The organism is Mucilaginibacter sp. P5_A6 (assembly GCF_056400585.1).
This window is the reverse complement of record NZ_JBFUKZ010000015.1, coordinates 1-57671: the sequence shown is the minus strand read 5'-3', so window position 1 is coordinate 57671 and position 57671 is coordinate 1. Positions and strand designations below refer to the sequence as shown.

The 57671-nt window shown below is 42.3% G+C and carries 38 protein-coding genes (1 of these 38 running past the window's edge); 18 read left to right on the top strand and 20 right to left on the bottom strand.

Going from position 1 to position 57671, the window contains the following annotated elements:
* The 9 genes from AC1DO4_RS16480 to AC1DO4_RS16440 form a co-directional block, all read left to right on the top strand.
* On the top strand, window positions 1-1013 hold the end of the coding sequence (locus tag AC1DO4_RS16480; protein WP_477417715.1) for an ABC transporter permease. It extends 1366 nt beyond the left edge of the window; the window shows 1013 of its 2379 coding nt (coding positions 1367-2379); the start codon falls outside the window, past its left edge; its stop codon occupies window positions 1011-1013.
* Window positions 1014-1107: 94 nt separating this feature from the next.
* Entirely contained in the window at window positions 1108-3507 is a 2400-nt protein-coding gene (locus AC1DO4_RS16475) for an ABC transporter permease (RefSeq protein WP_477417713.1), read from the top strand.
* A 135-nt stretch (window positions 3508-3642) separates the two neighbouring features.
* Window positions 3643-6027 carry an ABC transporter permease gene (locus AC1DO4_RS16470; protein ID WP_477417711.1) on the top strand — a complete coding sequence of 795 codons (2385 nt, stop codon included), beginning with the start codon at window positions 3643-3645 and terminating at the stop codon, window positions 6025-6027.
* Between the two features lie 403 nt (window positions 6028-6430).
* Window positions 6431-7108 (top strand): ABC transporter ATP-binding protein, encoded by a 678-nt coding sequence (locus AC1DO4_RS16465; RefSeq protein ID WP_477417709.1) that lies wholly within the window; start codon window positions 6431-6433, stop codon window positions 7106-7108.
* Window positions 7109-7121: 13 nt separating this feature from the next.
* Window positions 7122-8459, top strand: a complete 1338-nt coding sequence (locus AC1DO4_RS16460; RefSeq protein WP_477417706.1) for a TolC family protein — start codon at window positions 7122-7124, stop codon at window positions 8457-8459.
* Window positions 8460-8654: 195 nt separating this feature from the next.
* Complete coding sequence (locus tag AC1DO4_RS16455) at window positions 8655-9257, top strand: porin family protein (protein WP_477417704.1); 603 nt, start codon at window positions 8655-8657, stop codon at window positions 9255-9257.
* A 251-nt stretch (window positions 9258-9508) separates the two neighbouring features.
* On the top strand, window positions 9509-11332 hold the full coding sequence (locus AC1DO4_RS16450; protein WP_477417702.1) for a glycoside hydrolase family 9 protein: 1824 nt from the start codon (window positions 9509-9511) through the stop codon (window positions 11330-11332).
* A gap of 8 nt (window positions 11333-11340) precedes the next feature.
* Entirely contained in the window at window positions 11341-13623 is a 2283-nt protein-coding gene (locus tag AC1DO4_RS16445; protein ID WP_477417700.1) for a glycoside hydrolase family 3 N-terminal domain-containing protein, read from the top strand.
* 444 nt (window positions 13624-14067) lie between these two features.
* Entirely contained in the window at window positions 14068-15099 is a 1032-nt protein-coding gene (locus AC1DO4_RS16440; RefSeq protein WP_477417698.1) for a glycoside hydrolase family 53 protein, read from the top strand.
* A gap of 397 nt (window positions 15100-15496) precedes the next feature.
* On the opposite strand, the gene AC1DO4_RS16435 is transcribed toward AC1DO4_RS16440, so the two are convergent.
* From AC1DO4_RS16435 to proB, 6 genes are all read right to left on the bottom strand, one after another.
* Window positions 15497-21091, bottom strand: a complete 5595-nt coding sequence (locus AC1DO4_RS16435; RefSeq protein ID WP_477417696.1) for an alpha-2-macroglobulin family protein — start codon at window positions 21089-21091, stop codon at window positions 15497-15499.
* 166 nt (window positions 21092-21257) lie between these two features.
* A complete protein-coding gene (locus tag AC1DO4_RS16430; protein WP_477417694.1) occupies window positions 21258-21662 on the bottom strand; it encodes a hypothetical protein in 405 nt (134 codons plus the stop codon).
* A gap of 110 nt (window positions 21663-21772) precedes the next feature.
* Complete coding sequence (topA, locus tag AC1DO4_RS16425) at window positions 21773-24169, bottom strand: type I DNA topoisomerase (RefSeq protein WP_477417692.1); 2397 nt, start codon at window positions 24167-24169, stop codon at window positions 21773-21775.
* 208 nt (window positions 24170-24377) lie between these two features.
* Entirely contained in the window at window positions 24378-25466 is a 1089-nt protein-coding gene (gene mnmA, locus AC1DO4_RS16420) for a tRNA 2-thiouridine(34) synthase MnmA (RefSeq protein WP_477417690.1), read from the bottom strand.
* A 1063-nt stretch (window positions 25467-26529) separates the two neighbouring features.
* Window positions 26530-27774, bottom strand: a complete 1245-nt coding sequence (locus AC1DO4_RS16415) for a glutamate-5-semialdehyde dehydrogenase (RefSeq protein WP_477417688.1) — start codon at window positions 27772-27774, stop codon at window positions 26530-26532.
* Between the two features lie 3 nt (window positions 27775-27777).
* Window positions 27778-28857 carry a glutamate 5-kinase gene (gene proB / locus AC1DO4_RS16410; RefSeq protein WP_477417686.1) on the bottom strand — a complete coding sequence of 360 codons (1080 nt, stop codon included), beginning with the start codon at window positions 28855-28857 and terminating at the stop codon, window positions 27778-27780.
* Between the two features lie 339 nt (window positions 28858-29196).
* Between proB and AC1DO4_RS16405 the strand changes: the two genes are divergently transcribed.
* Together AC1DO4_RS16405 and AC1DO4_RS16400 are read left to right on the top strand one after the other, a co-directional pair.
* Complete coding sequence (locus AC1DO4_RS16405) at window positions 29197-32139, top strand: TonB-dependent receptor (protein WP_477417684.1); 2943 nt, start codon at window positions 29197-29199, stop codon at window positions 32137-32139.
* 309 nt (window positions 32140-32448) lie between these two features.
* The gene (locus tag AC1DO4_RS16400) at window positions 32449-32778 is read left to right on the top strand and encodes a YnfA family protein (protein ID WP_477417682.1); all 330 of its coding nucleotides are present in this window, start codon (window positions 32449-32451) and stop codon (window positions 32776-32778) included.
* Window positions 32779-32873: 95 nt separating this feature from the next.
* Here AC1DO4_RS16400 and AC1DO4_RS16395 read toward each other — a convergent pair whose 3' ends face one another.
* Window positions 32874-33101, bottom strand: coding sequence for a hypothetical protein (locus AC1DO4_RS16395; protein ID WP_477417680.1), 228 nt, complete (start codon window positions 33099-33101; stop codon window positions 32874-32876).
* A gap of 587 nt (window positions 33102-33688) precedes the next feature.
* Between AC1DO4_RS16395 and AC1DO4_RS16390 the strand changes: the two genes are divergently transcribed.
* Window positions 33689-35347: a sulfatase family protein gene (locus AC1DO4_RS16390; RefSeq protein WP_477417678.1), complete on the top strand. Its 1659-nt coding sequence runs from the start codon at window positions 33689-33691 to the stop codon at window positions 35345-35347.
* Between the two features lie 584 nt (window positions 35348-35931).
* On the opposite strand, the gene AC1DO4_RS16385 is transcribed toward AC1DO4_RS16390, so the two are convergent.
* The 7 genes from AC1DO4_RS16385 to AC1DO4_RS16355 form a co-directional block, all read right to left on the bottom strand.
* Window positions 35932-36642, bottom strand: a complete 711-nt coding sequence (locus tag AC1DO4_RS16385) for a phosphoadenylyl-sulfate reductase (protein ID WP_477406646.1) — start codon at window positions 36640-36642, stop codon at window positions 35932-35934.
* Between the two features lies 1 nt (window position 36643).
* On the bottom strand, window positions 36644-38152 hold the full coding sequence (locus tag AC1DO4_RS16380; RefSeq protein WP_477417676.1) for a TSUP family transporter: 1509 nt from the start codon (window positions 38150-38152) through the stop codon (window positions 36644-36646).
* A complete protein-coding gene (cobA, locus tag AC1DO4_RS16375) occupies window positions 38130-38906 on the bottom strand; it encodes a uroporphyrinogen-III C-methyltransferase (RefSeq protein WP_477417674.1) in 777 nt (258 codons plus the stop codon). Before cobA ends, AC1DO4_RS16380 begins: the two co-directional genes overlap by 23 nt.
* A complete protein-coding gene (locus tag AC1DO4_RS16370) occupies window positions 38906-40996 on the bottom strand; it encodes a nitrite reductase (RefSeq protein ID WP_477417673.1) in 2091 nt (696 codons plus the stop codon). Before AC1DO4_RS16370 ends, cobA begins: the two co-directional genes overlap by 1 nt.
* A gap of 233 nt (window positions 40997-41229) precedes the next feature.
* A complete protein-coding gene (locus AC1DO4_RS16365; RefSeq protein WP_477409312.1) occupies window positions 41230-41664 on the bottom strand; it encodes an RrF2 family transcriptional regulator in 435 nt (144 codons plus the stop codon).
* A 251-nt stretch (window positions 41665-41915) separates the two neighbouring features.
* Entirely contained in the window at window positions 41916-42194 is a 279-nt protein-coding gene (locus AC1DO4_RS16360) for an Rdx family protein (RefSeq protein ID WP_477417671.1), read from the bottom strand.
* Window positions 42191-43033 (bottom strand): MOSC domain-containing protein, encoded by an 843-nt coding sequence (locus AC1DO4_RS16355; protein WP_477417669.1) that lies wholly within the window; start codon window positions 43031-43033, stop codon window positions 42191-42193. Before AC1DO4_RS16355 ends, AC1DO4_RS16360 begins: the two co-directional genes overlap by 4 nt.
* 481 nt (window positions 43034-43514) lie before the next feature.
* Here AC1DO4_RS16355 and AC1DO4_RS16350 point away from each other — a divergent pair, with 481 nt between their 5' ends.
* Window positions 43515-45224, top strand: coding sequence for a GMC oxidoreductase (locus AC1DO4_RS16350; protein WP_477417667.1), 1710 nt, complete (start codon window positions 43515-43517; stop codon window positions 45222-45224).
* Window positions 45225-45297: 73 nt separating this feature from the next.
* The gene (locus AC1DO4_RS16345; RefSeq protein WP_477417665.1) at window positions 45298-46011 is read left to right on the top strand and encodes a ThuA domain-containing protein; all 714 of its coding nucleotides are present in this window, start codon (window positions 45298-45300) and stop codon (window positions 46009-46011) included.
* A gap of 199 nt (window positions 46012-46210) precedes the next feature.
* Here the strand turns inward: AC1DO4_RS16345 and AC1DO4_RS16340 are convergent, their stop codons facing one another.
* From AC1DO4_RS16340 to AC1DO4_RS16325, 4 genes are all read right to left on the bottom strand, one after another.
* Complete coding sequence (locus AC1DO4_RS16340; RefSeq protein WP_477417663.1) at window positions 46211-47491, bottom strand: NupC/NupG family nucleoside CNT transporter; 1281 nt, start codon at window positions 47489-47491, stop codon at window positions 46211-46213.
* A gap of 172 nt (window positions 47492-47663) precedes the next feature.
* Window positions 47664-48266 (bottom strand): bifunctional nuclease family protein, encoded by a 603-nt coding sequence (locus AC1DO4_RS16335; protein WP_477417661.1) that lies wholly within the window; start codon window positions 48264-48266, stop codon window positions 47664-47666.
* 25 nt (window positions 48267-48291) lie between these two features.
* On the bottom strand, window positions 48292-49269 hold the full coding sequence (locus tag AC1DO4_RS16330; protein ID WP_477417659.1) for an electron transfer flavoprotein subunit alpha/FixB family protein: 978 nt from the start codon (window positions 49267-49269) through the stop codon (window positions 48292-48294).
* 36 nt (window positions 49270-49305) lie between these two features.
* Window positions 49306-50043 (bottom strand): electron transfer flavoprotein subunit beta/FixA family protein, encoded by a 738-nt coding sequence (locus tag AC1DO4_RS16325; protein WP_477417657.1) that lies wholly within the window; start codon window positions 50041-50043, stop codon window positions 49306-49308.
* Between the two features lie 45 nt (window positions 50044-50088).
* Between AC1DO4_RS16325 and AC1DO4_RS16320 the strand changes: the two genes are divergently transcribed.
* The gene (locus tag AC1DO4_RS16320; protein WP_477417655.1) at window positions 50089-50430 is read left to right on the top strand and encodes a tetratricopeptide repeat protein; all 342 of its coding nucleotides are present in this window, start codon (window positions 50089-50091) and stop codon (window positions 50428-50430) included.
* A gap of 260 nt (window positions 50431-50690) precedes the next feature.
* Window positions 50691-51896, top strand: coding sequence for a chromate efflux transporter (chrA, locus tag AC1DO4_RS16315; protein ID WP_477417653.1), 1206 nt, complete (start codon window positions 50691-50693; stop codon window positions 51894-51896).
* Between the two features lie 83 nt (window positions 51897-51979).
* Here chrA and dnaB read toward each other — a convergent pair whose 3' ends face one another.
* Window positions 51980-53542 carry a replicative DNA helicase gene (gene dnaB, locus AC1DO4_RS16310; protein WP_477404164.1) on the bottom strand — a complete coding sequence of 521 codons (1563 nt, stop codon included), beginning with the start codon at window positions 53540-53542 and terminating at the stop codon, window positions 51980-51982.
* Window positions 53543-53835: 293 nt separating this feature from the next.
* Between dnaB and rlmB the strand changes: the two genes are divergently transcribed.
* Complete coding sequence (rlmB, locus tag AC1DO4_RS16305) at window positions 53836-54609, top strand: 23S rRNA (guanosine(2251)-2'-O)-methyltransferase RlmB (RefSeq protein ID WP_477417651.1); 774 nt, start codon at window positions 53836-53838, stop codon at window positions 54607-54609.
* Window positions 54610-54794: 185 nt separating this feature from the next.
* On the opposite strand, the gene AC1DO4_RS16300 is transcribed toward rlmB, so the two are convergent.
* Window positions 54795-55880, bottom strand: coding sequence for a mannose-1-phosphate guanylyltransferase (locus tag AC1DO4_RS16300; RefSeq protein ID WP_477417649.1), 1086 nt, complete (start codon window positions 55878-55880; stop codon window positions 54795-54797).
* A 235-nt stretch (window positions 55881-56115) separates the two neighbouring features.
* Between AC1DO4_RS16300 and AC1DO4_RS16295 the strand changes: the two genes are divergently transcribed.
* A partial coding sequence (locus AC1DO4_RS16295; protein WP_477417647.1) for a RecQ family ATP-dependent DNA helicase occupies window positions 56116-57671 on the top strand: 1556 nt, incomplete at its 3' end.

The window sequence follows — 57671 nt, the reverse complement described above, 5'->3', positions numbered from 1 at the left end:
TGGGCTTCAGGAAAGATGGTATAGTTTTACTGCCAGTGCCATCAAATGATAAGACAAAACTAAGCACCATGAAAAATCGACTGAACGAAGTTCAGGGAGTAGAAAAGGTGTCGTATTGTTATCGTCCGCCTGCTTCACAATCAAATAATACCACCGGCGTTAATTATGATCATCGCGCCGAAGAAGAGCACTGGGGCATCAATACCAAAACTGCGGACGAAAATTACCTTTCAACATTTAGTTTAAAATTGGTTGCGGGTCGTAATTTTTTCCGTGCCGATACAACAAAGGAGTTTGTGGTGAATGAAACCTTTGTTAAAAAACTTCATTTAAAACCACAGGACGTTATTGGCAAAACGCTATCGATAAACGGCAAACATACTACTGCACCGATAGTAGGAGTGGTTAAGGATTTTTACAATTACTCGTTCCATAGCGAAATTTCGCCGGTATGTATTATGCCAAATTTTAACAACTATTCAACTGTTGCCATCAAAATAAACATGCGTAATGCAAAGAGTTCGCTGGCATCTTTCGAAAAGATCTGGAACCAGACTTTCCCCGAAGAACTTTATTCATACCAGTTTTTGGATGATAGCATCAAAAAGTTTTACGAGATGGATAATATCCTGCTTACGCTAATTGAAGCTTTCGCCGGCATTGCCATAGTTATAGGCTGCCTGGGTCTATATGGTTTAGTATCGTTTATGGCGGTACGTAAAACCAAAGAGATTGGCGTTCGTAAAGTGCTTGGAGCCGAAATAAAGAATATCCTTTGGTTGTTTGGCAGGGAGTTTACCTTTTTGCTGCTGATAGCCTTTGTAATAGCCGCGCCATTAGCCTGGTGGGCCATGCATAATTACCTGAAAGATTTTCAATACCGGATAACCATTGGCCCGGTTATATTTCTGGAGTCGATACTGTTAACATTTATTATTGCTACAATAACGGTAGGATACCGGTCTGTAATGGCATCACTGGCCAATCCGGTTAAGAGTTTGAGGAGCGAGTAGGAAGAAGGCTAAAGGCGAAAGGTAAAAAGCGAAAGGTAGGGCAGAAAGCTTAAAGCAAAAGACTCAAAGCGAAAAGGACTAATAACTAAATAAAATGATAAAGAACTATTTCAAAATAGCGTGGAGAAATATCTGGAAGAATAAGGTTTTCTCGGCTATTAATATTATCGGCCTCTCTATCGGGATGGCCGCCTGCATAGTTATTATGCTTTTTGTGCTCTATGAAAAGAGCTTTGACAGCATGCACACTAAAAATATCTACCGCTTAAACGAGGTGCAGAAATTTCCGGGGATGACAGCTTCACAAAAAGTTGCTTTATCAATGTTCCCGATGGGGCCGTCGATTAAAAGTGAATTTCCCGAAATAAAAAATTTCACACGCATACGCTGGCAACAAAAGTTTCAGATCACTTATGGGCAAAAGAAAATATTTTCGCCGCAGGTGTTTTTTGTTGATTCTACCTTCATGGATATGTTTGAATTTAAGCTGATAACAGGAGACAGGAAAACAGCTTTATTGAAACCACACAGCGTTTTGCTAACACAGGAAGCCGCGCAAAAAATATTTGGTAAACAAGACCCCATGGGTAAAACCATTACCCATTACGGCGATGATACTACAAGTTATGCCGTAACCGGAATATTGGCCAACATCCCCCAAAATTCACAGTTACAATTTGATGCGTTGTTTTCTTTTAATACCATCATGAAACCATGGATGTATAACGCATGGGGAGGTAATTGGTTGAATACTTATTTTGAACTTGCGCCAGGTACCGATGTAAAAGCGCTCGAGAAAAAGTTTCCGGCCTATCAAAAAAAGTATATGAATAAGGATAACTGGAAATTTTATGACCTGTTTTTGTTATCACTAAAAGATGTTCATGCAAACTCTGCGGATATAGGATTGGATTATATAAATTACCAAAAATTTGATCAAAAGCTTACCAATCTTTTTGCCATGATAGCACTGATTGTGCTGGCTATAGCCTGTGTAAATTTTATCAATTTATCTACCGCAAGATCGGCGGAACGTGCTAAAGAAGTAGGGGTACGAAAATCAATTGGAGCCCGGCGTTTTCAACTGGCTGTTCAGTTTTTAGGCGAAACAGTGCTGCTTTCAATAATAGCGCTTGTGTTTGCTGGTGTGTTTGTTTCCATTGTATTGCCCTATATTAACACCTTAAGCCAGCGCGACATCAGTTTACCGTTAACAAATAATTGGGGGCTTATAGCGGCTGTTTTTATAGCAACCATTTTTATTGGGTTAATTTCTGGTATCTATCCCGCTGTATTTCTTTCTTCTTTTCAACCGGTTAAAGTATTAAAAGGCGCGGTAGAAACAGGCAAAAACAAGGGATCGCTTCGCAATGTCCTTGTAGTGGGGCAGTTTACCAGCGCTATTGTATTAATGATAGCTACCATATTTGTTATTAAGCAGTTACGCTTTATGCAAAAAAAGGACCCTGGGTTTAGCCGCGACCAGGTAGTTAATGTTCCGCTTAACATGGTTACACCGGCAAAATACGCGCTTATTAAAGATGAGTTATTAAATAATTCACTGATACAGGGCGTTACCGGTTCACAGGATCAATTGGGTAGTCATTTAGATCAATCAGGCATAAGATTTAAGATGAACGATTCGCCGGTACGGGAACTTACCTCAACCCAATTAATTGTGGACCACGACTATGTCAGTTTCTATAAGATGAAAATAGTTGCGGGTAGCAACTTCTCTAAAGAAAAAACAACCAACGGCAAAGAGTACATTATTAATGAGGCTTTAGCCCATGAGCTATTAAAGGATCATAAAAACATGCCGGTTAGTTCGTTGCTTGGTCAGCGTTTTGGGTATGATTCTTTGGGTAGAATAACAGGTATAGCCAAGGACTTTAATTTCAATTCGCTTCATTATAAAATTGAAACGATGTTTATGGTTAGTCAGCAGGATTGGGGTTTTAATACCATGTCTGTCAAAATAAATGGTGCCAGAACTACAGAAGCACTTGCCTTTATTAAAGCTACCTGGACAAGCACTTTTCCCGATATTCCGTTTGAATACCAATTTTTAGACGATCATTTTACCGAAGTTTACCGGGTGGATAACCAGGTTAGTAATGTGGTAAGTATCCTTGCCGGCCTTATCATTATTATATCATGCCTGGGCTTATTTGGTCTGGCGTCTTACTCAGCCGAAAAACGAATTAAAGAGATAGGCGTTCGTAAAGTATTAGGAGCATCTGTTCAAAACATTGTTTTACTGCTTTCCAGTCATTTTATTAAGCTGGTATTTATAGCCAATATAATAGCCTGGCCGATAGCTTTTTTTGCAATGAATAAATGGCTCCAGGATTTTGCCTACCGTATTAATATCGATTGGTGGGTATTTGCCATAGCCGGTGGAGTTTCGGTAATCATAGCTTTTGCAACGGTAAGTTTTCAATCAATTAAAGCAGCCACAGCCAATCCTGTGAAAAGCCTGAGAAGCGAATGATTTGTTCATTGGTTCACTGGTTCATTAGTTCATTGGTGTTTGCCTGTTCAAAGCTATAGTAACTAATATTACCTGTGAATTAATAAACAATGTCACCAATGAACCAGTGAACAAATGAACTAATGAACCAATAAGATGATAAAAAACTATTTCAAGATCGCTTTGCGTAATCTTTGGAAACATAAAGTGTTTTCCTTTATCAATGTAACAGGCCTGTCTATAGGGATAACGGCCTGTTTTTTCATATTTATGTATGTAGGTTTTGAGCTAAGTTATGATAATATGCATAGCAAGGCCGATAGGATCTACCGCCTGGTAACTGATATCAAAACACCTACCGAAACCATTAACACTGGTGTTACCGCCTGGCCGTTTGCGCCAAATATTAAAGCCGATTTTCCCGAAGTTGAGTCGTTTGTGCGCATAAGTGGTGGTAGTTTTTTGGTGCGGAGGGGAAATGTAAAATTCCAGGAGGAGAGGTCGGCTTTTGCAGATTCCAGTTTTTTTAAAGTTTTTGATTTTAAGCTGATAAAAGGCGATCCTAAAACTGCATTATCCGAGATAGCCACAATTGTATTTTCAGAGTCGGCAGCTAAAAAGTATTTTGGTAATACCGACCCTGTCGGGCAAACAGTACTGTTAACAGGCGATGCTATACCTGCTAAGGTAACCGGTGTAATGAAAGATATCCCCGAAAACTCGCAGATTAAGGCTGATATGCTGATCTCGATGGTGTCGCTCACGCAAAAATTCAATAAAGGATTGGATAATCAGTGGGGCAATTTTGGGGCATCAAGCTACCTGCTGTTAAAACCGGGCACAAACCCTAAAAGGCTTGAAGCGCAGCTGCCTGCATTTTTAGAGCGCAGGAATGGCGCTGAAGAAAAGAAACAGCAGATGTTTTACAAATTGCTGTTAGAGCCATTGAAGTCGGTTTACCTGCGTTCAACACGTAGCGGGCAGGAATCCGGCAGCATAACCAATGTATATGTGTTTGCAATAGTAGCAATTTTTATATTGCTGATAGCCTGTGTTAATTTTGTAAACCTTACTACCGCCCGTTCGGTTGAGCGCGCAAAAGAAGTAGGCATCCGCAAAGTTGTAGGCGCCGAAAGATCGCAGCTTGCCCGCCAGTTCATTGACGAATCTGTAATATTGTGCCTCATCGCCTTTTTGCTCACCATTGTATTGTCCGTATTGTTTTTGCCATTATTTAACCAGTTGGCCGGCAAAACTATAAGTGCAGGTATTTTCTCCAATTGGTATTATATAACACTGTTATTTATTACCTCTGTAGGCATTGGTTTAATTGCCGGTTTGTACCCTGCTTTGGTATTATCGGCATTTAAACCGGTTTCGGTATTAAAGGGCCGGTTTAGCAGCGGCAATAAAGGTAATGCCTTACGCAAAACGCTGGTTATTGCCCAGTTTACCATTTCTATCGCTTTAATTATAGGTACTATTGTTGTTTACACGCAGATGAGTTTCATGCAAAACCGCGACCTTGGTTTTGCTAAAGATCAGATGCTGATCCTGGATACCAATGGCGACCCGGCAGGTAATGCATTAAAGGAGGCTATTGCAACAATACCAGGTGTAAAGTCAACAGCAAACTCATCAAGTGTGCCTGGTGGGGGCAATCCGGGTGCTTATTCAGAGATTGAAAACAAAAAGGGCGATTTACAAATAGCCAACCTCGACCTTTATTTTGTTGATTGGGATTATGTGAACCAGTTTAAAATTAAAATGGTGGCTGGTCGCGCGTTTTCACGGGAATTTGGTACGGATACAGCCCAGGCTATGTTATTAAATGAAGCCGCGGTTAAACTATTTGGCTACAGTTCGCCGCAACAGGCCATAGGCAGGCGCTTTAAACAATGGGGCCGCGAGGGTAAAATAGTAGGCGTGATGAAGGATTTTCATTTCCGTTCGTTGCAGGAAGTTATAAAACCGTTGAGCATGCGCATCGAACTGAAAAACCTGGGCCTTATTTCGGTAAAAATGTCATCACAAAATACACCGGCTACGCTTGCGGCTATCGAAAATAAATGGAAAACATTTATACCTAAAAGACCATTCAACTATTACTTTTTAGATGAATTTTTTGACAGGCAATACCGTGCCGAGCAGCGCTTTGGTAAATTATTTCTCAATTTTGCTGTGCTGGCCATATTTATATCGTGCCTTGGCCTGTTAGGTTTGGCATCTTACAGCACATTGCAGCGCACCCGCGAAATAGGCATCCGTAAGGTATTAGGAGCCACCGTGCCGGGTATTGTAAACCTGCTATCAAAAGATTTTCTTGTACTTGTAGCCATATCTTTCCTTGTGGCTTCGCCCATTGCAGGCCTCTTTATGCATTATTATTGGCTGAAGGGCTTTGCCTACCGCATTGATATCAGCTGGTGGATATTCGCCATAGCCGGTATCCTGGCCCTGGTTATCGCCCTTGGTACCATCAGCTTCCAGGCCATCCGCGCAGCCACGAGTAACCCGGTTAAAAGTTTAAGAAGCGAATAATTGAGGCGAAAGGCTAAAGGTGAAAGGTAAAAGGTTTTTTTCAGGTGAATCAACCAGGCAAATTTTTTTGCCGGGTTGATTCACCTTTCACCTTTCACCTTTCACCTTTCACCTTTCACCTTTCACCTTTCACCTTTCACCTTTCACCTTTCACCTTTCACCTTTCACCTTTCACCTTTCACCTTTCACCTTTCACCTTTCACCTTTCACTGTATCATAAACGTACGCACCGTGTTACATAAACGTACAGTTTTTGTTTGCCTCTTTTGGCCTAATGTGTTAATAATCAATATATTGAAAGTTTGGTATATTATTGATACTTTAATATTAAAATGATCACTATTATTGCTTTAACTAAAATGCAAATCACTAATTCACCAACCCACAAATCCACCAACTAAAAATGTTATCACTTCAGCATATTTCAAAACACTACCAGGTAAGCGGACTTAAAAATTATGTACTTAATGACTTGAGCCTTGAAGTTGATGAAGGCGAATTTATTTCGATAATGGGTCCTTCAGGTTCGGGTAAATCAACTTTACTAAATGTTATCGGCATGCTTGATGAACCTTCAGATGGCTATCACTATTTCGCCGGTCACGCTGTACATCAGCTTAAAGAAAAACAGCGTTCTGCTTTATATAAACAATACATCGGCTTTGTTTTCCAGGCTTACCATTTAATTGATGAGCTTACCGTTTATGAAAACATCGAAACCCCGCTTATCTACCAGGATTTTAAAAGCAGCGAACGTAAAGCCATGGTAGCCGATATATTGGATAAGTTTAATATCGTAGGTAAAAAAGATCTGTTCCCCGCGCAATTATCAGGCGGTCAGCAGCAGTTGGTAGGTATTGCACGTGCATTGATAGCCAAACCAAAATTGTTATTGGCCGATGAGCCTACCGGTAACCTTAACTCTAAACAAGGAGAGGAGATCATGGAACTTTTCCGCAAGCTGAACAGGGAAGATAAAGTAACTATCATCCAGGTAACACATTCCGAAAAAAATGCTGAATATGGTACGCGTATCATCAACCTGCTCGACGGCAAAATAGAATCCTCAAAACAACTCTGATCATCATATAGTAATGCGATATTTTAAATTTATATTTTTTGGTTTGATTGCGCTGTCGGCAACACAGGTACAGGCACAAACAGATTCTGTTCTTTCCATTAATCAGTGTGTGGATATTGCTATAAAAAATAACCTCGATGTAAAGAAAAGCGAGCTGGCAATGGAACGGCTGAATGTTGGCTACAAACAGGCAAAGGAATACTTGCTGCCAACATTGAATGGACAAGCGACCTACAATTTTAATACAGGACGATACGTTGACCCCACTACCAGTAATCCGGTAACAACATCAACTCAATCTGGAAATTATGGTGTTAACAGTAACCTGGCATTACTTGGCGGCTTTACCAATTTAAACAACATTAAGCAAACATCGCTGGCTTACCAGGCAGGCAAAATGGATTTTCAGCAGGCTAAAGACCAGGTTACCATTAACGTGATAACAGCATATTTGCTGGTGCTTGATAATACCGAATTATTTGCGCAGGTTAACAACCAGGTTGATGTTTCAAAAAAGCAGGTTGAACGATTGAGCATATTGGATAAACAAGGCGCAAATAAGCTGCCATCTGATTTGTACGATTTAAAGGGTACCTATGGTGATAATCAATTGAACCTGGTAGCTGCCAAAACTGCCCTGGAGGTTTCAAAACTAAACCTGATGCAGATGCTGAATATCCCTTATGATAAAAACCTTAAGCTTGTGCCGCTGAATGTTCAGGACGTATCTACAAAAACAGATGCTACATCAGACCAGGTTTATGGTACGGCTTTACAGCAACTTGCTTACGTTAAAGCAGCAGAATTGCGTACTCAAAGTGCCAATAAAGGCGTAAAGGTAGCCAAAGGGGTATTGCTGCCTACATTATCATTAGGTAGTAGTATAGCAACTGTATACTCAAGCAATTTCCAAATCAACAATAAAAATGTTGGCTTTTACGATCAGTTTAAAGGTAACTACAGCACATTTGTGGGATTTACTTTAAATATTCCAATTTTGAATTATTTTCAAAATCGAAATAAAGTAACATTAGCTAAAATTAACCTGCAGGAAGCTAAATATGTTGAAAATAACACCAAGATAGTTTTAAAGCAAAACGTAGAGCAGGCTTACCTGAACATGACGTCAGCTTATGAACGCTATACCGTACTTGTTGAACAGGTAAAAGCATACGGCGAATCATTCAGGATAGCCGAGATCCGCTTCAACGCCGGTGTGTTAACATCATATGATTTTGTACTGGCTAAAAACAACCTCGACAGATCGAAAATAAACCTTATTAACGCCCGCTACGATTGTTATATCTACAATAAAATACTGGATTATTACCAGGGCAAGTTAGCGCTGTAAAAGCTGCGGGATTTATAAAAATGTTCTGTTTTTGCCGAAAAAAAAATTCATAATATCCGGTTTATAAAGTTTGGCTTAGGGGCTTGCTTTATAAACCGGATATTTCTGATTTATGTGGCAACTATATTATCCACTTTTGCATCCTCTTATTAATTATTATAATATTTTTGTTTTAAAAACATAATCCCTTGAAAAATGAAAAAATCAATCTTAATTACATTCACTATTTGCCTGCTAACCGTAGGTATGGCATCTGCACAAGTATTGCCAAGTTTTTCTTTTGGTGCAAAAGCAGGATTAAACTTCTCCAGCTTTCCGTCAAATGGGAAATATGATAATAGCAATAAAGCCGGTTACCTGGCAGGCGTATGGGCAAGGGTAGGTGGTCTTGGTTTTAATTTTCAGCCTGAAATGTATTTTACTTCAAAAAATATAGATGTTAAGGATGACCAGGGAAACGTTAATAAGGCAAAATTTACCAGCCTTGATGTGCCATTGTTATTAGGTGCAAAAGTTGGCGCTTTTGGTTTAGGCGGACGTTTCTACGGAGGGCCTGTTTTTTCATTCGCCATAAATAAAGATCAAAATCTTAGTGGTGCCACTAAAGAGGCAACCAGTTTAAATTACAAGGATGCCAACTACGGGATCCAGGTAGGTGCAGGTGTGGATATCAGGAGCTTTTCGGTTGACTTGCGATATGAAGGCGGCCTTAATAAAATTGCTTACGGCAATGAAGCATCTCATACCCGTGTAAGCTTGTTCAGTCTTTCTTTGGCTTATAAATTATTTTCGCTGTAAATTTAGGGCTCAACCCAGTAATATAAATAAAGACCTGCCGTTTCGGTGGGTCTTTTTTATTGTGCCTGGTGTTTTTAAAGGTTGGGTTTATTTATCTGCGTTAAGCCTTAATCAATTGTATTTATAGAATGTTTTTTGTGTTATATTTTTAAGCAAATTAGCCATAATAGTATTATGCTTATTGTAAAAAATACACCTACATTTATAAATCCAATATCACACAAAAAAAAACCTATAAATGTGTTTATACAATGCATGTAAAATTTAATTCCAGGAAAAATGCAGCCGGTAAAGGGGTGCTGTTTGTTTTAACAATACTTATCCTGCAAACCGCATCGGCACAAACAAAAGATGCTATATCCAACCCAATAAGATTGAATCAGCTTGGCTTTTATCCCCGTGCCATAAAAAAAGCGATTGTATTAAGTAGTAATAGCGGCAAATTTACTGTTGTAACCTTAAATAAGCATACCGTATTCAGCAGTACCCTGAAGCCATCGGCGCAGCCCTCATTTGCAGGTAAAACAACCTATATTGCCGATTTTAGCAAATTAGAAAAACCAGGTGAGTACAGGCTTTATATTGCAGGTGTGGGATATTCCTATCCTTTCAGGATAAAAAATGGCATTCATGAAAAGGTGGCGGGTGCTGTTATCAAAGCCTATTATTTTATGCGGGCATCAACCCCCTTAACCCAAAAGTATGTCGGCAAATGGGCCAGGGCAGAAGGGCATCCGGATAATAAGGTATTGATCCACCCATCTGCCGCAAGCGAAAAACGACCTGCCGGTACAGTTATTTCGTCGCCCGGCGGCTGGTACGATGCGGGGGATTATAATAAATACGTTGTAAACAGCGGTATCTCTACAAGTACCCTGCTTTCGTTGTACGAGGATTTTCCCACCCATATGCATTCGGTAAAGCTCAATATCCCGGAAAGCGGAAATGGCCTGCCTGATCTGTTGAACGAGGTATTATGGAACTTACGCTGGATGCTCACCATGCAGGACCCCAACGATGGCGGCGTTTACCACAAATTAACCAATGCGGCTTTTGATAAATTTGAAATGCCCGATAAGGATAGCACACCACGATACGTGGTGCAAAAGGGTACAGCTGCAACATTAGATTTTGCCGCCGTTATGGCACAGGCTTCAAGAATCTTTAAGAAATTTGCACCACAAACGCCAGGTTTGGCCGATTCATGTCTTAACGCAGCCAAAACGGCCTGGATATGGGCTCAAAAAAATCCCAATGTAGCTTACAGGCAGGATGAAATGAATAAGAAATTTAGTCCGGCCATAACTACCGGTGGCTACGGCGATAATGATTTTACCGATGAATTTATCTGGGCTGCATCTGAATTATTTGTAAGCACAAATGACAGTAGCTATTTAAAAAACATTAACCTGCTTCCTGATGATAAAATGCCGGTGCCAGCCTGGGGGCAGGTAAAATTACTGGGGTATTACACGCTCATAAAAAACACGGATGTTAAAACCCTTAATGAGCTGCCGGAGATAAAGAAGAGATTATTGAATACTGCGGACGAGTTGATCAATGGCGTTGATGACAATGCTTACCAAACGCCTATGACGCAATCTGCAAAACATTTTGGCTGGGGTAGTAATTCTGATGCTGCAAACGAAGGCGTTTTATTAATTCAGGCCTATAAATTATCGCACAATAAAAAATACCTGAATAATGCTTTGGCCAACCTTGATTATCTTTTAGGAAGAAATGCTTCAGGATACTCTTATGTAACCGGTTACGGCAGTAAAACACCAATGAACCCGCATCATCGGCCTTCGGCAAGTGATGGTGTGATTGATCCTATCCCCGGTTTATTGGCAGGCGGGCCAAACCCAGGGATGCAGGACGGGATCAAAGTTCCGTCTAAAGTACCGGATGAAGCTTATATAGACGATACCAACGCTTATGCCGCTAACGAGGTTACTATAAACTGGAATGCCCCAATAGCCTACCTGGCTAATGCGATAGAAGCCTTACAACACGAATTAAGCATACAAATAAACCAGGATCAACCAATTAAACATATCGAAAGCTCAAATTAAATAAACAAATGAGAAAAATTTACATAACGGCGGCCAGCTTGCTTTTGCTTAACGCAATTTCCCCTGCTGTACAGGCTCAAAAAAGCACATCAGTTGGCGCCATCGATAAAAAAGTGGATGCGCTGATAGCCAAAATGACACTGGAAGAAAAAGTAGGCCAGATGACCGAAGTAACCTCGGATGTAGTATCAAAAACAAATGCAACTGATCATCAGCTGGATGCGGATAAGTTAAAGGAAGCTATCATGAAATATCATGTGGGTTCAATCCTCAATGTAAGCGGTCACGCGTACAGTCGTGAGCATTGGTACGATGTGATCTCGGCCATCCAGAAAGCAGCCGGTCAGGATCGTTTAAAAATCCCGGTTATTTATGGCATCGACGCTATACATGGCGTAACTTATACAACCGGCAGTACTTTGTTTCCGCAGGAGATTGCGGTTGCTGCTACCTTTAACCGGGATATAGCTTACAAAGCCGGACAGATAACCGCCTATGAAACCCGCGCCAGCTATATTCCCTGGAATTATTCGCCGGTATTGGATCTGGGCAAGTCGCCGCTTTGGCCACGTATTTACGAAACTTTTGGCGAAGATCCCTACCTGGTTAAAACCATGGGCGCGGCTATTATTAAAGGATACCAGGGTAATGATGTGGGCGATAAATACCATGTGGCCGCCTGTATGAAACATTACCTGGGTTATAGCTTCCCATTGAGCGGTAAAGACCGCACGCCGGCCTGGATTCCAGACCGTTATATGCGCGAGTACTTTTTGCCATCATTTGCCGAAGCTGTAAAAGCAGGTGCTAAAACCTTGATGATTAACTCTGGCGAGATAAACGGTGTGCCGGTACATGCCAGCAAATACCTGCTTACGGATGTTTTGCGCGGCGAACTTCATTTTGACGGTATTGCGGTAACCGACTGGCGCGATATCCAATACCTTCATGATCGTCACCATATAGCGGCTACTCAAAAAGATGCCGTAATGATAGCTGTTAACGCGGGTGTGGATATGAGCATGGTTCCCTATGATTATACTTTTTTTACCTATTTGATTGAGCTGGTTAAAGAAGGCAAAGTACCAATGACCCGGATCAACGAGGCGGTGCACCGCATTTTAAAAGTAAAATACGAATTAGGTTTATTTGAGCGCCCGGTAGGTAATCCTGTTGATTATCCAAAGTTCGGATCAGAGGAATACAGGTTGGTAAGCGTACAAGCCGCTAATGAGGCTATTACATTGTTAAAAAACAACAACCATATACTTCCCCTTAAAAAAGGCATGAAAGTGCTGGTAACCGGCCCTACGGCCAATACCATGCGTTCATTGGATGGGGGATGGAGTTACACGTGGCAGGGAGATGAGTCGGACAAGTTTGCCGCAAGCAAGAATACCATCCTTGAAGCTATCCAACAAAAAATTGGTAAAGAAAATGTAAGCTATGAAGCCGGTGCGGCATTTGATAGCCTCCAAAATGTTGACGAGACCGTTAAAGCCGCGCAAAAAGCAGATGCGATTGTGCTTTGCCTTGGCGAATTATCGTACACAGAAAACGTTGGTAATATTGATGACCTTAACCTGCCGGTTGCGCAAATTCAACTGGCACAGGCCCTGGCCAAAACAGGCAAGCCGGTAATATTGGTATTGGCCGAAGGTCGCCCACGAATTGTAACGGATGCGGAAAGCCTTTCAGCAGCTACCCTCATGACTTACCTGTTGGGTAACGAAGGCGGCGATGCCATTGCAGGCGTGTTGTTTGGCGATGTAAATCCATCAGGTAAGTTGCCTATAACTTATCCGCGTTTCACCAATTCGTTAAACAACTATTACCGCAAAAATTTAGAGAATGGTAATCCCGATGATAAACACGGTTACAATCCTTTGTATGAATTTGGTTACGGTTTAAGCTACACCACTTTTAGCTACAATAACCTGCACATCAGCAAACCAGAGCTGAAAGATAATGAAACGTTAACAATCACTGTTGACGTAAAAAATACCGGGCAGCTGGAAGGTAAAGAATCTGTATTGTTATATATCAGCCAGTTATATGCCAGTATAGCGCCGGATACCAAACGCTTAAGGGCTTATGATAAAATCTCGCTAAAACCGGGTGAAACAAAAACAGTAAGCTTTAAAATTACGCCTAAAGACCTTGCTTTTGTGAACGATGTAAGCAAAACCGTTACCGAAGCAGGAGAGTTTAGGATTCAGCTGGGCGATCAAACCCAAAGCTTTAATTATGTATCTACACTTAACGCTCCTTCAAGAACAGGTAAACTATAATTTGACACGAATTCCACGAATTGGAATTAACACGAATTTCACGAATTGGGTCGAATTAACACAAATACTGACGGCATTTAGAAGTTGTCTAAAAATAAAAAAACAGACCGTCATTACGAGTGGTAAAATTCCGCGAAACTCTGAAGGGGGAATGACGTTTTAAAAGGTTTGTCATCCTGAACGCAGTGAAGGATCTATTCGTAGACTGTACAGGGCGAAGAAGTATGGTGGAGAGTAGATCCTTCACTGCGTTCAGGATGACAAAAGAGTTTCTTTAGCAAATACGTCATAGGTAGGTACGAAGCAATCCCCGACTATGCAGATCTGATTTGCAAAGCTGCCCTGTAAGGCGGGGATTGCTTCGTACCTCGCAATGACGCTTGGATCTAATTCGTGAAATTCGACTCAATTCGTGAAATTCGTGTCTATAAAATTCGCGTTAATATGAATAAGATCTTGTGCTCTTGTTTTTTGATCCTGTTTTGTCTGAGTTTTTCCTGCTCAAAAGGCAAAACAAATCCTCCCGTAGTTATAATTGAACCACCAGAAACCATAGCCAAGGGTGCAGACATCAGCTGGGTAACCGAAATGGAAGCCAAAGGCATTAAGTTTTATGATAAGAACGGTACCCAACAGGATCTTTTTGTATTATTAAAAAGCTTGGGTTTTAATGCTATAAGGCTGCGGGCCTGGGTTAATCCCAAAGATGGTTACTGTAACACTGCCGACCTGGTAGCAAAAGCTAACCGTGCAAAGGCTCAGGGTTTTAAAATTATGATAGATTTTCATTACAGCGATTGGTGGGCCGATCCTGGTAAACAAACCAAGCCCGCCGCCTGGGCCGCCCTTGATTTTGCCGCGCTCACCACCACCTTGCACGATTATACCAAAAGTGTGATGAACACGCTAAAAGACAATGGTATAACACCGGTATGGGCACAGGTAGGCAACGAAACCAACGACGGCATGCTATGGGAGGATGGCCGTGCCTCAAAAAGCATGGCTAATTTTGCCGCCCTCGTTAAAAGCGGTTACGCGGCAGTTAAAGAGGTGAGCCCAGCAACGCAGGTAATTGTGCATCTCTCCAATGGTTATGATAATAATCTTTTCCGTTGGATGTTTGATGGGTTGAAAGCCAACGGCGCCAAATGGGATATTATAGGCATGTCGCTTTATCCATCAAAAACAAACTGGCAAACCCTCACTACGCAGTGTTTAGCCAATATGAACGATATGATTTCGCGTTATTCAACCCCGGTTATGGTTGTTGAAGTAGGGATGGAGGCCGATGCGCCAACAGAGGGCAAAGCTTTTCTTTCAGATATCATCAGCAAAGTAAAATCGGTTAATAACAATGGGGGCAAAGGCGTTTTTTATTGGGAGCCGGAGTCATACAACAACTGGCAGGGCTATGGTTTAGGCGCTTTTGATAACTCGGGTAAACCAACCGCTGCGCTGGATGCGTTTGCGAATTAATTTATACTTTACACACACCGTTCAAGCACCTTTTGTACTCCTTTGGATCACCTTTGCAATACTTTTGGATCACTTTTGAGTACCCTTTGTGTTACTGCTGTTTTTAATCTAATTGAATGGTAACCAGGTGATTGTGCTGTTTTTTTCTATTTGTAGAGTTGCTTTTTTTTAAAGAGCCAAGGCGATTAATCAGCGTGTTAACCTTTTTGCATGCTACCCATACAAATATACTGAAAAAGGAAAAAATATCCAATTAAAATGCGTCGTGAAAAGGTTCTTTGTGATGAGATGGATTGTAGAATGAAAGACTTACCAGGTTTTTAAAAACCTGGTAAGTATCGCCTCTCAAAGTACCCCTTATTTCACACCCGCCATAATAAGCTGTCTGCAGCATCAACTACTTCACCACATCAACCCATTGCCCCTTAATCAAACTATTGATCGAATTGTTATACATCGCCTCGCAATACACCGCCGGCAAATAATACCTGCCCGCATAAGCAGCATTCAGCATTACGTAATAGGTAACCTCGCGGCCTTCGGATAAACTAAAATAGGTGTTAACCCTGTCGTCCCTGATATCCCTGTAGTCGGATGGGGATGATTTGAAGGCTTCATCACTGTTCAGCATCCGGCTGTTCAATATCTCCCATCCCGATGGGAAGATCTGGCTCAGGGCCAGGTTATCATATCTGCCGCGCCTGCCGGGGTTTTTAATGTTCACCTGTGCCACAAAGTCAGTTCCCTGTTTCAATGAGGATGGATCGATCGGTTTACCGCCAAGGGTAAAGTAGCCAACCCGCATCTGTAAAACCTGCGGATCGATAAACGTTTTCACGTCGAGGCCAGATGATGGCTGTCCTTTTTGTATCAGCCTCACATACAGTCTGTTTGTGCCTAAGTTCTTTATCATTACTTTACCACCGTTTGTAGCTAAGGCGCTTTGCCAAATGTAGGACGGTGAACTAACATCAGCCCTGGCAGCACCCGACTGGAAATTAAAGGTCATCTTACCAGATGATTTATTCTGCCCGCAATATTGCGCAATAGCTATCAGCGAGTAGGCGGTTGTTTGGGTACTATACCAATCATCCTGCGAAAGCCTTGCAGCTACAGTTTTAAGCTGCGCAGCTGCCTTTGCCTGCTGACCAAGCAATGTAAGTGTTTCTAATATCATCGCCTCATCCCGCAGGTCGGAACCATAAGTGCCGTACATGGTATTATAAGGTTTTATTGTAGTTGGTAAACCTGCAATCATCCCTATACCCATCTCGGGTTGGCCGGCCAGTTTATATGCAGCGGCCAGGCGCCATTTAGCTTCTACGCTTAAATATTTAAATTCGCGTAAACGGTTCATCGCCCCTAATTCCGGTGAGCGGGCTAAAGCAAGTAAATACAGGCGGTACGCCTGGTTAAGGTCATCGCCATAAAAGCTCCTGCTATCCGGCGCCCAGGTCAAGGCTTTTTGTTTTTGGTATTTTTTCCATTGCGCTATAAATCCTAAAGGCATGCTGTAACCTTTAGCCTGCGCAGCCAGCATAAAGTGCCCGGCATAATTGGTTCCCCATTCATCTGCACTGCCGCCATCGGGCCAGTAGCTTAAGCCGCCGCCGGGTACCTGGAATCCATTGAGCCTGGCAATAGTAGCCTTGATATTCCTTTCTGATTCTGCCTTTTGCCTCGGCGACAGATCAAGCAATTGGCTCAAATACAATTGTGGGAAGGCTGCCGACGTGGTTTGCTCTACACAACCATGAGGATAATCTATCAGGTAATCCAGCCGTTTATCCAGGTTTAGCGGTGGGATGGAGGCAACCTCCATAGTGTTTTTATTGGTGCCGCTTATACCTATTGCCTGGTAAGCGGTGCTCCATGTTTCACCCGGTTTAAGCTCTTTCTGTAAGATGCGGGTTACCGGCGGATTAGGGTTACGCACATTTAGTTCTACATCATAAGCTGCTGTTTCTGATCCGCTTTTGGCGATGATCTTCACTTTGCCTACACCCACAAAGTCCTTTACATCTAAATCAAAGGTTGCCAGCTGATCGCCTGTTTTGGTAAAAGTGAACGTTTTGATATTGTTGCCCGCAAGATTACTGAACGCATTACTTTGTACCGATACTGTAACTGTTTTGATATTAGGTTCCATAGCGAAAACAGTAACAGGTAGCTGCACTTTTTCACCCGGACCTAACACCCGCGGTAAAGTAGCCAATATCATCAGCGGCTTTTTAACCGCCACAACTTTTTCGGCAATACCATAGCCACCATCGTGCCCAGCCACAACCATTGCCTTTACAGAACCTACATATTGCGGTAGTTTAAAGGCCGTGGTTTGCTTTTCGCCTGCACCAAGGTGAAACGGGCCCATGAATTTCACAACCGGCTTAAATCGGTTTACAGATACATTTTTGTTGGTGCCCAGGTTGCCATCGCCACCTATACTTAATATCCGTTCCAGTCCACCGCCATACGCGCCGATCACATAATCAAACAGATCCCATGTTTTTACGCCAAGCGCCTCGCGGGCATAAAAGGTATCATGCGGATCGGGCAGTTTGTAATTGGTAATATCCAGCAGACCCTCATCAACAATAGCAATGGTATAGGTTATTTCCTTACCCGAAGCCTCGGATACCGTTATGGCCGATTGTGTTTCGGGCTTGATCTTATCCGGCATGCTGATAACCGGCTTCAATATCGTTTCGGGGTTGTTTACGGTAAGCGGTATGGCGCCATACATGCGGATAGGCAGGTCGTTTATTGTTTGTGAATGTCTTTGCAGCAGGGTTACATTCACAAAAACGTTAGGCGCCATTTCGGCATCTACGGTAAAACTATATTGGGTTTGCCCTTTTTTAGTATCTATCCAGGTAGTTTTTAAAACTTTGCTGCCATTTTCAAAGCTGATTAAAGCGCGGCCATCAGCGGCTGTAGGGATGGTTAAAGTAGCCTGTTCGCCAACCTTGTATGCAGGTTTATCCGAAGTAAAGGAGAGCATTGCAGCCTCGGTAGGGTTACTTTGCTGCAACCTTTCCGACCAGTTTGGCCAATCAACATAAATGATCTTGCCGGTTGAGTGACCTGTTTGTTCGTCTTTTACCTTAATGAGATAGCGCCCCCAATCAGCTTTGGGGATACGCAATGTCCATTTACCACGCCCGTTTGTAAGCTGTATATTTTGGGTTTTGATGAGCTTGTTATATTTGTCCTGGGTAAAATTGCTCGTCTCATCCCCGGTTTGATCCCACCACCACCGCCATTGTACTTTGTACAGTTCCAATTCAACAGTGCGGGTACCGGTAAAAGCGTTGCCATTTACATCAACATCGGCAATATCAACCTGGTGATCTTTATCGGTAACCAGCATCCCCGAAAGTTCGCTGCCAGATGGTGTTTTGATACCCACATAGCCGGGGTAAACATTATATGGCATGGTAACCTGCTGTATGCTGAAATTGCCACCCGGTTCAAATACTTTTACCAAAAAGTTGGCCCGCAGCTGCCCCGGCGCCTGTTTCTCTACGTTTACATTAGCATCAACATCGGCATTACCATCAGCACTTAACTTGCCATCAAAAACGGTTTGGGTTTGGGTATTGAAGGCCAGGGTAGGATCATCAAAAACATAATCCTTATAGTTTTTAAAGCTGGTTGTTTGCGGTGTTAAAAATGCATCAACTTTGGCTTTCAGGTTTTGGGCAGCCCCACCAAACAGCCATCGCGCGCTTAGTTTGCCGTTGGCATTGTTGCCTTTGGTGAGTTCATTAGCGCCGCCAAACGTAAGGCTTAGTTTTAAACGGTTTGGCATAACGGTTTCCACCTTAATCTTTTTCTCAAAAATAACCCCGCCCACTTTTACCCGGGCTGTCCAGTTCCCGGTAGGCGAAGATGTTTCTGTAGCAGTATGGAAACTATAAAAACCATCCAATGATTTGGTTTGCGTGATACGCCTGTAAAGTTTTCCGTTGGGATCTGTCAGTTCAAACTCAACCGGGTGATCGGCTGGCAAGGTTTTTAGCTTATCTTCCAGTATAAAGGTCATAAATATACTGTCGCCGGGGCGCCAAACACCACGTTCGCCATAAAGAAAACCTTTTAATCCGCCTTGAACCTGTTCTCCGCTAACGTTAAAGCGGGAGAGGGGCAGCGAGTTTCCATCATCAAGTTTTAAATACCCGCGCTGACGGCCTTTTTTTGCTACCAGCAGGTATGGTTTCCGTTTCAGTTCAAAGTTGGCCAACCCGTCAGATCCTGATGTGGTTTTTAAGATCAGCTGCTTTTGATAATCGAGTAATTGCAATTCCACACCATCCATAGGTTTGGCGGTCATGATATCAGTAACCGCTATCAGCATGTTGTTATTGTTACCCCGTTTGGCAATCAGGCCAATGTTTGATGCGATTATATTGCGGGTAGCCCAGCGTGTTTTGGTGTAGTAGGATGGCGTGCAGGCGTTATCCTTATCCTGCCAGCTGTAGCCTTCAGGGTAAAAATTATCATATCTCGACCAAAAATCATCGTCTTCGTCGCTTACCTTGTTGGCATTATTGCTGTATTCTCCCTCACCTTCATACCCCTCGTCGTCGTCTTTTTTTACCGTACCTCCCAAGCTACAGTTGTACAGCGAATAATCCTGCCTGAAGCCTATAACCACCCTGTAAATAGCGCCGGGTTCTGTGCGGATCATCTGGTCGAGATCCAACATAAAACGATTCTTTTTATTCAGGTTTACCCCTTTATCTTTGTCCAGCCGGATGGTTTTTTGTACAATAGGTTTACCAACCTGCCGCAACTCCTGCCCGCCATTAAAATCGTTGTTCTGGAAGTATTGTGGTACGTTACTTTCGTATATCTTAATGATGCTTACATCAACCGCTTTTAGATTCACGGCTTCAAAAGGCATCATCAATTTACCCGAATCGGGCAGAATTACGCCTTTGCCCGGGATAGTTACATTTGGCAGGCGGTTTTCAAAAAATACATTACCAGTATAAGTTTTAGTGATTTTTTTGTGAGCAATATTTTCGACCCCTTCATTTACAAACACGCTGTAATCGCCCTGCAGGCGTTCAGAAGCGTATACTTTAACCATACTGCCATCAATGGTATAGGCCGCATCGCCTATATTTGCGATGCCAATAAGGCCATTCAATTCCTGGCCGACCATTATAGCATCCGAGAATTGTACCAATACATATTGGTCGTTATCCTGCACTGCACGAATATTCAGCACCTTAAAATCGCCTATCGCGGGTACATCAAAACGCTGATCGCCCTTTTTATCAACATTTAAAGCACTGCCATCCCAGTTAATGGTAACAGGCGTAACCGCGCCCGATTGTCGTTTTAGCCCGGTTATTTTAAATGTATGCGTTTTTGTAACAACATTATGATCCCAGGTAATTTTAACCGGCCATGTGTAGTTTACGGTAATGATCTTTTCAATCAATGCGGGATCTTCCGTATCGGAAGTTTGGATATCGCCTTCCAGTTTCATTTCATCAGCAGATGTACTGGTAGCTGTTTGCAGTCCGTTAAATGCAACGTTAAAATCCGGCTTAATTACCTGGAAACCAAATTTGAACTTGTTAAAGCCGGAGGGAACATCGATAAGTTTCCCTAATTTAAATTCGGCACTATAACTTTTATCGGGATCGAGCTTTTTATCGGGGCGAAATTCAATGGTGCGGGCATCAATCCAATATGCTTTACCTTTTATTGACGGTGAAAAATCAAAAAGATCGTTACTAATCGCTTCGTTTTGCTGATGAGTAACCTGCACCGCACTGGCAAGACGGATCCTTACAGGGCTCTCCTTGGAGATAACGCCAGTTGTATAAGATTCGATGTACTTGCCGAAGGCAGGATCAACCACTGTTTTTTTGCGGCCGTTAGCAATAAGATAAGCGATAATTAATAGTACTGCAAGCGCAGAACCAATTGTAATTATACTTTTACGTTTGCGGAAGCTGGTATATCCGTTATCCATGGAATAGGTTTATTTATTGCATGAATGTATAAAATTTATAACAACAAATAATTATTTGAGAAATATTTAATAGTGAGTGGGGAGTAGTGGATGATGAGTTGTTTGATTATGTTAAAGAGTTAAAACAATCTTCGTCAAACCAGCTTTCCTAAATGACCAATGGCAACTACAATATCATAACACCGGGTTTATTTAACACCGGGAGTTTGATGAAATTCATTTCTACAATGCTCTCTGGCAGGAAAATGAATTTTTTATCGAAGATGTTTGTGCCGATATAATAACTGAGCCAATACTCATTATTAAGGCCGAAGGTTTGCTCATCAATAGGCTCGATAAGCTTAAAGCCCTTACTGCCCACAACCGGGATCATGTGTCTTAAAGTAGAGGTTTTTACCTGTTCGCCATCCTTTTCACCATAACCTTTTGAGGTAATAAGTACGTTCTCTATAGGCTCATTTTTTAGGTTAATGAGGTATACGTACCAGATTTTACTCTCCACACTTTCGCGCTCCAGAGCTACCGCTATGGCAATATCTTTAACGCTGTTATCGGGGAGGTCTTTTATCATTTTATTTATTTAGTGAGCGGTTGATTGGGTTGATTAGGTGAGTGGTTGGATATTAATACGATACGACTTACTATTACAACTATTCACCTAATCAAGCATTCACCAATAACTTACTTTTTCTTAGTCGGTGCTTTTTTCTTAGCAGGTGCTTTCTTGGCTACCGGTTTTGCAGAAGCAACCGCTTTACCAAAGCGTCCCTTTTTTGCATCTTTAGGCATGGCATCAGCTAAGGCCTTGCATTCTTCATAAGTTAGGGTCAGGGGATCCTTATCCTTCGGGATCTTAACATTTAGTTTGCCAAATTCTATGTAAGGGCCCCAACGGCCATTCAATACTTTTACTTCCGGATCCTCATCAAACGCTTTGATCAGCTTCTCGGCATCTTTTTTACGTTTTGCTTCAATCAGCTCGATAGCTTGCTCTTCGGTAACATCCAGCGGATCAATATCCTTTGGTAAAGAAACAAACGCGCTGTTGTGACTGATGTACGGCCCAAAACGGCCAATAGCAACTTTCATTATCTTGCCTTCATATTCACCAACAACTTTAGGCAGTTTAAATAGCTCCAAAGCTTCTTCAAGGCTGATGGTTTCTATACTTTGGCCGGTTCTTAAGCTGGCATAAAGTGGTTTTTCTTCTTTATTCTCGTCTGTAGCGTTTTCGCCAACCTGTACAAAGGGACCGTAACGGCCAATACGTACCGACATTTTTTTGCCACTTTCGGGGTGAACACCTAATTCACGCTCGCCTGTGGCTTTATCAGCGGTTTCAATAGTGCTTTGAACACCTTTATGAAAAGGATCATAAAATTTGCGGATCATATCTGTCCACTCTTTTAAGCCCTGGGCAATCTCATCAAATTGTTTTTCAACACTGGCGGTAAAATTAAAGTCGACTATTTCTTTAAAATATTGTACCAGGAAATCATTTACTACAGCGCCAATATCGGTAGGGAACAATTTGCCGCGCTCGGCACCGGTATTTTCTGATTTTTGTTCTTTCGTTATATGATCACCTTTTAAAGTAAGTACCCTAAAGTTGCGTAATTTACCTTCACGCTCTTCCTTAACCACATAACCGCGGTTTTGTATGGTTGAAATAGTAGGAGCGTAGGTAGACGGGCGACCAATACCCAGCTCTTCCAGTTTCTTAACCAAGCTTGCCTCTGTATAACGTGCAGGCGGGCGCGAGAAACGCTCAGTGGCCGACATTTCCTGTAAAGCTAAGCGCTGGCCCCTGGTTAAAGGCGGCAACATGGCATTGTCTCCATCCTGCTGCGGCTCATCCTCATCATCCTGCGATTCGAGGTAAACTTTCAGAAAACCGTCAAACTTCATTACTTCACCATTAGCGGTCAGCTCATCTTTACGGGTTGATATACTGATTTTTGCAACAGTCTTTTCAAATTGCGCTTCACTCATTTGCGATGCGATGGCGCGTTTCCAGATCAATTCATACAGGCGTTTTTCATTAGATTCACCGTTGATTGTATGATTGTTAAAATAGGTTGGCCTTATAGCTTCGTGAGCTTCCTGCGCGCTTGCGTTCTTGGTTTTATATTTTCTTAGCTGATGGTATTTGTCGCCATAAGCTGATACAATTTCCTGTTGAGCTGCATCTAATGCGGTTTCGGATAAGTTTACCGAGTCTGTACGCATATAGGTTATATAACCAGATTCGTACAGCCTTTGCGCTACCTGCATGGTACGTGCTACTGAGTAGCCGAGCTTCCTGCTGGCTTCCTGCTGCAATGTTGATGTAGTGAACGGCGCAGCTGGTGAGCGTTTGGCAGGTTTGGTTTCCAGCGAACGCACATCAAAATCAGCCCCTATACAATCCTGTAAAAACTTTTCAGCATCTTCCTGTTTGGTAAAACGTTCGGCAAGCTCGGCTTTAAAGGCTTCTTTACCTTTGCCAAATACAGCCAGTATTTTAAAAGCCGCCTCTGATGTAAATTTATTTATTTCGCGTTCGCGGTCAACAATAAGTCGTACAGCTACTGATTGCACACGACCGGCAGAAAGTGATGGCTTCACTTTTTTCCAAAGAACAGGGGAGAGCTCGAAACCCACAAGCCTGTCTAAAACGCGGCGGGCCTGTTGGGCATTCACCAGGTTGTAGTCAATCTTACGCGGGGTATCAATTGCTTTTAATATTGCAGGTTTTGTGATTTCATGAAAAACAATGCGTTTGGTTGATGCATCCTTTAAGCCAAGGGTTTCAAATAAGTGCCACGATATAGCTTCTCCTTCGCGGTCCTCATCCGATGCAAGCCAAACCATTTCTGCTTCTTTAGCCAATTTCTTCAACTCGCTTACTACCTGCTTCTTATCTGCAGGCACTTCGTATTTTTGAGCGAAGTTGTTACCTATATCTATCGCATCTTCAGACTTCACCAAATCGCGGATATGCCCGTAGCTCGACTTCACTATGAAGTCTTTACCAAGGTACCCCTCGATGGTTTTGGCTTTCGCCGGAGACTCAACTATCAGTAAATTTTTGGCCATTTAAGCAGTTATTTTTTGCAAATAAAACATAAAGAAAGCGAAACGCCAATTAGTTTTTGCTAAAGATGTTAGAAAGTTGGAATGTTTTAAGGTTAAAATGTTGCTTTGGCGAGCATAGACTGTAATAAAATCGGAAGGTAAAACACCGGATATTGCAATCGATAACATCGCAAGATTCCAACCTTAAAACATTCCAGCAAATAAAGGATTACATTAAAAAACCGCCACCCAGCAGATCGTTACCTTCATAAAACACAGCCGACTGGCCTGGGGCTATGCCAGAAACATTATGGTGAAAATCAACCTTCATGTGTTCGCCCATTTGCACAATACTGCTTTGGGTACCTGCATCCTTATACCGGATCTTGGTGATCGCTTCTATAGGCTCGGTAATACTGGCGTATTTAACCAGGTTAAGATTTTTTACCCAGGCCTGTTTGCGTTCCAATTCGTCAGCTGTACCTAAAACAACAGTATTTGTTTGCGGATCGATACTGGTAACAAACATTGGTTGCCCCAAAGCAATGCCCAAACCCTTACGCTGACCTATTGTGTAAAAAGGATATCCCTGGTGCTTGCCTACTACAGTGCCGTTAGCGAGTACAAAATTGCCGCCGGCAACACGTTCCTCCAGGTCCTCTACTTTATGCCTTAGAAACGATCTGTAGTCGTTATCGGGTACAAAACAAATCTCGTAGCTTTCGCTTTTACCGGCCAGTTCAATCTGCCCCATATCCATAGCCATTTGCCTGATTTCGGGTTTAGAAAAACTGCCTAAAGGAAATTTAGTACGTGCAAGGTTTTTTTGAGACACTCCCCAAAGCACGTATGATTGATCTTTGTTTTCGTCTTTGCCTTTTGATATTACATAACGGCCGTTATCCTGCAGGCGAATGTTTGCATAGTGGCCTGTAGCAATAAACTCGCAATCGAGTTTATCGGCACGTTTTAATAAGGCATCCCATTTAATATGTGTATTGCATAATACGCATGGGTTAGGGGTACGGCCTGCAAGATATTCATCAACAAAGTTGTCGATCACAAAATCGCCGAACTCATTGCGGATATCCAGTATGTAATGCGGAAAGCCATAACCTACGGCCAGGGCACGCGCATCATTAATACTATCCAGACTGCAGCAGCCGGTTTCTTTGGAGCTGCCTCCGGATGATGCATAGTCCCAGGTTTTCATGGTAAGGCCGATCACTTCATAGCCCTGCTCATGCAGCATCACTGCCGCTACCGAACTATCAACGCCACCGCTCATTGCCACTAAGATCCTGCCATGCTTACTCATAATAGGCGCAAAGATACGATATTGTGATTTATGTTGATAGAGACTTGGGTCAGGATAGGGTAAGATTTACGTTGGGCGTACTTAAGTGCAGGAATTTAGTTAGGTAATACATCGTTTTGCCATTATCAAATTTGTAAATTATAAAAGATGCTATTTAATCAATAGTTAATTTAATCTGTTGGTCAGTGTGTTATATAGACTATGTAAAGTTTTAATTATGCATAAATTTAATTTTATGCCATTAAATATTAGTCTTGTTTACTCAGGATAAAAGTATAGCCCATTGTACAACGGGCTATACTTTTACATACTGGAAGGGTTAAGATATCTATATCAAATTAGAATCTTTAATACAAACGACTAACTTTTTTTATTAAGCCATTGTTTAATCCGGGAATTGATAAGTATACCTGCCACCATAAAGGCGACTAACAGGTATACGGTCATGATGTGCTGTGGCATTTTTAACTGGTTTATAATTTTAATAAATGTAACGGGGATGCTGCAATAATTCCAAATGATTTGAAAAATATATATCTGACGGATAAGGAAAAAAAGTCAAATCGCGGTGTATCTTTTATAATAAAAGGACTATATTTTCTTATTGCGGAGTTATCAGGTTTTTAGCTAAAAATTGCATTTCAAGTCGATGAATAAAAAAAAATGCGTTTAAAAGGCTTTTTATTGCTTGAATTTTCTGTTTTAACGTAATGTTACACTAATACTATTTCAATGTTAAAAGATTTTTTTTGCTAATTTTTTAAAGAATAAATGTGGAGTTGACTATTCTAAAACATTTCGTACTGTTTATTAAAATTAACGTAAAAATGATATTGCCTATTGTAACATTCGATTTACAATATAAATTTGCTTTACCCTAATTAATTTAATAAAATGATACGCCAATTAACATTAGAACAGAAGTTGCAAGGAGTAATTTTGATGATCATTTGTTTTGTAGCCATTGCGAACTACTTAATTAAGTAAGTCCGCTAAACAAGAAACAATTAAGGTGCTTTTTGGAAAGCACCTTTTTTTATGCAATAAACTCTGGGACGGGTTATTAATTCCTTATCTGCCCATCGCCTTTAACTATCCATTTATAGCTGGTAAGCTCATCCAGGCCCATAGGGCCGCGGGCATGCAACTTTTGCGTACTGATACCTATTTCGGCGCCTAAGCCAAACTGTGCGCCATCTGTAAACGCGGTAGATACGTTGGCATAAACCGCTGCGGCATCAACGTCGTTTAAAAAGGTCGCTATGTTCTCAGCATCTTCGGATATAATTGCCTCGCTATGTTTGGAACTGTTTACGGCTATGTGTTCTAAAGCTTGCTTAAAACTATCCACCGTTTTAACGGCCATTTTCATCGATAGAAATTCGGTGCCAAAATGTTCCGGCTTTGCTTTATGGAGAAGGTTTGCAGGGTAATCGTTTTTTAAAGCCAGGTAAGCAGGTTCATCGGCAAAAATTTCAACTTGCTTCTCTTTCAGGATATGGGCAAGCTGCGGCAGATCATTTAACCTGTCGACATGAATTATCAGGCAATCCAGGGCATTGCATACGCTAACCCGGCGTGTTTTGGCATTGGCAATAATCTCGGCGCCTTTAAGCAGGTCGCCAGATTGATCGAAATAGGTGTGTACAATGCCCGCGCCTGTTTCAATAACCGGTACTTTACTGTTATCTCGCACAAAATCTATCAGCGACTGGCTCCCGCGTGGTATCAGCACATCCACAAAGCCAATAGCGTTTAACAATGCTGCGGTTGCCTCGCGCTCGGCGGGGAGCAGTGTAACTACATTCGGGTCTACATGATGTTTTGCGAGTACTTTATGTATTATGGATACAATGGCACGATTTGAATGATCCGCATCGCTGCCGCCCTTTAAAATGCTGATGTTGCCTGTTTTAAAGCACAGCGCAAATACATCAAAGGTAACATTTGGCCTTGCCTCATAAATTACACCTACCACACCCAGCGGTACGCGAACTTTGGTAATGGATAAGCCATTGGGCATATGCGTTTCGGAAAGCTGTTTACCCAAAGGGCTATCGAGGTTGGCTACATTGATCATATCGCCTGCAATAGCCTCAATACGGGCAGCTGTAAGTTTCAGCCTGTCATATTTTGGATCTTCTGGATCCATCAGGTCAAGATCCTTTTGGTTTTCGGCTAATATCGCATCTGTTTGGGCAACAGCCTCTGCAGCTACATCATTTAAAACCTCGTTTATAAGGGCAGGGGCAAGGGTTGGCTTTCTGCCAGCTATAAGTGCGTTTTGGAAATATTGATTGTAATTCATGTGTTAACCCTGTAAATAAAGATAATCATAATGTACCAAAGGCTTCTGATTTTTTTGGCCGATCCGTTCCCGGGCTTTATCTGAGCCGTATTCGGCAATGCCAAGGCCTATAAGTTTATGGCTTTCATCAACCAGTTTAATGATATCGCCTTTTTTAAAGTCGGTTATTACCTTGGCAACGCCCACGGGTAATAAACTTGTGGCCTTGCTGGATACCAGCGCTGCTTTAGCTCCTGCATTAACCTGAACTGAACCAGTAGCCGATTTTTCTGAATGGGCAATCCATTTCTTTTTACCCGAAGCTGTTTTGTTAGGGATAAAGCGGGTATGGATCACCTTGTTCTCCAACACATCGGTAAGTATATTATCCCTTTTGCCGTTAGCAATGTGCACCGCTATGCCTAATTGAGCTGTTTTTTGCGACATGGTTGACTTGGTGATCATCCCACCACGACCAAACTGCGATTTGCCAGATGAAACAAACTCGGCAAAATCAACAACAGAGCCCGCAACTTCTTCAATCACAGCGGATCCCGGCGCTTTTGGGTCGCCGTTATAAATGCCGTCAACATTTGTTAATACAATTAATGCCTGGGCATTTAGCATGGAGGCAATTAAGCCGGCCAGTTCGTCATTATCGGTAAACATCAGCTCGGTTACCGATACCACATCATTTTCGTTAACTACAGGTATCACCTGGTGCTGTAACAACAGGTCGAGGCAGTTTTTCATGTTGAGATAGTGCATCCTGTCCCTGAAATCCTCCTTGGTAACCAATACCTGGGAGCAAAGGATCCCAAAACGCTCAAATAACTGCGAGTAGGTATTTATCAATTTTACCTGCCCTATAGAAGCCAGGAGCTGCCTTGCGGCTATGGCATCATACTTTTCGGATATATTGATGAGGCTTCTGCCGGATGCTACGGCACCCGATGAAACCAGGATCACCTCTTTACCTTGTTTTTTGATCGCGGCTATCTGGCCAACCAGGTGCTCAATGCGTTGCAGGTCGGGAAGGCCGTTTTCCTGAGTAAACACATTGGAGCCAATTTTAATGATGATGCGCTGGTAATTAAAAGACATTTTGCCGTAGTACAGATTGAACCGCCAATATTACAAAATTGACACGGAACAGGACCGGATTATTTGAAAATATATCCACTAAAATGGTAGATTTAATAGAAGTATATGTGTATTTATCCAAAAAAATCGAGAAAAAACAAGAAAAATGTTGACACAAAGCAAATAATTTATATTTTTGTCGACTAATTCCATAGACTATGTATCATATTTACTTAATTAATACCTCTAATCAGTTTAAAATGCAGCTCGTTAATATGTGTTGTTGTTGATAGGCCCCCATACATCTATCTACATCAAATTAATTAAACACATACTTAAAAATTTGCGCTAACCCCCTTCATGAAAACTCTTCATAATACGATTAAACTCATAGTACTTTTTCTTGTCCTTGTCCCGGCAATAGGCCATGCACAGCTTAATGGTTCTTATATAATAAGCGGCGTTGTAAAAGACGACCATGGCGAACCACTTGTAGGTACAACCGTAAGCATAAAAGGAACTACAAACAAAACCGCGTCTGACAGCACGGGTAAATTTTCTTTAACAACAAGTGCCAAATTACCCTATACTTTAATTTTTACCGCATTAGGTTTTCAGCCGCAGGAGTTTTACGTTAAAAACGCCAACAGCGCTTTAAATATCCAGTTATCAAGTCAATCGTTATTGATTAACGAGGTGGTGGTAACTACATCCCGTAAAGAAGAAAAGCTGCTTCGCTCTCCTGTAGCTATCGAAAAACTGAGCATCAACGCGCTTAAACAATCTCCCGGCCCAAGCTTTTACGACGCACTGGAGAACGTGAAAGGCGTACAGATGACTACGACCAGTATCACCCTTAAGGTACCTAACACGCGTGGTTTTAACAGCCCGAACAACTTCAGGTTTATGCAGCTGGTTGATGGTGTTGATATGCAATCGGCTACTTTAGGTGTACCGCTTGGTAATGCTATTGGCCCAACCGAGCTGGATATTGCAAGTATTGAAATTACCCCGGGCGCGGCAGCGGCCCTTTACGGTACTAACGCCATAAACGGCTTATCAAATTTAATAACCAAAGATCCTTTTAAATACCAGGGACTGAGTTTTTACCATCGCCAGGGATTAAATCATGTAGGTAACGACCGTTTAGGTGCAAGTTCACTTACCGAGGACGCTTTGCGCTATGCCAAAGCCTGGAATGATAAATTTGCCTTTAAACTGAATGTAAGTTACATGCAGGGTACCGACTGGCAATCAGATACACGTAAAGATCAAAACCCTTACAACCTGAAAACCGCAAATCCGGGCTTTCCTGCACTCACAGGCACAAGCAATGCTGCTTATGATGGCTGGAACAAATATGGCGATGATGCCCTTGCCGGAAGTAATACCGTTGTTGTGAAAGGCCTTACCGTTGATGGTAAAACAATGCCGGGCCTTACCGTTGCCCGTACAGGATATAATGAAGTTGACCTGGTAAGCCCTAAGGTAACTAACCTGAAACTTGATGGTACACTATCTTATAAATTAACGCCCAATACCGTATTGTCTTACACCTACCGCTACGGTAGGTTGGATGGCGTATTTCAGCGCGGTAACAAAATTTCGTTACAGGACGCAACGGTACAAAACCATAAAGTTGAGTTAAAAGGCAAAGAGTTTTTGGTTCGTGCTTATGAGTCGATAGAAAATACCGGCAATTCGTTCAACGTAAAGCCTTTGGCCGATAACCTTGATCTGAACCATGCAAGCAACTCGGTATGGGGAACAAGCTTTAAAAATGCGCTTAATTCTTATGGTAGTGCAAACGGAGGTTTAACATCTGCAAACCTGGCTGCTGCCGAGCAATATGCAAGAGCTGCTGCAGACGCGGGAAGGGTAGAACCTGGTACAAAAGCATTTGATGCCTTAAGAAAAACCATTATCGGTATTAATAACTGGGACATCAAATCGGGCCTGATACCTAATGCCCCGGCTACAGGTGGCGCCGCGCTGGTTCAAAAAAGCCATTTATATAACGCTGAAGCCCAATGGGATTTAACAAACAAGGTAAAGGTGGTCGACCTGCTGGTTGGCGGCGATGTGCGTGTATACGCCATAACCCCGGATGGTAATAACTTTGTTGATTTTACCCGTTCGATTGCCGACAGGAACACACCTTTGGCCGATGGTAGTTTTGGCAAAAATGTGATCTACAAAAAATATGGAGCATTTACCCAGGTAACCAAAACTTTCTTCGATGAAAAATTAAAGCTATTCGGCTCAATCAGATGGGATTATAATCCTTACTTTGATCCTAAGTTTACGCCTCGTTTAGCGGCAGTTTATACCGTAAATGAGAATCATAACTTTAGGTTTACCTTCCAGAATGGTTACCGTTTCCCATCATTGTTCGAGGCATTGTCTTATGTAAACAATGGTCGTGTTAAACGTGTGGGCAGCTTACCATTTATAAATGATGGATTGGGTTATTTAGGTAACAGTTATACCCAGTCGTCTGTAGTTGCTTTTAACGCTGCAGTAAATGCTGCCGGTGGTACCGACCAGGTTGCTTTAGCCAACAGGAACCTGTTAAAAGTTGCCGATTTGCCGCCTTCAAGACCAGAGCAGATCACTTCTTATGAAGTAGGTTACAAAGGTATTATATTGAACAATAAAGTATTTATTGATGTGGATGCCTATACCAACCGCTATAATGGATTTTTAGGCCAGGTGCAGGTGTTTGTGCCTAATAGTGCTACAGTTGGCTCAGATGCCGGGGTATTGGCTATGCTTGATGTTAACCGCGACCCAACTACCGGAACTGCCAGCAACGCTGCAAGCCAGGGCCAAAGCAGGTACCGCGTTTATACCAATGCTAAAAACATTTATAATAACTATGGTTCATCTGCCGGTATCAGCTATAATTTCTATAAAAGATATACTGTATCTGGTAACGTAAGCTTCAATAAACTGAAGGCACAATCAAAATCAGATATTTTTGTTACCGGCTTTAATACTCCTGAATGGTCGGGGAACGTATCATTTGGTAACCGCGAAGTTGCTAAAAATGTAGGCTTCAACATTGTTTACAAATGGCAACAATCATTCCTGTGGGAAAGCCCGCTGGTAACAGGTACAGTACCGGCAATAGGTACATTTGATGCCCAGGTTACTTACCGTGTACCAAAATACTATGCCACCTTTAAGGCAGGCGCAACCGATATATTCAACAAACGCTACTACCAATACGCGGGTGGCCCTACTATTGGTGGTTTGTATTATGTATCGGTTACATTGGATGGTTTGTTGGCCGGCAAATAAACAACAGCTTTTTAATACGTTTTATATAGTTTTTTTGAAGCGGATGGGGGAACTCATCCGCTTTTTGCTTGATATAAAAATGAATTATTACAGTTGCAAAATTCCTGGAACTAAGCAATAACTTCTCTTAAAAGTTCAAAAATACCGCCGCAACAATTGATCTATTAACCAACTTTATAAATACGGAAAGACTATACTGTGACTTCTTTAATTTCAATATGTTTGTGTCAAGGGATCAGTAGATCCTGATGGATATATCAGGTGCCGAGGGCATCAAAACATTTATACACGACGAAATAAGCTTATAAAATGGCAGCAGTCAAATCATTTTTACTTTTTATGCTGGCCGGGCTGTTTGAGATTGGCGGCGGTTATTTAGTCTGGCAATGGCTGAAGAATGACAAACCAATTTGGTGGGGTATCGCAGGTGGTATCATATTAGTTTTATATGGCGTTGTGGCAACCTGGCAAACGGCTGATTTCGGGCGTGTATATGCTGCCTATGGCGGCATCTTTATCATTATGGCCTTGATATGGGCCTGGAAAGTAGATAACTTTCAGCCAGACAAGTGGGATGTTATCGGCGCACTGGTAGCGGTTATCGGCGCGTGCATCATTATCTATATGCCAAGAAAGTAATATAGTTGACGCCTTTTAGTACAGGTTTTGTGCCGAAGCCTTCGAGCGATAACTGACCCCTGCTTCATCAAATATTTTGCCATAAAGTCAATGGCTTATTCTTCATTCAGTATATCATTCAATTCTTCTTCTGTAAGCCCTTTTGCAGTCATGTCTTTGCGAAGCTCAGCCAGGAAACGCAGATAGGCCTCTTTATCGTCATCCTGAAATGCTTTGGCCAGGGATACATTAACACTATTGCTGATTGCTTTCTTTTTTTGTTCAGGTGCATTGCGCCACGCTTTTGCCAGCCTGTCATCTACTTCAATTACTATCCGCTCCATATCTGATTATTTTAATGATAACGTTGATTATCAAAAATACGAAATTATTAAAAGGTTTGATTCTAACTTCAATACTTTCTTCCCGGCCTCAATCGCGCATAGTGCCGCTTATTGGGTACCGTCCTGGTAATCGCCAACCACCACATGTGTCCGATACACAGGCCTTTTCGTTAAAGTGTTGGGAAATGACACGATACTGTCAGGACCAAACTTACGAAGTTTTCAAAACTTCGTAAGTTTTTACGCGATTAGACAACAGGTAGGACGGAAACAATTCCCTTGCTCTGTAAAGCGGAAATTAAGACGAATCTACATGACCAATCTGCATGTGTGGAGATTGCTTCGTGCCTCGCAATGACACGGTTGGAAACTGATTTTGAGGTTAATTTGATCATACTGAATGATTAAAGATATTGTTATTGCTTTTTTGTTTCGTAATTTGGTTGCCCAAAGGCTTATCAGGGTGAGGTGGTTGCATTTAGCATAAAATTTGATAAAAAGATAAAGGAATCTATATGAAATTTAAAAAAACACCAGTTCGAACTTGTCTCGATAAGTTTCTTTTAATAACAGTAACTGCCCTCTGTATGTTAACTGTATTGGCGCAAGCACAGGTTGCGTCAAAGAAAAAGCGTGTGGGCGGGCAGCCCAACATTGTTTTTATTATGAGCGATGACCATTCGTATCAAACCATAAGTGCTTATGGTGGGGCGGTTTCTAAACTTGCACCTACGCCTAATATTGATAAAATTGCGAGCGGGGGCATCATCTACCGTAAGGCATTTGTTGAAAATTCTCTTTGTACGCCAAGCAGGGCATGCCTCATGACCGGTCTTTATAGTCACCAAAATGGCCAGCGCCAGCTTGCCGAGGGAATAGATAGCACAAAGGTATTTTTTAGCGAGTTGTTACAGCATGCGGGTTATCAAACGGCGATTGTCGGAAAATGGCATATGTCGATAGATCCAAAGGGATTTGACTATTACCATATCCTGGATGACCAGGGCAAATACTATAACCCAACATTTAAAGGGCCCGAAACCGGGAACAAATTTATCCAGGAACAAGGCTATGCCACCGATCTGATTACTGAACATGCCCTTGATTTTTTGAAAAAACGTGATAAAAATAAACCTTTTTGCCTATTGGTACACCACAAGGCACCTCATCGCAACTGGATGCCCGATGGAAAATATCTTGATTTGTACAACGATGTAAATTTCCCCGTACCCGAAACATTCTTTGATGATTATAAGTCGAGGTGCGAAGCGGCCAAAACTCAAAAAATGTCAATCAGCAATGATATGGAACTGGTTCAGGATTTGAAGTTAGAAGAGCTGAAAAATGATTTGGTAACTCCTTATGATAAGCTTTCCTATACATTTTTGATGAGCGAGCTTGGCAGGCTAACACCTGAGCAAAGGGCTGTGTGGGATAAGCATTACAAGCTAAGGAACCAGCAATTTATTAATGCGAAGCTGACAGGAAAGGAACTTGCACTTTGGAAGTACCAACAGTTTTTAAAGGATTACCTGCGGTGTATCAAATCGGTAGATGATGGGGTGGGCGAAATTCTGAAATATTTGAAGGATAATGGCCTGGAGGATAATACCATGGTTGTTTATACCTCAGACCAGGGATTTTATATGGGCGAGCATAACTGGTTTGATAAGCGGTTTATGTACGAAGAATCTTTCCGGACACCCTTATTAATAAGGTATCCAAAAGCGATTAAGCCCGGAATTCAAAGCGATGCCCTGGTACAAAACATTGATTATGCACCAACATTTTTGTCGCTTGCAGGACTTAAAAAGCCACAGGAGATGAGCGGAAACTCGCTTGAAGCAACATTTAAGGGGGCCAAACCAAAGGGCTGGCGTAATGATCTGTATTATCATTACTATGATTATCCTGCATTTCATATGGTACGCAAACATGATGGGGTACGCACCGAACGATATAAATTAATTCATTTCTACGGCAAGGGTGGTATGAGGGGAGCAACCACAAGGTACCAGACAACTCCCGGCTTCAGGGAATATAATGTTCTTAAACTAATCAACAACGCGGGCTATGTAACCAACGATGATGATATTGATTGTAACGAACTTTACGATTTAAAGACCGATCCGCAGGAACTTCATAATCTTTTTGGTAAACCCGGCTATGAAAAACTTACCGACAATCTTCAAAAGCGACTTGATAACTACCGAAAAAAATTGAAAGTACCAACTGATGAATTTTAATACAATAGCCTCGTTAGTGTAAGTACTGGGAACCTCTTAGCCGTCATTGCGAGGAACGAAGCAATCCCCGATTTACAGAGTAGCTGTGCAAATCCGATCTGTATTTTGGGGATTGCTTCGTCGTACCTCCTTATAATGACGTGTTTGCAAGTGGTTGATTATCAATACATATAAAGAAACTTCTCGTTGTGAGAGAATGATTATTAAAAAAGGGCTGTCATGCTGAGCCTGTCGAAGCATAGTGGGTGAAGGCCTCTGCGCGCGACCCTTCGACAGGCTCAGGGTGACAGGCTAACTACTTGCATAAGTAAACATGTCATCCCCATTTTTTCCAGGATTATCCTGTTACCTCCTCGCAATGATGATCACGAGGTGGTTGTGGTATTCATACATGTCATTACTGTTTTTTCCAACTCGGCTGGTCGGTACTCGTATGACGGTGGGTGAGGTAATCTGGTAACACGAAAAAACCAGACTTGTGAAGTAGCTCTGTACAGTGTGGGATTGCTTCGTGCCTCGCAATGACGTGGTTTTAAACTGATAATCAGGAATTTATTTGCTTCTCAATCCCTTAAATCGTGTTATTATTTCGCAGTCACCTCATGCAATCCGCATTCTTTTTTGGATTGATCTTCCCACCACCAGCGGCCGGCGCGGAAATCTTCGCCTTCGGCTACGGCGCGTGTACAAGGCATGCAGCCAATACTCGGGAAGCCTTTATCGTGCAGGGAATTGTAAGGAATATTGTATTGTTTGATATAGGCTTTTACATCATCAAGGGTCCAATGAAAAATAGGGTGGTACTTTGCCAATTGGTTTTGTTCATCCCATTCCACATCGTGCATATCATGCCGGTTAACAGATTGATCGGCACGGATACCGGTGATCCATAGCTTGTTGCCCTTTAAAGCGCGTTTAAGCGGTTCTATTTTACGGATGCCGCAGCATTCTTTCCTATTCTCTACCGATTCATAAAAGCTGTTGGGGCCCTTGGCATTTACCATCTGCTCCAGCAGTTCGTGGTTAGGGTAATAGGCATGGATGGGTTGTTTATACCTGTCCATAGTGGCGCTCCAAACAGAATAGGTTTCGCGGAAAAGCCTGCCGGTTTCTAAAGTAAAAACTTTGATGGGGAGCTTATTGGCAAAGATCATGTGACTGATCACCTGGTCTTCCCATCCAAAACTGGTTGAAAAAACTATCTCACCGGGATACAGGTCGGCCAGTTTGGCAAGAGCCTCAACGGGTCCGACGCCTGTGGTAATATCTGTTAATTGTTCAACTACCTGGTTCATATTATATAACCTTTAAAACAAAGGAAACAATTGATTTAATGCTCACCAATATTACAATGATACCTACTGATACCATGATAGTTTTGGTGGAGATTTTGTTAGAGATTTTTGCCGCTATAGGCGATGCTAAAGCGCTGCCCAATATTAAACCGGCTACAGCCTGCCAATGATCGCTGCTTACCATAGCGATGAAGGTGATAGACCCCATCAAAGCGACAAAAAAGCGTGATAATTTTACGGTACCTAAGGAAAATATAGGGCTGCGGCCACCTGCAATAAGGGTAGATAATACGATAGAACCCCAGCCGCCACCGCCAACAGCATCAATAAAACCGCCGCCTAAACCTAATAACGAAATACGTTTTACCTTATCTGCCGATTTTTTTTGCTTTACCTTAAATGCTTTTGATAATATTACAGCGCCCAAAGTCAATGTATATAAGGATACCACGGGCTTGGTATACATACTGTAATGCTCCAGTGACGATAACAGGTAAGCTCCTGTAACAGCACCGATAATGCCCGGTATTACCAGTAATTTAAACAGTTTCCAATTGATATTGCCCATGCGGTAATGCATCCAGCCCGCTATACCACAACTCAGGATCTCGGACAGGTGAACACCCATACTTGCCGAAGCAGGAGGGATGCCCATTGAAAGGGAAAAGGTGGTAGAAGTAACACCATATGACATACCGATGGCGCCATCTATCATTGCGAATAAAAACCCGGCTCCTAAAAAATAATAGAACTGTGGGTTAACACCCTCTAAAAATGTTTTAAATGCGGGCTCCCTGAAATACAGGGCGGTTATAACTATAGCTATTGAAAGAATAATGGTTGACCATATCAGCCAGATAAAATTCTTGATCACTATCGACTTAGGCTCAACCAGTACCGACGTTACGCTGTTCAGTTTTTTAACCTTGGCAGCAAAATCTCCGCTGAGGGTTTCCCTTAAAGCACTCATTTGCTGCAGGGTGGCATCCAGTTCATCGGGCAGGCTTTCATTTAAAACCTCTTTTAAGCGTTTGGCTACCGTTGGCGATTTACCATTGGTAGATATAGCCAGCTTCAAATCACCTTTTTGTACTATTGATCCTAAATAGAAATCGCAAAGTTCGGGCTTGTCGGCTACATTGATGAGCAATTTGCGGTCATGTGCAGCCTGGCGAACATAGTTGTTAAGCTCGCTGTCATTAGTAGCGGCAATAACTACTTCGGCGGTGTTCAGGTCATCATCAGTAAATGATTTCTGTATAATGTTTAAACCTTCATTTTCTGCGGCAAGGCTGTGTATCTCTGGCAAAAATGTCTTTGATATTATGGTTACCTTGGCATAATTGCTATTATTTAAAATAGCAGTAAGTTTTTCCAGGCCCACATTACCGCCGCCTATCAATACCGTATGCAGGTTATTCAACTTCAAAAAAACCGGGAACAACTGGTTGCCGCCGATTTCTTCGTGCTCAATTTTTGTTAAACTTTTATCTTTCGGCAACAATGTCATAAACCTCTTTGATCAACTGAAACTTTGGATGCAGCGAAACTACTTCGCCCAAAACTATGATAGCCGGCGAACCGATCTTATGCTCTTTTACTACCTCAACAATACTCTCCACGGTGCCTATGGCAACATTTTCATCTACCGTTGTACCACTTTGGATAACCGCTACAGGCATCTTGCCCTTACCTTCGCCTTTAAATATTTCGGTAATCGCAGCTAATTTATTAATCCCCATCAATACAACTACGGTAGCCCTGCTACGGGCTGCATCATACAGATCGGGTGATATTTCACCGGTTGAAATGGTGCCGGTAACTACCCAGAAACTTTCGCTTAAACCGCGGTGGGTCACCGGGATGTTTTGCAGCTCGGCAACAGCTATCGAACTTGAGATGCCAGGGATAACCGATGCCGGAATATTAAACGATGCCGCGAAATCCAGTTCCTCAAATCCTCGACCGAACACAAACGGATCGCCGCCTTTTAACCTTACCACATGGCCGTAATTGATAGCATAATCAACCATCAGTTTATTTACAGCCTCCTGGGAGTAGGTATGGTCGCCGGAGCGTTTGCCAACATACACCCTTGTTGCAGTTTCGGGGGCATAGTTAAGTAATTCTTCATTCACCAAAGCATCGTACAAAACAACATCGGCTGTTTTTAACGCTTTAATAGCTTTAACAGTGATCAGATCGGCATCACCCGGACCTGCACCCACTAAAGTTATTTGCGGTTCTTTTATTTTATCACTCATTATTGTACCAATGCCTCTCTGAAAGCTTTACTTTTCCCTAAAAATTCTGTTGCCTGGGCTAAATATGCAGCGGCAAATTCGGCTGAGGGCTCATGCTGGTTAATCTGCAATACAAGGTCGTTAAACGAACCTTGCAGTTCAAACTCGCCTGTAGCAACATATTGCGCATCAAATTCCTTAATAATGGTAGCCTGTGTGCTGCCGTTTATGCCTTTATCAAGCAACAACGCTTTGGCCGAACTGATGAATACATTGTAAGAATGATAAATGGCATCAGACCAGGCACCTTCTTTAAATGAGCCATTAGCCCAACCCATTTTTTCTTCCGATTCAAACAGCAGGGTAGCAACAAGATCAATCACAACACCGGCGCATTCGCCAACGCCAATTGCCGAAACATAAGTTTCCTGGTGGCCCCAATCAATAAATTCATCATCGGTAAGGGTGGTTAAATCGGCAAGAGGCTTTAACATCCGGTAAAAATAATCTTTACCCTGCCTGTCGTAATAGGCATGGAAAGTTTCACCTTCCGGCGAAAACTCTTTATAATCATTCAACACCATTCTTAAAACATCTGTAGCTCTTTTTGATGGTACTTTGATCACCCTTTCGGCTGCACGGCCAACGCCATCGCCAACAGTACCACCACCCAGCATCACCTGTACCGAAGGTAATACCTTTGTACCGGCTTTAAGCGAGCTGCCATGGAAACCAATATGAGCCAAACCATGCTGACCGCAAGAGTTCATACAACCGCTTATTTTTATTTTGATCTCGCGGTTATAAATCAGGTCTTCGTATTCGTTATAAATCAGGTCTTCCAGTACGCGTGCCATGGTCATGCTGTTGCTGATACCCAGGTTACAGGTATCGGTACCGGGGCAGGTGGTTACATCGGCCACGGTATCAAAGCCAGGTGCGGCAAGTTCAAGTTTAGCCAGGCCTTCATATAGTGCAGGCAAGGCATCTTTACGTACAAATTTTAATAATAAGCCCTGGTTTTGCGTAATACGGATCTCGTTGGCCACCAGCGGCTCTAAAACTTTAACCAGTTGGCGGGCGGTATCAGATGGGATATCACCAACCGGAACTTTAATATATACGCCATAAAAACCTTTTTGCTTTTGTTCAAAAACGTTTGTAGCCAGCCATTGCTCATAGCGGAAAGGGTTGCTGATGCTAACTTCCGCATAAGTTGTTTCTGCCGGAAGCTTCGGTAAAGTGATAGTATCACGGTTGATAGGATAGCTTTTTACCTTTATAGCAGTCCTTTCAATTTTAGCAAGGCGTAAAACCTCGTCCAGGCCTATTTTTTGAATAAGATATTTCATGCGGGCCTTGTTGCGGTTATTGCGTTCGCCATAACGGTCAAACACCCGGATGATAGCCTCAATATATGGGATCAGCTGATCCTCTGGTAAAAACTCTTCAACTATGCTGGCCAATATAGGCTGTGCGCCTAAACCGCCACCTAACAGGATTTTAAAACCACGTTCGCCGCTGGCATTTACCTTTGGTATAGCGCCAATATCATGAACATAAGAAAAAGCGGTATCCGCATCGCTTGATGAAAACGAGATCTTAAATTTGCGACCCATTTCCTGGCATACCGGGTTACGCAAAAAATACTCAAAAGTAGCATGTGCGTAAGGCGAAACATCAAACGGCTCCAGTGGATCTATACCGGCTGTAGGGGAGGCGGTTACGTTTCTAACTGTATTTCCGCAGGCTTCGCGCAGGGTAATATCATCCTGCTCAAGCCTGGCCCAAAGTTCGGGCGTGCGGTCAAGACTTACATAATGAATCTGGATATCCTGGCGGGTGGTAAGGTGCAGGTTGCGGCTTCCGTACTCGTCAGATATATCGGCAATTTTTAGCAGCTGCTTAAACGTAACTTTTCCGAATGGCAATTTAATGCGTACCATTTGCACACCCGGCTGGCGCTGGCCATAAACGCCACGTGCCAAACGGAGGCTCCTGAATTTTTCGTCATGTATTTTACCTTCGCGAAAAGCCCTGATCTTTTTTTCCAGGTCAATAATATCCTGCTCAACTATCGGGTTCTCCAGTTCTGTTCTGAAGCTCTGCATATCTTATGTTTTAATCAATTATAAAAAAAGCCCCTTTGGCTTAGGCTAAAGAGGCGTATGTTGGTTAATACTAATTATAGCCGTGTCTTACCGCCGCTTAAACAGCAATACATCCGCATGTAAATAATTGTATTAATAGAATTCATTATGTTTTATTTACCAAATATATACATAGTATAGGGAATTGGTAGAATTTAATTTAAAAAAAACTGCTATTTGACAGTTTTATGAGATTATATATTGATGAGTGTTTGCTCGCGCGATATGATATCGGCAATGCTGGTTTCGCTCAGGATCTTCAAAGTAGCGTCTCTTACATCAACAAAAACATCCCTGATACCGCAGGTGGTTTCCTGGTGGCATTCATCGCATTTATGGTAAAAATTTAAGCTGGCGCAAGGCACCATGGCAATAGGGCCATCGGTTATACGCATAATGCTTACCAAAAATATTTCTTTGGGATCGCGGTTTAGGCTGTAGCCGCCGCCTGCACCTTTTTTACTATACAGGAAACCCGCGTTGCGAAGATCGAGCAGTATCTGCTCAAGAAACTTTTTGGGGATACGTTCGGCCTCGGCGATTCTGGAAATTTGCATTGGTGGCTGATCCATGTTTTTGCCCAGGATCACCAATGCTTTAATTGCGTACTTGGTTTTTTTGGAAAGCATTTTCTAAAATAAAACTCACAAAGTTAAACAATATTAAATAAAAATATCCAGTAATACTATAGAGTACAACGATACTATATTATTTACCTTTTTAATGATTTAAAATTAACAATTATTTGAAAACCTATGAAATCACGGCTCTTTTATATTGAAAAATCGGGGCTTTTTATGTTTTATTTGCTTTTAATGATAGTAAAACGAATAATTGTAATTAAAAATGATAAACAATTGGAKTTTTTATTKATAAAATGCTATTTTTTATCTGAATGACCAAGGCTTTTTTCGGGATTAACCTTATCTCTTACCAATTGTTTTAATTCTTTTATTTCCGGGAATCGGCCCTCTCTTTTTCTATCAAATAAAACAAAATCGTCTACACTGATGGTATACCTGCCGCTTACCTCGCTGGGGTGCAGGGTTACACCATATATATCATCTGTAAAGGTGGTAAGCAATTCCTGGGCCATATAGGCGGCCCGCATCATCCAGTTACACTTTGGACAATATTCAATAGTGATGGTTGGTTTCATTTTATTAATGAATTATTTTCAACTATAAATCGCTCCTCATCGTGTGTACTTAAAACAGTGATAGCGTCACCAACAGCTACAGTACCCGTACCCTTATGGATCAGATTTTGCCCGAAAAGTATTTTATTGTTCTTAAACCTGTATTTAGCCAACGTTTTTAATGGCTCTTTGGCTTTTATGCCTGTTTGCTGATCAATGGTGGTCATGATACAGCGGGCACACAATTTGGCGCCATAAAAACTAATACCGGCAATATCCAGGTGGTTCATCAGGTCTTCTTCAAAAGGCTGCCCGCCGACGAAAACAATGTTAGGGCGGAACCTATTCATAGGCAAAGCATCCGTCAGGCGGGCGTTCAGCTCATTTAACGAAGCCTGGCCTATTAGCAGGAAAGGGTAGGCATCAGCAAAAGAGGCAATGATACCTGGGGGCGCATAGTGTTGATCAACCTCGCGTTCAGTTTCATCGGGCATAAAAACCAGCCTGCATTTTAAACCCAAAACCCTGGTAAACCATTCATCAAACTCGTCGCCAACATACACCCCTGTACAGGTATCGTCCCAGATCACTACATTGTGTTTGGTTTGCTCCTGGTATCCAAAAGGTATTTTAACAGAACCATTTAAATGGTGACTAACCAATAAACCATCTTCTTCAATCTGCACCTTTACCAGGGCCATCTGTGCGTGCACCCGCTGGGTAATAAAGCGGTTTTGTTCGTCAACCAGCATCCAGCGCCTGTCGTACTTAAAGCCGCGCGAGGTAACTTCGGCTTTGGTAACAGCTACTCCGCCTAATGATTTAATGGGATATATATACAGTTCGCTTATCTGGAGCATAAAGGTTGATGGTGATGAGGTAAAAATAAGAAAAATTGTGCTGAAAGTATAGCGCTTGCCAGGTAACGCATGGAAATCGCTGTTAAAATATTTAGAGGGTCAAACGCCAGAAAAATCTATTAAATGAAATTGTTTGGTACAGCATATTGGCAAATAGCGATGGGTTTGAAACCCATCGCTATAGTGAAAGTTTTAGGAGGCCCGGCTGGGACTTAAATACAATTCAGCAAAGTATTAACGCATTTGTCGTGCCTGGTAACGGCTCATCGATTAACATTATTCAATTTTATCAAATTGAATAATCCTGTAAATCCGGCCCTTTCCTTAAATCGTGTAAAAACATAGTTACACAGAAACCCTCCTTCACAATCGATTGCAGTTTTATTTTTAAATGATTGCTTTAGTTAATTTTAATTGATAATATTGTTTTATCCAATTGAAAAACCATTTCTTAATTTACTCACAACCAATTAGTGAAATTATGCCATTAAACAATGTAAGCGGCAATGCCAAAGCCGGAAACACCTACGACGCTATTGTTATCGGCTCGGGAATCAGCGGTGGCTGGGCGGCTAAGGAATTAACCGGAAGAGGCTTAAAAACCATCATGCTTGAGCGTGGAAGAAAGTTTGAACACATTAAAGATTATAAAACCGCAGGTAAAGATCCCTGGGACTTTGAACACCGTGGTGCTGTAACACAGGAGCAACGTAAAGCAAGGCCTGTAATATCACGCAACTGGGGCGCACAGGAAGCTATTATGGACTATTGGGTAAATGAGCAGGAGGCGCCCTACCACGAAGTTAAACCTTTTAACTGGTGGCGATCATACCAGATGGGTGGTCGGTCTATTTTATGGGGCAGGCAAAGCTACCGCTGGAGTGATTTTGATTTTGAAGCAAACGCTAAAGACGGATGGGCGATTGACTGGCCTATCAGGTACAAGGACCTGGCTCCGTGGTATGACCATGTAGAAAAGTTTGCCGGCATCAGTGGGTCGTTGGAAGGGCTTCCCCAATTGCCGGATGGACATTTCCTGCCACCTATGGACCTGAACTGGGTTGAGAAAGATGTGGCCGAACGGATTAAAAAGAATTACGGCGGTACAAGGCATATGATTATTGGCCGTACAGCAAACCTTACAGCGGCCATACCTGGCCGTACTAAATGCGAATTCAGGAACAGGTGCTGGGAGGGATGCCCCTTTGGCGGATATTTCAGTACGCAATCATCAACTCTGCCTGCAGCTTTGGCAACGGGGAATTTAACCGTAAGGCCTTATTCAATAGTTACTAAAATTATTTATGATAAGGATACCAAAAAAGCTACCGGGGTAGAAGTGCTTGATGCCGAAACCAACCAGACCTATGAGTTTCATGCTAAAATTGTATTTGTAAACGCATCGGCATTAAACAGTGCCTGGGTGCTCATGAACTCGGCTACCGACATCTGGCCTGATGGTTTGGGCAGCAGCAGCGGCGAACTGGGGCATAATATCATGGATCACCATTATAACCTGGGTGCATCCGGCACGGTAGAGGGCTTTGAGGATAAATATTACTACGGTCGCCGCGCCAATGGTATTTATGTGGTACGTTTTGCCAATTTATTTGGCGATAAACGCGATTACCTGCGTGGCTTTGGTTACCAGGGAGCAGCAAGCCGTACCGGGTGGAGCCGTGAAATAGCCGAAATGAATATTGGCGCACAATATAAGGATGCTATATGCGAACCAGGTGACTGGCAGATAGGCATCGGTGGTTTTGGCGAACTGTTGCCTTATCACGACAACAAGATCACCCTTGATAAAAGCCGCAAAGACAAATGGGGCCTGCCAATTTTATCTATGGATGCCGTGATCAGGGAGAACGAAAAAAAGATGCGTATCGACATTGTTAAAGAGGCCAAAGCAATGCTGGAAAGTGCCGGTGTTAAAAATGTTAAAACGCACGATAGGGGGCATAACGTAGGCGATGGCATCCACGAAATGGGTACCGCCCGTATGGGCCGCGACCCTAAAACCTCGGTACTTAATGAACATAACCAGGTATGGGATGCCAAAAATGTTTTTGTTACCGATGGCGCAGCCATGACCTCATCGGCATGCCAAAACCCATCGTTAACCTATATGGCATTAACCGCCCGCGCAGCAAATTTTGCTGCCGATGAGCTGAAGAAGGGGAATTTGTAATTTTCAATTTGAAGATGAGTATTCGAATTTTCATTTACAAACGGTCTTGATACTAACTACTTGATACTTAAACATGAAAAAACTAACTATTATTTGCTTACTAATAGGCACATCCATTATTAATGCAGCAGCCAAAACCAAGGTATTGGTTTTCTGTAAAACAGCCGGTTTTCACCATAATTCTATTGCGGTAGGTGTGCCTGCAATTATGAAATTAGGAGCCGAGAATGGTTTTGATGTGGATAGCACTACCAACTCCGAAAAATTTACAACTGCCAACCTGAAGCAATACGCGGCCGTAATATTTTTAAGCACTACCGGTGATGTATTAAATGATACGCAGCAAGCGGCATTTGAACAATACATTAAAGCGGGTGGCGGCTTTGTAGGCGTACATGCCGCTACTGATACGGAATATGACTGGCCATGGTACGGGAAACTGGTGGGCGCATATTTTAAAAGCCACCCCAAGCAACAAGACGCTGTTCTGCATGTGGTTGACCGTAATTTTATTGCCACCAAACATTTGCCCGCAGACTGGAAACGTTGGGACGAATGGTATAACTACAAATGGATAGGTGATGACCTGCATGTACTGATCAAAATAGATGAAAAAAGTTATACCGGCGGCGAAAACGGCGATAATCACCCCATGAGCTGGTACCACAGCTTTGACGGCGGCAGGGCATTTTATACCGAATTAGGACATACAGATGAATCATATGCCGATCCGTTATACCTGAAACATTTGTTGGGTGGGATTGAGTACGTGATAGGGAAGAAGTAGTTGTCTGAACGGGAATTTAAAAACAGACCGTCATTGCGAGGTACGAAGCAATCCCAAACTATGCAGATCGGTTTGCATAGCTACTCGGTAAGTCGGGGATTGCTTCGTGCCTCGCAATGACGATTAAGAGGGTTGCGTGTAAAAAAGCATACTGATAATCAATAATTTATAATGATGCGTGATATGTACTTCAATAAAACTACATTAAAATACCGGCGATTGTTGCCGACAGATAGGAGGCCAGCGTTCCGCAGATTAATGCCTTAACACCCAATTTGGCAAGGTCGGCACGCCTTTCGGGGGCAAGCTCACCAATACCACCAACCTGTATGGCTATGGAGCTAAAATTGGCAAATCCGCAAAGTGCAAAGCTTGTGATCACCAATGTTTTGGGATCCATAGTCCCCTTCACTTTAACAAGGTCGAGGTAGGCCACAAACTCGTTCAGTACCATTTTGGTGCCCATTAATGAGCCGGCTAACTTTATATCTTTATGAGGTACGCCCATAGCCCATGCAAAAATGGAAAATACAGCGCCTAAGATCTGTTTCAGACTAAGCGTTTTAAGATCGATATTGATAAAATCCAAACCCATATGCAGGTGGGTGGCCAAAAAGAAACCTGTTTTGCCCAATACATAATCCAACAGGCCTATAATAGCTATAAAGCCAATCAGCATCGCTATTACGTTTAAACCTATCTTTAAGCCATCACTTGCTCCGTGCGATATAGCGCCAACCAGGTTGGCGTCAGTTTTTTTAACTTCGAGAGATACGCTTCCTTTGGTCTCGGATACTTCAGTCTCCGGCCATACAATCTTAGAGATCACCAGGGCTCCCGGAGCAGCCATGATACTTGCAGCCAGCAGGTATTCTGCTGGTACGCCCAAAGCGATATAGGTTGCCATTACACCACCCGCTATACAGGCCATACTGCCTGTCATAGATGCCAAAAGCTCAGACATGGTCATGTGCTTCAGATACGGCTTGATCATGATCTGCGCTTCAACCTGCCCAACAAACGCGCTTCCTACGTTTGATACTGCCTCGGCGCCACTTACCCCCATTAATTTATAAACTACCCATGCAAAACCTTTTACAACCCGTTGCATAATACCAAGGTGGTATAGTATGCTGATTAATACCGCCACAAAAACGATAGTTGGTATCACCCTGAAAAAAAATATAAAGCTATACTGGGCGCCTAAAACCCGGGTAAGCTGGGCATCTTTATTGGCAACAATACCAAAAACAAATTCGGCGCCCTGGTCTGAGAATGAGAGGATCTTTTTTACCCCTTCGGCTAAAAATCCAAAACTTTCTTTACCAATATCTGTCTTTAATATGAAGAGCGCTAAGCAAAGCTGAACAGCTAAGCCCGATAACACCACCCGGTAATTAATGGCCTTGCGGTTGTTTGACATTAAAAAAGCGATCCCGAAGATCAGTGCGATACCTATGAACCCGGTATATCTTTCCATGCAATAGTTATAGTAAATTAATCAGGGCTTAAATTATTAAAAAGATATGAGATTTGAGATATGAGATTTGAGATTCACGCGGGTACCTTTCAGAAAAGTTCAAATATCAAAAATGTGAGATTTTAACAGGCATTGCGGCCTCAAATCTCACATCTAATATCTCAAATCTAAATTAAGAGGCCTTACGTTTATTCAGCTCGTCGCGGATTTTGGCTGCTTTCTCGTATGATTCTTCGGCAAGGGCCTCCTGTAGTTTTGTTTTTAGTTCATCAATGCTTAGCGATGCAAAACCGCTGCCTACCGCTGTGCCTACTGATTTTTCTTCCTGGCTTTCATTGATGTTTTCGAGGTAAACAAAGTCGTTGCCCTCAATAACGATACCTGCGGTTGACAGTATAAATTCATAGGTAAAAATAGGACAATCAAACCTCACAGCTACTGCTATGGCATCTGATGTGCGGGCATCAATCTCAACCGAGCGTTTGCCATCGCTGCAGATCAGCTTTGAATAAAAGATCCCATCCACCAGGTTATAAATAATAATTTCCTGAACCTCTATTTGATAGGCCTGCGCAAAGCTCTTAAAAAGATCATGCGTAAGCGGACGGCTCGGGGTCATTTTTTCTATCTCGATAGCGATAGCCTGTGCCTCAAAACTACCAATAATAATAGGTAACCTGCGTCTGCCGCTTACCTCACCCAAAACTAAAGCATAAGCGCCGGATTGCGTTTGGCTATATGATAGACCTACAATATCCAGCTTAATTTTTTTCATGTTGTTACCCATCGCACCTGTTATTTTATGCTGAAGCCTTATACTCTTTAACTGCCGCTATTAATTGGGGCACCACTTCAAATGCATCACCAACTATGCCATAATCTGCCACTTTAAAAAATGGAGCTTCCGGATCTTTATTGATAACCACTATAACTTTTGAAGAACTGATGCCTGCCAGGTGCTGAATGGCTCCTGAAATTCCTATCGCAATATACAAATTTGGACTGACAGCTATGCCGGTTTGTCCAACATGTTCACTATGTGGTCTCCAGCCGGCGTCTGATACCGGTTTTGAGCACGCCGTAGCAGCACCCAATAGGCCGGCAAGCTCTTCAATCATACCCCAGTTTTCGGGGCCCTTAAGCCCCCGGCCAGCCGAAACAACTATCTCGGCATCTGGTAATAAAACTTTATCTGTTGCGCGAACTATTTCTTTAATCATCGCTTTAAAGTCAGATTCTTTTGTTTCAACACTAAAATCCTCCACCTGTGCTGTACCTCCGGTTTCTATAACTTTATAGGAGTTTGGCACCAAAGCAATAACTTTATTGGCTGATGTTAATTCAACCACAGCAAATGCTTTGCCCGAAAATGCAGTTTTCTTTACTGTAAATTTACCACTATTTTGCTCAGGTAATGCAACAACGCCGTCGGCAACTCCGGCTTCCAGCTTTACGCCCAAACGCGGCGCTAAACCACGGCCAGAGAATGTGTTGGATAGTACTACAATATCAGCGCTTTGTTTTTTTGCGGCTTCGGCTATAATTGATGCATAGGCCTGGTTTACAAAGTTTTTGAGTTTATCGCCGGTAACATTTAATACTTTTTCGGCACCGTATTTACCTAAAGAAGCCAGTTCACCAGCCGCTACATTGCCAATTGAAATTGCCACAAGGCTGGTATTATTCTGATCGGCAATAGCCCTGGCGTAGCTTACCGCTTCAAAAGTTGATTTTTTGAACTTTCCGCCGGCATTTTCCGCATATATTAAAACTGACATATATTATGTGTTTTGTAAGGATCGTTTTGAGTTGAATTAAATAACACGTGCTTCGGTATGTAAAAGTTCAACCAGTTTAGCTGTATCGCCGGCTGCAACCAGTTTTACCTGCCCGCGAGGGGTTGGTGTTTCATAACTGATGATCTCTGAAAATGTTTTTACTTCCACAGGTTCAACAACAGTTAAAGGCTTGGTACGTGCCGACATGATGCCACGCATATTAGGGATCTTAGGTTCTGCAACACCTTCAGCTGCACCGGCAACAAAAGGGTAAGGTATAGTCAGGATCTCTTTACCGCCTTCAATTTCACGCTCAACCGTAGCGCTGCTTTCACCTGCATCCAGCTTTTTGATGATGGATACCGATGGAAGATCAAGCAACTCGCCCAGCATACCTGCTACCTTTGATCCGTTATAATCTATAGATTCACGACCTGTCAGGATCAGGTCGAAAGGGTTAGCTTTCACATATTGCGCTATCTGGTAAGCTACATACCAGGCATCATGAGGCTTGGCATTTACACGTACCGCATCGGTAGCGCCAATGGCCAAAGCCTTACGGATGGTAGCCTCTGTGCTTACCTCGCCAACATTTATAACAGTTACTGTACCTTTACCGCCATCCGTTAGTTCAATAGCACGTGCAAGTGCTATCTCATCGTAAGGATTTAATATAAATTGAACACCATTTGTATTAAATTGGGTGTTGTTATCAGTAAAAGTTATTTTTGTGGTGGTATCAGGAACATTACTTATACATACCAGGATTTTCATATCAATAGGTTTTGGCAAATTTAAATAAAAAAGATAGAGTTTAAAATGGAGTTGAGCAGATTAGATAAGCTACTTGAATTTATAAAGAATGAACCCAACGACGAGTTTTTAAAATATGCGCTCGCTACAGAATATCTCCGTCTTAATCAGGCAGATAAGGCATTGAGTTACTATGAAGACCTTGTTAACAATCACCCGGATTATGTTGGCACGTATTACCACTTAGGTAAGCTTTACGAGGCGCTCAACCGCAAGGATGATGCCATAACCACCTACGAAAACGGCATGAAAGTAACAAAAGCCAAACGTGACAACCACGCTTTTTCTGAATTACAAGCTGTTTACAGACAGGCCATGGGGGTTGAGGAGGACGATGATGACTATTGATTTTGTTGATGTTTGATGGTTCACAGTTCATGGTAACTTCATTTGATTTTGAATTTCAATTATCAAATTAGCAGCGAATATTCTTGCTATGAACCATGTACTATTGTGGTGTCAACCTTGAATTGACGTTAGCCTTTAGTCGAAAGTCTTAAGTTCGAAGTCAAAAAAGAGAAAATCTGGCTTATAACTTACGACTTAGTACTGTTGACTTAACACCATCAACCGATGAATCCCATACCCAACTATGACCTGATTAACCCATGAGCATAACCAAGCGACACCTGCTTTTTCTCAGAGATGTTTTAATATACACCTTCACCGCTTTTGGCGGGCCGCAAGCCCATATTGCGGTATTACTGCGTGAGTTTGTACACAAGCGGCGTTACATTACCGAAGAAGAGTTGATGGAGCTGAATGCCCTCTCGCAGGTATTGCCCGGCCCCTCATCAACACAAACGCTGGTAGGCATAGCCTGGAAAGTAGGAGGGCTGCAGCTGGCCTTAATTACCTTTATGATATGGATACTGCCATCGGCGGCTATCATGGGCATGGCTGCCATTAGTTATAAGATGTTTGCCAACCAGGTTAAGTTTAATCATGTTATAAGTTACGTACAGCCCATGGCCGTGGGTATTGTTGCTTACGCTACTTATAGTTTTGCCCATAAATTTTTAAAAACAAGGGTAAGCACTATGCTGGCCATAGGATCACTGATAGCTACGCTTATTTTGCAAAACGCCTACGCATTTCCTTTACTCATTTTGCTGGGGGGGATCATATCATCGGCAATGGAAACTCAGCCCCAGGAAAACGAACTGCGGGTAAAGCTATATTCAAATGTAAACCCCAACAAAGTGGCATACTTTATAGGGATCTTGCTGTTTTTTGCTGCTTTGGGTGCTATAATTAACCAGACATCACCATTTAGTTTACCTATTCGTTTGTTTGAGAATTTTTACCGCAATGGTATACTGATATTTGGTGGCGGGCAGGTAATGGTGCCGCTAATGTATACCGAATTTGTAGAGGTGAAGCATTACCTAAGCAGCTCGGAGTTTCTTTCGGGCTATGCTTTGCAGCAGGCTTTACCCGGTCCAACATTTTCGTTTACTTCCTTTTTGGGAGGCATCACTTTAGGTAACAAGGGCTATGGTATTGGCGGGCAAATCATAGGCAGTATTGTAGCTGTTATAGGTGTTAATACACCCGGACTTATCCTTATTTTGTTTATTGTACCATTTTGGGAAGACCTGAAAAAAATAACCCGTATCAAAAACTCTTTAAACGGTATCAACGCCGTAGCAGTAGGTTTTATGGCTACAGCATTAATATTGTTAGTACGCCCGTTTGGCGGTAACTGGATAGCATATATACTAATGCTTGTTACATTTTTACTGCTTCATTTCACAAAGATAAAAACGCCGCTGATAATTTTGATCGGAGTAGTTTTAGGGTTAGTAATTTGATTTGGGGATTAAATAAGTTACATACATCTGCCCCCATATCTAATTTGCACATCAAAAAACTCCCCCTTCAGGGGGCTGGGGGGCTAAAACGGCGGTTCATCATCAATATCATCCATTCTTGAAGGACGAATAATAAAGTTGCTTTGTTTTTCAAAATCCTGCGATGGTGCAAGGCCTGAGAAAGCACTACCTGAGGCAGGAGGGAAGCCGTCCATACCTTCTTCAAGGTTTGTGAACTTCACGTATTTACCAACAAATTTTAGTCTTACCGTGCCGGTTTCACCGTTACGGTGTTTGGCTATAATTACCTCGCCTACACCTTGTGTGGGGTTACCGTCTTCGTCTTCAGTTAAGCCATAATATTCCGGGCGGTAAAGGAATAATACCATATCCGCATCCTGCTCAATTGAACCCGACTCACGCAAATCTGATAGCATTGGTCTTTTAGAGTTACCCGGCCTGGTTTCAACCGCACGGCTTAACTGCGACAGTGCGATTACCGGTACGTTTAATTCTTTGGCTACAGATTTGAGTGCACGCGATATACTACCAATTTCCTGTTCGCGGTTGCCACCACCTTTACCCTCGCTTTTACCATGCATTAACTGTAAGTAGTCAATGATGATTAGCTGGATATCGTGCTGGGATTTTAAACGGCGGCATTTAGCCCTGAATTCAAATATATTTAAAGCCGGGGTGTCGTCGATAATTAAAGTAGCTTGTTCCAAACGGCCAATTTTGGAGTGAATCTGCTGCCATTCCCATTCCTCTAAAGTTCCTTTACGGATCTTTTCCTGCTCAATTTCGGTTTCGCCGGATATTAAACGGTTAACCAACTGAACGGATGACATCTCGAGCGAGAAAACTACAGTTGGCTTGTCAAAATCGACGGCGGCATTACGGGCGCAACTTAACACAAAAGCCGTTTTACCCATCGCCGGACGTGCAGCGATGATCACCAGGTCGGATTTTTGCCAGCCGGAGGTCATGCGGTCAAGATTGGTGAAGCCGGATGCCACACCTGTTAAGCCGTCCTTTTTATCTTTAAGAGCTTCAATGTCTTTTAATGCCTCGTGCACCAGGTCGTCCATTTTACGGGCGTCACGGCGTAGGTTATTCTGGGCTATTTCAAAAAGGTTTTTTTCGGCTTTGTCCAACAGGTCCAATACGTCGGATGTATCTTCATAAGCGCTTTGGATCACCTCTGTTGAGATCCGGATCAATTCGCGCTGGATAAATTTTTGAATGATGATACGGGAGTGAAACTCAATATTGGCTGCGGACGCAACACGGCTGGTGAGTTCGGTGATATAATAAGCTCCGCCTATCATCTCCAGTTCGCCAAGCTTGCGTAGCTCTGCGGTTACAGTGAGTATATCAACCGGCTGCGATTTTTCAAAAAGCAACTTTATGGCCGAGAATATTTTTTGATGATTATCACGGTAAAAAACCTCGGGTTTTAAAACATCGATCACAGATGACAGCGCATCTTTTTCCAGCATCAATGCCCCTAATACCGCCTCCTCAAGATCTGTTGCCTGGGGCGGAAGTTTCCCCAGCCCACTATAAGGAGTTGGGTTAGTTATCCGGCTACGACGTTCGTTGGTGTTGGGCTTGTTATACTGGCTCTCGTTATCAAAACTCATAAGGCAACAAAAATATACAAAAATATTTCAGACCGGAAACTATTCAACTAACATAGTGTATTGAGCTTTTAAACCAATCATTATCAGCTTGATAATTTGAGGTACGAAATTAACATACTATTGTTAATAAAGTGTTGGTATACAATAACAACCTTTGGTTATCAGTATGTTAACCCGGTGTTGATAACGTTTTGGCATGTTAACTATTAAAATTGAACCAAAATGCCAATCGAGTTCAATAACTGCTTAATCAATTAATATAGCTACTTTTGCAAAATAATTCAACAGTAAAAATGACATTTAATTCAAGACCTCAGCGCGAAAGTAATCAAATGGTTTTTGGCATCAGGGCCATTATGGAGGCCATTATTTCGGGCAAAGAAATTGAGGCATTATACATTCAGCGCGGTGCCGGCGGTGGTTTATCTCATGAGTTGAAAACTTTGTTAACCGAATATAACATAACCGCCCAGCAGGTACCGATTGAAAAGCTTAACCGCTTAACGGCAAAAAATCACCAGGGCGCTGTGGCTTTTATTTCACCTATTATTTATCAAAAAATTGAAAATATTATTCCCGAGGTGTTTGAAAAGGGAGAGGTGCCACTTATTCTTGTTTTAGATTCTATAACCGATGTGCGTAACATGGGGGCCATTGCCCGTACCGCAGAGTGTGCCGGTGTGCATGCTATTGTGATACCAGCTAAAGGATCGGCACAGATAAACCCTGACGCTATTAAAACATCGGCAGGTGCATTGTATAAGATCCCTGTTTGTCGCCATGATAATTTTATGCAAACGGTAAGGTTTTTACAGGAATCGGGCCTGCAGCTGGTTTGTTGTACCGAAAAAACCAAAGATGATATTTATGTGCCGGATTATACCGCGCCAACCGCCATTATCATGGGATCCGAAGAGGACGGAATCCGAAACGAGATTATCCGGATCTCAGACTATCTGGCCAAGATCCCCATGTTTGGAGAGATCGAATCGCTTAATGTATCCGTATCTACCGGGGTAATTTTGTATGAGGCGATAAGGCAACGGACGGTAGCTCCCTTAAGGTAGTGCATTTGATGTGCAGATTACAGATGTGCAGATTATAGATTTCAAATGTGCAGATGAAAAAAGGCCCGGTTTCAAAAAAACCGGGCCTTTTTAATTTAATAACTTACAATCATCCATATTTTTACTTAAAATTTGCATATCTGCACATCTGTAATCTGCACATTTGAAATTTGTAATCTGCACACCTAAATATACTTTGCCCCAAACTTACTCTTCACATCAGCTACTACCTGTTTTACATTCTGCTCCTGGTCGCGGGGGCAAATGAGCAGGGTGTTATTGGATTCTACTACGATGAAGTCATGCAGGCCCTTCAGTATCACCAGCTTTTCGCCCGGTACGTTTACCATACAGTTGGATGAATCATACATGATCACCTTCTCCGACGGGATAACAGCGTTGCCTACATAATCCTTTTCGGCAAGGTCATAAATAGAAGCCCAGGTACCTAAGTCGCTCCAGCCAAACTCCGATGGCAGCACATAAACATTATTGGCTTTCTCCATCACCCCATAATCTATCGAGATGTTAATGCAATGCTGGTAAGCTTTATGAACGTACGATTTTTCGTTGTCCGTATTATAGTACGGTTTGGCATCTGTAAATATCTCATGCATCTCGGGCAAATAGGTATCAAACGCTTTTACTATCGCTTTTGCCGACCATACAAAGATACCTGCATTCCATAAAAAGTCGCCGCTCTGGATGAAGGTTTTGGCTATCTCCAGTGTGGGTTTTTCGGTAAAGGTTTTTACTTTATGAAAATCTTCATTAATGGTGTTTTGGGTGTATTGAATATAACCATACCCGGTGTCCGGTCTTGATGGCTTGATGCCCAACGTCACCAGGCAATCATGTGCCGTAGCGGTTTGCAGTGATTTTTCAATGGCGCTTACAAAGGCATCCTCATCCAGGATCTGCTGATCYGAGGGGGCTACTACAATAGCTGCATCRGGGTTCATRCTTTCTATCTTGAAACAGCCGTAAGCCACGCARGGTGCGGTATTACGCATTACMGGCTCGGTTARTATCTGCTGRTCTTCCAGATCCGGAAGCTGGGCTTTTACCAGTTTGGCATAATTTTCATTGGTTACTATGTAAATRTTTTCTTTGGGGCACACTTTCAGGAAGCGTTCGTAGGTGTTTTGTATTAATGTTTTGCCGGTTCCTAATATATCGATAAACTGTTTGGGATGCGAAGCACGGCTTATCGGCCAAAAACGGCTGCCTATTCCGCCTGCCATGATAATGRCATAGTAATTTTTGTTCATGTGTAATTTTAAGAATTTTTATTTGGTTTGCCCGTCGCAAAAATGTAGAATAATCTGTTAATTATACATTAAATGAAACTAAATAATTTGATAACAATTTAAATACAGCAAGTAAGCAAATTGTTTTTCATTTAATAATCATATTAGTTTAAAATTTAAAAGTAAATCCATCGTTTATTCATAAAATTTTGTTACTTTAAACTTTTAAATTGACTTTAGATTATTTAAGATAATGATAGAAACTAAGAAGTCGCTATTCGATAACCTCCAGAACTTTTTTGGATTTGATAACTTTAAGGGGGAACAGGAAGCGATAATAACCAACATTCTGGCTGGTAATGATACTTTCGTAATCATGCCGACGGGTGGTGGTAAATCAATGTGTTACCAATTGCCCGCTTTAATGAGCGATGGCACCGCGATAGTAATTTCACCACTGATCGCTCTGATGAAAAATCAGGTAGATCAGCTAAGGGCCTTTGGCGGCTCAGATAGTATAGCCCACTTTTTAAATTCATCTCTTACAAAAGCAGATATAGGACGCGTTAAGGAAGACGTTTTAGCCGGGAAAACCAAACTATTATATGTGGCCCCGGAATCGTTAACCAAACAGGAAAACATTGATTTTTTGCGCCTTAACCAGGTATCATTTGTGGCAGTTGACGAAGCGCATTGTATTTCGGAATGGGGGCATGATTTCAGGCCCGAATACCGCAAGATCAGGCAGGTGATCAGTAACATTGGTGATAACATACCAATTATTGCGTTAACAGCTACGGCCACACCAAAAGTTCAGCAGGATATTCAGAAAAACCTGCAGATGAACAATGCCACAATCTATAAATCGTCATTTAACCGCTCAAACCTATTTTACGAAGTACGTGCCAAACGGAACGTGATTAAAGAGATTGTAAAGTTTGTAAAGCAAAACCAGGGCAAATCGGGCATCATCTACTGCCTTAGCCGTAAAAAGGTAGAGGAAGTAGCCGAGGCGCTTAACCTTAATGGTGTAAAGGCTTTGCCATACCACGCAGGTTTAGACCCTAAGGTACGTGCCGATACGCAAGACAAATTCCTGATGGAGGATGTAGACGTTATTGTAGCTACTATYGCCTTCGGTATGGGTATTGATAAACCCGATGTAAGGTATGTTATTCACCACGACGTGCCCAAGAGCATGGAAGGTTACTACCAGGAAACCGGCAGGGCCGGCCGTGATGGCGGTGAAGGTGTTTGCGTGGCTTTTTATTCTGAAAAGGATATAGATAAACTTCAAAAGTTTATGAAGGATAAGCCGGTTGCCGAACGCGAGATTGGCACCCAGATTTTAAAGGAAGTAATTGACTATTGCGAATCGTCAGTTTGCCGCCGTAAGCAGTTGCTGCATTATTTTGGTGAGAACTTTAATGAAGCCGGCTGTAATAATATGTGCGATAACTGCTGCGGTCACAAAGAGCATTTTGACGGCGAGGAACACCTGCACAAAGCGCTAAGCCTGATTAAACATATAGGAGAGAAATTTGACGATACCTACATCATTAGTATACTGATGGGTGAGGACAACGCGCAAATAAAGAATTACGAACACGATTTGCTTGACTATTATGGTTCGGGAAAAGAACAGGGTAAAAACCTGTGGAATTCTTTATTAAGGCAGGCGTTGCTGAATAATTATCTTTCAAAAGACATTGATCAGTATGGTTTGCTGCGGTTAACCAAGCTGGGCAATTCCTTTATCGAGAACCCTCACAGTATCCGTTTTGTGATGAACCACATCATTGAGGGCACTGA

Coding starts and splice junctions, on each gene's coding strand:
- AC1DO4_RS16475 (WP_477417713.1), top strand. CDS start 1,108: ATGATAAAGAACTATTTCAAAATAGCGTGGAGAAATATCTGGAAGAAT.
- AC1DO4_RS16470 (WP_477417711.1), top strand. CDS start 3,643: ATGATAAAAAACTATTTCAAGATCGCTTTGCGTAATCTTTGGAAACAT.
- AC1DO4_RS16465 (WP_477417709.1), top strand. CDS start 6,431: ATGTTATCACTTCAGCATATTTCAAAACACTACCAGGTAAGCGGACTT.
- AC1DO4_RS16460 (WP_477417706.1), top strand. CDS start 7,122: ATGCGATATTTTAAATTTATATTTTTTGGTTTGATTGCGCTGTCGGCA.
- AC1DO4_RS16455 (WP_477417704.1), top strand. CDS start 8,655: ATGAAAAAATCAATCTTAATTACATTCACTATTTGCCTGCTAACCGTA.
- AC1DO4_RS16450 (WP_477417702.1), top strand. CDS start 9,509: ATGCATGTAAAATTTAATTCCAGGAAAAATGCAGCCGGTAAAGGGGTG.
- AC1DO4_RS16445 (WP_477417700.1), top strand. CDS start 11,341: ATGAGAAAAATTTACATAACGGCGGCCAGCTTGCTTTTGCTTAACGCA.
- AC1DO4_RS16440 (WP_477417698.1), top strand. CDS start 14,068: ATGAATAAGATCTTGTGCTCTTGTTTTTTGATCCTGTTTTGTCTGAGT.
- AC1DO4_RS16435 (WP_477417696.1), bottom strand. CDS start 21,091: ATGGATAACGGATATACCAGCTTCCGCAAACGTAAAAGTATAATTACA.
- AC1DO4_RS16430 (WP_477417694.1), bottom strand. CDS start 21,662: ATGATAAAAGACCTCCCCGATAACAGCGTTAAAGATATTGCCATAGCG.
- topA (WP_477417692.1), bottom strand. CDS start 24,169: ATGGCCAAAAATTTACTGATAGTTGAGTCTCCGGCGAAAGCCAAAACC.
- mnmA (WP_477417690.1), bottom strand. CDS start 25,466: ATGAGTAAGCATGGCAGGATCTTAGTGGCAATGAGCGGTGGCGTTGAT.
- AC1DO4_RS16415 (WP_477417688.1), bottom strand. CDS start 27,774: ATGAATTACAATCAATATTTCCAAAACGCACTTATAGCTGGCAGAAAG.
- proB (WP_477417686.1), bottom strand. CDS start 28,857: ATGTCTTTTAATTACCAGCGCATCATCATTAAAATTGGCTCCAATGTG.
- AC1DO4_RS16405 (WP_477417684.1), top strand. CDS start 29,197: ATGAAAACTCTTCATAATACGATTAAACTCATAGTACTTTTTCTTGTC.
- AC1DO4_RS16400 (WP_477417682.1), top strand. CDS start 32,449: ATGGCAGCAGTCAAATCATTTTTACTTTTTATGCTGGCCGGGCTGTTT.
- AC1DO4_RS16395 (WP_477417680.1), bottom strand. CDS start 33,101: ATGGAGCGGATAGTAATTGAAGTAGATGACAGGCTGGCAAAAGCGTGG.
- AC1DO4_RS16390 (WP_477417678.1), top strand. CDS start 33,689: ATGTTAACTGTATTGGCGCAAGCACAGGTTGCGTCAAAGAAAAAGCGT.
- AC1DO4_RS16385 (WP_477406646.1), bottom strand. CDS start 36,642: ATGAACCAGGTAGTTGAACAATTAACAGATATTACCACAGGCGTCGGA.
- AC1DO4_RS16380 (WP_477417676.1), bottom strand. CDS start 38,152: ATGACATTGTTGCCGAAAGATAAAAGTTTAACAAAAATTGAGCACGAA.
- cobA (WP_477417674.1), bottom strand. CDS start 38,906: ATGAGTGATAAAATAAAAGAACCGCAAATAACTTTAGTGGGTGCAGGT.
- AC1DO4_RS16370 (WP_477417673.1), bottom strand. CDS start 40,996: ATGCAGAGCTTCAGAACAGAACTGGAGAACCCGATAGTTGAGCAGGAT.
- AC1DO4_RS16365 (WP_477409312.1), bottom strand. CDS start 41,664: ATGCTTTCCAAAAAAACCAAGTACGCAATTAAAGCATTGGTGATCCTG.
- AC1DO4_RS16360 (WP_477417671.1), bottom strand. CDS start 42,194: ATGAAACCAACCATCACTATTGAATATTGTCCAAAGTGTAACTGGATG.
- AC1DO4_RS16355 (WP_477417669.1), bottom strand. CDS start 43,033: ATGCTCCAGATAAGCGAACTGTATATATATCCCATTAAATCATTAGGC.
- AC1DO4_RS16350 (WP_477417667.1), top strand. CDS start 43,515: ATGCCATTAAACAATGTAAGCGGCAATGCCAAAGCCGGAAACACCTAC.
- AC1DO4_RS16345 (WP_477417665.1), top strand. CDS start 45,298: ATGAAAAAACTAACTATTATTTGCTTACTAATAGGCACATCCATTATT.
- AC1DO4_RS16340 (WP_477417663.1), bottom strand. CDS start 47,491: ATGGAAAGATATACCGGGTTCATAGGTATCGCACTGATCTTCGGGATC.
- AC1DO4_RS16335 (WP_477417661.1), bottom strand. CDS start 48,266: ATGAAAAAAATTAAGCTGGATATTGTAGGTCTATCATATAGCCAAACG.
- AC1DO4_RS16330 (WP_477417659.1), bottom strand. CDS start 49,269: ATGTCAGTTTTAATATATGCGGAAAATGCCGGCGGAAAGTTCAAAAAA.
- AC1DO4_RS16325 (WP_477417657.1), bottom strand. CDS start 50,043: ATGAAAATCCTGGTATGTATAAGTAATGTTCCTGATACCACCACAAAA.
- AC1DO4_RS16320 (WP_477417655.1), top strand. CDS start 50,089: ATGGAGTTGAGCAGATTAGATAAGCTACTTGAATTTATAAAGAATGAA.
- chrA (WP_477417653.1), top strand. CDS start 50,691: ATGAGCATAACCAAGCGACACCTGCTTTTTCTCAGAGATGTTTTAATA.
- dnaB (WP_477404164.1), bottom strand. CDS start 53,542: ATGAGTTTTGATAACGAGAGCCAGTATAACAAGCCCAACACCAACGAA.
- rlmB (WP_477417651.1), top strand. CDS start 53,836: ATGACATTTAATTCAAGACCTCAGCGCGAAAGTAATCAAATGGTTTTT.